Here is a 56,059-nt window from a genome sequence, read left to right on the forward strand (position 1 = left end):
GCGTCGGTGTGTGGCGCCCGGGCCGCCGTGCGCGATTCCGTGGCCGCGGAGCGGGGGCGCCACCCGCTCTCGGGTCGCGGGCGGTGCCGGCCCCCGCGGCCCGGCCGCGGCCGGGGTGCCGGCGGCCTGCCGGGCGGCGGCCGCGGCGCCGAGCAGCCGGGCCGCGACCTCGGGCGAAGACACCGCCGACGCCATCCCTTCCAGCGGGCCGAGCACGTCGCGCGCGGTGGCCATCGCCTCGGCGACGTCGAACGCCTCGAGGTGCAGGGCCAGCGCGGCGGCGGGGTCGCCGCTCTGTTCGACCGCGTAACCCAGCTCGACGAGGACCATCGGCAGGTAGAGCGCCGGCTGGGCCTCGCTGCGCCCTTTCTCGGCGAGGCGGGTGAGGTGGGTGGTGGCCAGGTCGAGCTTGCCGTCGCGGCGGGCGGCGAAGCCCAGGCCGAGCTCGGCGAAGACGATCGCGCTCGGCGAGCCCTGTTCCACCGCCAGCTGGTACGCGCGCTCGGCCAACTCCCGGGCCTGCGCGTAGTCGCGGGTCTGCACCGCGAGCCAGGCCAGCCAGGACAGCTTGCCGCCCACGTGCGGCCACAGCCCCAGCTCCTCGGCCCAGCGCAGCCCTTCGCGGTGCAGGGCCGCCGCGCGTTCGTACTCACCGCGAATCTCGGCCAGCCCACCCACCCAGTCGCTCGCCTGCAGGCGGCCCCACCGGTCGCCCACCTCGGCGAACAGCGCGGTGCTGCGCGTCGCCGCGCTCTCCAAAGCGGCCAGGTCACCGCCGGCGTGCGCGATCATGGCCCGGGAGCTGAGCACCGCGGCCTCGGTCCACGGATCGGTGGCGGCGGTGGGCAGCAGCTCCGACGCCAGCGGCAGGTCGCTGCGCTCGAGTACCGCGTTCGCGGCGAACCAGACGGCTCGGGCGTCGGCGACACCGGCGAGTGCGGCGCGTACCTCGGCCGCGGGGATCTGCTCGCCCTGCAACAGCGCGAAACCGGTCCGCCAGGCTGCGGCGCGGCTCTCCTGCGTCGGGTCGCCCGGCGTCGCGAGGGCCCGCCGCGCCTCGGTGAGCCGGCCCCGGAGGTACCAGTACCAGCTCAGCGCGACGGCGAGCCGCAACCCGCCGCCGTGCGCCAGCGCCGCGCGCAGGTTCACCGTCTCCGCGTCGAGCAGCGCCAGCCACCGCTGCTGCTCGGGGCCGCGCAGCAGCGGGTCGGCATGCTCAGCCAGGTCGGTGTAGTACGCGGCGTGCCGCGCCCGGGTGTCGTCGGCGTCGACCAGGTGATCCAGGCAGAACGCCGCGACCGACTCGAGCAGCCGGTAACGCGGGCCGGCGCCGGTGTCGTCAAGCACCACCAGCGACCGGTCCACCAGGCGGGCCAGTGTGTCGAGGTCGGTCCGGCAGACGACCTCGGCCGCCTCCGGAGTGCAGCCGTCGCCGAACACCGCGAGCCGGGCCAGCACCGCGCGGTCGCCGTCGTCGAGCAGGTCCCAGCTCCAGCCGATCACCGCTGTCAGCGTCCGCTGTCGCGCCGGCACGTCGCGCTGCTGCGTGGTGAGCAGCCGGAACCGGTCGTCGAGCCGGTCCACCACACCCCGCAGGCCGAGCGCGCGGACGCGGGTCGCGGCCAACTCCAACGCCAGCGGCAGGCCGTCCAGGCGACGGCAGAGCTGGGCGACCGCCGCCGCGGTGTGCTCGTCGAGACGAAAGCCGCGGTGCTGGGCGGCGGCGCGGGCGGCGAACAGCCGGGCCGCCGCCGAGCGTCGGACCGCGTCCGGGTCGCTGTCCGAGGGCAACGACAGCGGGGGTACCTCCCAGAGCAGCTCCCCGGTCAGGCCGAGCGGCTCCCGGCTGGTGGCCAGCACGCGCACCCCGGGCGCGTCGCGCAACAGCCGGGCCACCAGCGCGGCGACCGGCTCGATGACGTGTTCGCAGTTGTCAAGCACCAGCAGCAGGTGCCGCGACCGCAGCGCCGCGACGAGTCGGTCGGTGGCCGACAGACTCGTGCCGGCGGCCTCGCGCACGTCCAGCGCGCCGAGCACCTGCTCGGCGACGCCCGGGGCTCCGGCCGGCAGCGGCGCCAGCTCGACAAGCAGAACGCCGTCCGGAAAGGACTGGGCGCGGGCGCTCTCGGTGGCCAGCCGGGTCTTGCCGACGCCGCCCGGCCCGATCAACGTGACCAGGCGCTGCGCGGGCAGCAGGGCCCGCAGCTCGGTCAGCGCCTCGGCCCGGCCGACCAACTCGTCGAGCTGGGCCGGCAGGCTGTTGCGGATGATCGCGGCCTTGGGCGGCGCGCTCAGGCCGGCGTCCTGTTCGAGGATCCTGCGGTGCAGGGCGACCAGTTCGGGGCCGGGGTCGAGGCCCAGCTCGTCGGCGAGCCGGTCCCGCAGGTCGGCATAGCTGTCCAGGGCCTCGGACTGGCGACCGGCGGCGTACAGCGCGCGCAGTTGCACAGCCCGCAGGCCCTCGCGCAGCGGGTGTCGGGCGACCAGCTCGGCCAGGTCGGCCGCGACGAGGTCGTGCTCACCCCGGGCCACCCGGGCCTCGGCGAGCCGCTCGTGCACGGCGAGGCGCTGCTCGGCGAGTCGGGTCGCCTCGGCGCGGACGAACTCGGCGTCGGCCACGTCCGCGTACGCCTCGCCCCGCCACAGCCCGAGCGCCTCGGTCAACCGATCGACGTCGGTGTGCCGGGCCAGCTCGGCGAACCGGTCGGCGTCGACCGTGTCGGCCCGCAGCAGGTAGCCGGGAGCGCGGGACTCGACCAGGTCGCGGGCGCCCGGCTCGGCGTCGTTGAGCGCCCTGCGCAGCTGCGACACCCGCACCTGGAGGGCGCCGGCGGGGTTGGCGGGGGAGTCGTCACCCCACAGGTCGTCGATGAGCCGGTCGGCGGAGACGACCTGGTTGCGGTTGGTCAACAGGTCGGCCAGGAGGGCGCGCACCTTGGCGCCGGGCACCACCACCGGCTCGCCGGCGTCCGTGGTGACGGCGAGCGGCCCGAGCACCCCGAACTGCACGGCGGACATCCTATCGCCGGTAAGGCGACCTGAAGCAGACCGTAAGCGGGCCGGCGCACCGTGTGGGCATGGAGATCTATCACGAGACACATGGCAGTGACGAGGGCCGGCCGCTGGTGCTCATCCACGGCGCGCTCTCGGGCATCGGCACCTCGTTCGGCATGATCCTGCCGTTGCTGGCGAAGTCGCGGCGGGTGGTCGCCGTGGAGTTGCAGGCGCACGGCCACACCCCGGACGTCGACCGTCCGCTGACTGTGGAGCACTTCGCCGCCGACGTGGTGGAGTTGCTGGACCGGCTGGGTGTCGAGCGGGCGGACGTGTTCGGCTGGAGCATGGGCGCGGCGGTGGGGCTGCGCCTGGGCACCGACCACGCCGAGCGGGTCGGGCGGCTGGTCCTTGCCTCGGTGAGCTTCGAGGACGACGGTCTGCACCCCGGGCTGCTCGACGGGATCCAGGATCTGCGGCCGGAGCACCTGCACGGCTCGGAGTTCCACGAGGAGTACCTGCGCACCGCACCGGACCCGGCGGGCTGGGCCAACCTGGTCACCAAGATGAAGGTGCTGGACGCGAACCTGCCGCGCTGGACGCCCGAGCAGATCAAGGCCCTGGCCGCGCCCGCCATGATCGTGCTGGCCGACTCGGACATCGTCCAGCCCGAGCACGCGGTGCTGATGTTCCGGCTGCTCGGGGGCGGGGTGCCCGGCGACCTGACCGGTCTGCCGGCCTGCCGGCTGGCCATCCTGCCGGGCACCACCCACACCACGATCCCGCAGCGCGCCGAGTGGCTGGCGCCGATGATCGACGAGTTCCTGGGCGCGGATCGGTAGCTACTTCTCCAGCAGCAGCGCTTCGGCGCCCACCGGTCGGAAGCCGGCCGCCTGGAAGGCACGCACACTGCGCGCGTTGCCGGCGGCCTGCTGCGCCCAGAGCGGCTGGCCGTCGGGCACCAGGTGCCGGGCTGCCGTCGCCAGCGCCCGGCCCAGGCCCCGGTGGCGAACGTCCTCGTCGACCTCGATCGCCGCCTCCCAGCGACCCGCCACGCCACGGCCGAGGACGACCACGCCGCCCTCGGTCGCCCAGACGCGGACGTCGTCGCGACGCCTGCGCGCCCTGGCCTCCCGGGGGTGATCGGTGTCGGTCAGCTCGCGCAGCGTCAGCGGGGGCGCTCCGGCCAGCGGGGAGGCGACGGTCAGCAGGTCGATGGTGTCCGTCGACCGTCCGGTGCGGTCGAGCAGCGCACCCAGAAAGCGCGGATTCATAGTGGCCGCCAGCGAGTCGCAGTCGAGCGCGGCCAGGGTGCGGCGGACCCAGTCGGGGTCCTCGTCGGTGAACACCACTGAGTGTGCGGTGAACGCGATCACTCCGGCGTCCCGGGGGCTGTGCTGCGGCACGATGGTGGTCCCGCCGTCCGGCGGCGGGAAGTGCCCGCGTGCTGCCGCGTCCAGGACGTCGGCCAACGTGCCACCCACTATCGTCGCCTCCTCGGGCTGAGAGCCACAGTCCATTCTCGCCGGCCCGGCCCGAAGTTCGCCGTCCTGAGGTCATGGCGTGGGGCCGCCGGACCGGGTAGAAACACCAGAGAGCGCTCTCACGGCCCCAGCTGCGCCGGGAGTACCACCCGGTCGCGGAGAGGACGAACCACATGACAACCCCGTCCCGACGTACCCTCCTGCTCGCCCTTCTGGTCACCACCGCCCTCACGACGACCGGCACCGCCGCCACCGCCGGCCGCCCCACGCACGGCGCACCCGACTTCGGGTCGAACGTGACGATCTTCGACCCGAGCATGCCGGTCGGCGAGATCCAGCAGACCCTCGACGCCGCGCACGCCCGCCAGGTCGACAACGAGATGGGCACCGAGCGGCACGCCTACCTGTTCAAGCCGGGCGCGTACGGCACTGCCGAACAGCCGTTGCAGGCCAAGGTCGGCTACTACACCGAGGTCGCCGGCCTGGGCGCGTCGCCCACCGACGTCGCCGTCAACGGCAAGATCGAGGTCTACAACCGCTGCCTGGCCGACGGCGGCACCGGCAACTGCCTCGCGCTTGTCAACTTCTGGCGCACCCTGTCCAACCTCTCGCTCACCGTCAACGCCGCCGGGCAGGACGGCTGCCGGTCGACGGCGAACTTCTGGGCGGTGTCCCAGGCGGTCTCGATGCGCCGGCTGAACATCACCGGCGGCGGACTGTCCCTGATGGACTACTGCACGGCCGGCCCGCAGTACGCCAGCGGCGGCTTCATCGCCGACTCGCGGCTGCCGGCCACCACCAACGGCTCCCAGCAGCAGTGGCTCACCCGCAACAGCGAGGTCGCCGGGTGGTCCAACGCGGTGTGGAACCAGGTCTTCGCGGGCGTCGAGGGCGCACCGGACGACGCCACGTTCCCGGACCCGCCGTACACCACCCTCGACACCACGCCGGTGAGCCGGGAGAAGCCGTACCTGTTCGTCGACGGCAAGGGCCGCTACCACGTGCGGGTGCCGTCGGCGCGGCGCGACAGCCGGGGCGTCTCCTGGGCCGACGGCCTGACCCCCGGGCGGACCATCGGGATCGACGACTTCTTCGTCGCCAAGCCGTCCGACCCGGTGCAGGTGATCAACAGTCAGCTCGCACGCGGCAAGCACCTGCTGCTCACCCCCGGCGTGTACGACATCGCGCGCAGCATCGAGATCCGCCGCGCCAACACGGTGGTGCTCGGCATCGGCCACGCCACCCTCACCGCGGTCAACGGCGCCGTCCCGCTGGACGTCGCTGACGTGCCCGGCGTGATCGTCGCCGGCGTCACGATCGACGCCGGCACCGTCGAGTCGCCGGTCCTGCTGCGGGTGGGCCGTCAGCACGGCCGCGACGCCAGCAGCCCGGCCAACCCGACCACGCTGTCCGACGTGTACTTCCGCGTCGGCGGTCCGCACATCGGCCGGACCAACACGGCGCTGGAGGTCAACAGCGACAACGTGCTCATCGACCACACCTGGGTGTGGCGCGGCGACCACGGCGTCGAGGGCTTCACCGAGGGCGTCAACGGCGACACCGACCGCTGGCGTACCAACATCGGCCGCTACGGCGCCGTCATCAACGGCGACCACGTGACGGCCACCGGCCTGTTCGTCGAGCACTTCCAGCGCTACAACACGGTCTGGAACGGCGAGCACGGCACCACCATCCTCTACCAGAACGAGCTGCCGTACGACCCGCCGACGCAGGCCGACTGGATGAACGGCCCGGTCGAGGGCTGGGCCGGGTACAAGGTCGGTGACCGGGTGCGTCACCACACGCTGTACGGCGGCGGGGTGTACGTCTTCAACCAGAACAACCCGTCGATCCGCACCGAGAACGGCTTCGAGGTGCCGAACCGGCCGGGTGTGACGCTGCACCACATCATGACCGTGAACCTGAGCGCCGGAACGATCGACCACGTGGTCAACGGCGTCGGCGACGCGGCCGACATGGCGAAGGTCGGCGCGCCGGTCTACCTCGCGCAGTATCCGACCCCGTAGGGATCCCGGTCGTACCGAGGGGCCGGAGCCGGCGAGGCTCCGGCCCCGTCGTCCGTTCCCGCCCACGGAGATTCTGCGTCAACAGCCTTGAATTCCTATCATGGCGGTAGGAAAATAGGTGAATGCCGGTCGGTCCGCTCCTCACCTCGCGTCGGGTCGTCGACCTGATGCGGACCGCCAGCGAGCTCTGTCCGGGCGCACCGGCCACCGACTGAGCCGCGCAGCACCGCCCTCCTCTTCCGGCCGCGCTGCCTGATCCCGCGTCGACGCCTGAGTCCGGCGCCCTCATCACCGCACGTTGCACCGATCCGGCCCGCCGGATCGGTTCACGACCATGGAGTACGCCATGACATCTGATCAGCCACCGCCCACCCCACCGACGGCCGGGGAGTCCCGGCTCGCGTTCAACGAGGACTGGCTCGCGACAATCCTTGGCCTCGCCCTGCTCGCACTGGTCCTGCTCGGTGCCATCCCTGCCGGGCTGGTGCCCTGATGGCCACCGACGCGACCCGCACCGGCGACGAGCCCCGCACCGGCGACGAGTCGACCACCGGCGACCCGGCCGCCTCGACCACAGTGGCGCGCGACGACCTGTTCTGGGCCTGGACCCTGCTCGGGTTGGTGGTCGTGGTCGGCCTCGCCGCGCTCACCCGCTACCTGGAGCAGAACGTCCCCGACTGGGCCGACGGCACCGCAGTGGAGGACATCGGGGCCGCCGTCGAGTACCCGGTCTACGCCATCCTGCTCGGCCTGCTGGGCAACGTCGCCGTCACACTGCTCGGCTGGCGGGGCCGGATCGCCGCCGCATTCCGGACCGAATTCTTCATCAAGACCGGGCTCGTGCTGCTCGGGGCCTCGATCAACCTGGCCGTCATCGCCAGCGCCGCCGGGCCGGCGATCGCCCAGGCGATCCTGCTGATCAGCGGGGTCTTCCTGTTCACCTGGTGGTTGGCCGGCAGGCTCGGCCTGGACGACAAGCTGCGGGCGTTGCTCGCCTCGGCGGTGTCGATCTGTGGGGTCAGTGCCGCGATCGCCGCCGCCGGGGCGGTCCGGGCGCGCCGGGAGCAGTTGGCCTACACGGCGAGCCTGGTGATCGTCTTCGCGCTGCCGTCGATCTTCGTCCTGCCCTGGCTGGCCGACGTGTTCGGACTGTCCGACGCGGTGGCCGGGGCGTGGATCGGCGGCAACATCGACACCACCGCCGCGGTCACCGCTGCCGGAGCGCTCGCCGGAGAGGAGGCGCTCCAGATCGCCAGCATCGTCAAGGTCACGCAGAACGCGCTGATGGGTGTCGTCGCGGTGGCGCTCACCGCGTACTTCACACTGCGTGTGGAACGGCGGCCCGGCGCGGCCCGACCGGGCCTCGGCGAGTTGTGGGCGCGGTTTCCCAAGTTCGTCCTGGGCTTCGTCGCCGCCTCGGTCATCGCCACCTGGTATCTGGACGCGACGGGCGCGGACGGCAAGGCGGCCATCGCCATCGTCAACGACCTGCGCGTCTGGTTCCTGATCCTGGCCTTCGTCAGCATCGGCCTGGAGGTCCGGGTCTCGTCGTTGCGGGAGGCCGGTTGGCGGCCGGTCGCGGTGTTCGCCAGTGCCACCGTCTTCAACCTGGCGTTGGCGCTCGGCCTGGCGTCGCTGCTGTTCCGCAACTTCTCGGCCTGAGCGCGTGCCCCCACCCTTGACCGGGCCCGGGGTGGGGGCACGCTACTCCTTCCGATTCACTGGCAAATATTTCCATCGATCAGTCTCACTGTTGCGGGCTGGCATTCATTGCTGCCACGATGGCCGTCAATGCCTTCCGTCCCAGAGGGAGTGATCGTCATGGCGGTCTCCCGCCGCAGGTTCGTCACGTCCGTGTTGGCCGGGTCCGCCCTCGCCGCCACCTCCACCACGAAACTCCTGGCCAGCCCCGCGCAGGCCGCCAGCCCGGTCGGTGACGTGGTCGGCAAGGTGACGGTCGGCTACCAGGGCTGGTTCAGTGCCCCCGGCGACTCCGCGCCCATCGGCGGCTGGTGGCACTGGAGCCGCGACCGCTTCCAGCCGCCCTCGCCCGCGAACACCACAATCGTGTCCTGGCCGGACCTGCGCGAGTACACCCGCAGCTATCCCACCGCGTACCCCAACCTCGGCAACGGCTCGCCGGCCACCCTCTTCTCGTCCTACGACCAGCAGACGGTGGACACCCACTTCCGGTGGATGCAGGAGTACGGCTGCGACACCGCCGCGCTGCAACGGTTCAACCCGATGGGCGACGAGGGCCCGACCCGCGACGCGATGACCCTGAAGGTCCGGTCAGCGGCCGAGCGCCACGGCCGCAAGTTCTACATCATGTACGACGTCACCGACTGGCTGAGCTTCCAGGCGGACATCAAGACCGACTGGACGACGAAGATGTCCGCGCACACCGCGTCGAGCGCGTACGCCCGCCAGAACGGCAAGCCGGTCGTCTGCATCTGGGGCTTCGGCTTCAGTGAACCGAGCCGGCCCTTCACCCCCGAGCCGTGCCTGGAGGTCGTCAACTGGTTCAAGGCGCAGGGCTGCTACGTCATCGGCGGCGTGCCCACCTGGTGGCGGCAGGGCATCGAGGACTCCCGCGCCGGCTTCCTCGACGTCTACCACGCGTTCCACGCGATCTCGCCGTGGATGGTCTACCGGGCCAGGACTGTGGAGGAGCTCGACTCGTACTACAACAACGTCAACGTCGGCGACCTGGCCGACTGCGCGACGCACGGCATCGACTACCTGCCCTGCGTGATGCCCGGTGACCTCGCCGGTGGGCACCGCAGGCACGGCGACTTCTACTGGCGGCACATCTACAACATGGTCCGGCTCGGCTCCCAGGGCCTCTACGTGTCCATGTTCGACGAGTACAACGAGGGCAACCAGATCGCCAAGACGTCCGAGACGCAGGCCACCACCCCGGCCGGCGCGAACATCCGCGCGCTGGACGAGGACGGCGTCGCCTGCTCCTCCGACTACTACCTGCGCATCACCGGCGACGGCGGCCGGATGCTCAAGGGACAGCTCGCGCTCACCGCCGTACGCCCGACCCCGCCGACGCTCGGCACCCCGCCGCCGGCCACCGGGAACCTCGCCGCCGGTCGGCCCACCTCGGCGAGCAGCCAGAACGGCCCGTTCCCGGCGTCGAACGCGGTGGACGCCGACGCCGGCAGCTACTGGGAGAGCGGCGGCGGCGCGTTCCCGCACTGGTGGCAGGTCGACCTCGGCGCCAGCCACCAGGTCACCAAGCTCGTGCTGCGGCTGCCGGCCGGCTGGGGCGCGCGGACCCAGACCATCACCGTGCTGGGCAGCGTCGACGGCAGCTCCTTCGCCACCATCGCCGGGGCCTCCGCGTTCACCTTCGACCCGGCGACCGGCAACACCGTCACCCGCACGCTGGCCACCACCACGGCCCGCCACATTCGGCTGAGCATCGCCGGCAACACCGGCTGGCCGGCGGGCCAGCTTTCCCAGGTCGAGGTGTACGCCGCCAGCGGCACCACGGACAACCCGCCGACCGCCCCGAGCGGCCTCACGGTGACCGGCCGGACGGCGAGCAGCGTGTCCCTGGCCTGGACGGCGTCGACCGACGACAACGGGGTCACCGGTTACCAGGTACGCCAGGGCGGCACCCTGGTCAGCACTGTCACGGGCACCACGGCGACCGTGAGTGGGCTCAACGCGTCTACCGCGTACACCTTCACCGTCACCGCCCGCGACGCCGCCGGCAACACCTCGGCGGCCTCGAACGCGGTCACCGTCACCACCGACGCCCCGGCAAACGCCGACCTGGCCCGGGGGCGGCCCACAAGCGAGAGCAGCCACGTGCAGAGCTACGGTTCGGGCAACGTGGTCGACGGCGACGCGAACAGCTACTGGGAGAGCGCCAACAACGCCTTCCCGCAGTGGGTGCAGGTCGACCTGGGCGCGACCCGCACGGTAGGGCGGGTGGTGCTGAAGCTGCCGCCGTCGTCGGCCTGGGCCACTCGCACGCAGACCCTCACCGTGGCGGGTAGCACCGACGGGGGTTCCTTCAGCACGCTTGTCGGCTCGGCGGCGCGCACCTTCGACCCGGCGACGGGCAACCAGGTGACGCTGACGTTCAGCGCCACGCAGACCCGCTACGTCCGGGTCACCGTCACCGGCAACACCGGCTGGCCGGCCGGGCAGCTGTCAGCCCTGGAGGTGTACGCAAGCTGACCGGACGTGGGGCGGCCGCCGGACGTCGACCGGCGGCCGCTCCTCCACCCGGCGGTCGGGCACTGAGCAACCGACGCGAAGGCGGGTTTCCGGCGTTCGCCGACTACCAAATGATGATGCCGCCCTGCACCGCCTTGGCGCGCTGCACGGCGTCCCGTGCATTGGTCAGGTAGCGGAGAATGCGTTCCGCGTCGTATCCGGTCGCGGCGGCCAGCAGCTCGACGTTCTCGACGTGGAGGGTGCACCCCTTGTCGAAGGCATCGAGCTGGCCGGGGAAGACCTGGAGGTTACCCCGATTCTCGACCGTGACGTCGGCGAGTTGCGGCAGGAACGTCGCGCCCAGCTGACGAGTCACCGCGGAACCCCACAGCGAATGACGGAAGGCTTCAGCTCCCACAGCCGTGCTGGTGCCCGGCGGATCCTCCACAACCTGCCGGCCGGCGTAGGAGCGTCGTCCGGTATCCACACTGCGATATCCAGGCTGGCTACGGTCCTTCGCGTGACAATGTCAGACGCGCATTGGTGGTCGTTGCTCCGGAAGTTGGACGAGCCGGTCGCGCCGGTAGAGCAGGGCCTCAGCTCGGAGTCGCTCCTGCGGGCCATGGTGGAGGGCGCACTGCCGCAGTCGGTGCTGGCGGCATCGAACGCTCGGGTGGAGCCAGGTGCAGGTGATGGTCTGGAGATGCCACGGCACGTCGACCGCGCGGCGACCCAGGGTCGGTTCGACCGGCTCGCGGAGCGATTGAGTGAGGCCTACAGTTCAACGCTTCACACAGGCTCGGTGATGGCAAATCGCGGCAGCTCGAGTTCGGCCGGCGGGGCGATTGTGAACGTTCCACCCAGCGCCTGCGGCGCCCATCCAGCGCCCAGGCCGTAATGGACAAGAACGCGTACGTCCGCGGTTGTCGGGTAGGGATACGCCTCTCCGCTGCCGTGCACGTCGGTCTCGACGTACTGACCGTCAGAGGCGCCGGTGGGCCGCTCGGTCAAGTCGACCTGTAGGGCGCGACCGCTCTTTCCCGCACCCCACACGCGGAGCCTTATGCAGCGGTGAAGACGACCGTCAGAGCCAGCTGTGGACCGGATGTCGGCCTTCCAGGTGAACTCCCGGCCGTCTATGTGGAGCGTGCGCAGCCTCGATCTCATCCGCCCATGCTGCCAGCCAGGCGGCCACCGTACGCGCCGTCGCCCGTGATGATCGACTCGGATTCGTGATGCCGGAGTGTCGGAGCTGCTGGGATACCGCGTTATCGCTGAACGGAGGTGATCTCGCGGCTGCGGGGGCGGCCACGACCCAGTGGAACTCGGCGCGCGGAGGACGTCGCAGGCGGTGGACGCGGACCATGTCGCGCCGGCTGAGGCCCGGGTGCCGGCCGTTGGCGCGTACCGTGCTCGCCGAGATCGCTCGTGCGCACCCGGCGCCGGCCGGCGTGGCGCGACTGGCGGCGGTGGCCGGCCTCACCCGGCCGTGCGCGGCCGGCCCCGCAGGTGTGAAGCGGGTTGCTCAGCGGCGGGAGCGCCTGGCATGATCTCGGCATGATCGACAGAATCGAGTCCTCCGTCCGCCGGTGAGCGTGACACCCGAGCCTGGACTGCTCGGATCCCAGATGTCGTTGTTTGCGCATGCGTCGCTGTTGCATCGCGCGGATCCCGACTCGCCCCTTCCTGGTGACGGCGTGCCCTACCCGGATGACGAACAGCACCGAGATCGGAAGTTTCGTCCTTCGGCGCCAAATGATTCACGGCGCAGCGGTGCTGATGTCGCCGCACTGCTGGATGCGCACTTCGCTGATCCGTCCACCGTTCCAGGCGATCTCGTCGAGGCATTCCATGGCCTCTACGTTCCGATCCACCCCAACGACCACATCTCGGCTGCGGCATGTCGGGTCGACGCCGACCGGGTCCGGGAAACCGGTCGCTGGCTCGTCCAGCACGCCACCGATCGCTGCGCTGCGATTGTCGGCCTGGCATTGCTGGGCACCGTGTGGGATGAGGACGACATCACGCTGATCAAGACGATCGGGCTGTTGTCGAAGCACTTCGGTCCACTGGCCGCCCACGCTCTGAAACGACGGCGCGATGGCTCGGACGCCTTGCTGTGGCTGGCCGAGCGGGTCACGGGCTGGGGCCGGGCGTATGTCGTGCAGACCCTGTGCGAGGTCGGCGGCATCGGGGCGCGGCAGTGGCTGCTGCGTCGTGCGTGTGATGGCGACTTTCTCAACGGCTACTTCGCCGGAAAGGTCGCCACCACCGCGCACCTGCACGAGGCGATCACCGCGCCGGACCCGGACCTTGAGGTGATCGACCACACCGGCCGGTTGCTGGCGACAATGGCCGACAGCGACGGCATGGGCATGACGCTCGAACACTATCCGCCCGCCCCGGCGGTGCTGGCGGCCCACTGTGGCCTCGCCGGTCGGCTGGAGCCGTCGGTGGAGCGCTTCTACGTCGCCGCGCAACTGGCCGGATATCTACAGGGGGCAGCGGCGGACCGAATCGCGTGGCCCGAGGGGGGACGGGAACGCGTTCTGGACGGCTACCTTGCCCTTGTGAATCGGGAGGACTGGTGCGCTGTCGCCCGCGCCGGACTGGCCGCGAGGGACCACCGTGTCACCTGGCTCGCCGCGACGCTGGCAGCACGCCTCGGGTTGCGGGCGTTCACCGACTGAGGGCGCACCGACGCATCGATCATCGCCCCGGTCGTGCTGATGTCGCGGTGTCCGAGCCGTTGGGACACCGCGACATCGCCGAAACCGTGGTGATCTCGCCTCGCTCTCGTTGCCGGTCAGCCCGTCGTCTGTCGCATCCGGCGCAGGTCCTCGGCCGGGTTGATGGTGCGCACGGGGTTGGGCACCGCGCCGCGTCGCCGCCACTCGCGCGGGTAGCCCAGTGAGACCTCCTCGAACCGCACGTCGTCGTAGAACGTGGTGCGGGGGATGTGCAGGTGCCCGTAGACCATCGTGGCCGCACCGAAGCGCAGGTGCCAGTCGCGGGTGCGCACGGTGCCGCACCACTGGGCGAACTCCGGGTACCACAGCACGTCGGTGGGCTCGCGTACCAGCGGGTAGTGGTTGACAAGCACGGTCGGCAGGGCCGGGTCGCGGTCGGCCAACCGGCGCTCGGTCTCGGTGATCCGGGCGTCGCACCACGCCTCCCGGGTCGGGTACGGGTCGGGGTGCAGCAGCGCCTCGTCAGTGCACACCACGCCGGCCTTGTACGCCAGATCCAGCGACTCCTGCTTGGTGCTCGCCTCGGGCACCCGGAACGTGTAGTCGTAGAGCACGAACAGGGGCGCGATGGTGGCCGGACCGCCCACGCCGTCCCAGACCGGGTACGGGTCCTCCGGGGTGACGACGCCCAGCTCACGGCACATGCGGACCAGTTCCTGGTAGCGCGCCTCGCCGCGTAACTGCACCGGGTCCTTCGCTGGTGTCCACAGTTCGTGGTTGCCCGGCGCCCAGACGACCTTCGCGAACCGGCTGCTCAGCAGCGTCAGTGCCCACTCGATGTCGGCGTAGAGCTCGGCCACGTCGCCGGCGACGAGCAGCCAGTCGCCGTCGTGGTCCGGGCGCAACTCCTGCACGAACGAGCGGTTCTCCGGGTAGGCGATGTGCAGATCGCTGACGGCCCGCAGTTGTGGAGAGAGGCTCACGCTCCGAGGCTAGGCCCTCGTGGTCCGATCGGAACACCCCCTGTCCGGCCTCGCTGGGCGGTTCCCGTCGCCCGCATATCCGCCGACTCGGCGGGAAAGCCGCGACGTCCGACAGCCCGATACCGGAGCAGGAGACAGACATGCCTTTCATCACCGTGGGTACGGAAAACTCCGCGCCCATCGACCTGTACTACGAGGATCACGGTTCCGGTAAGCCCGTGGTGCTCATCCACGGCTTCCCGTTCAACGGGGCAACGTGGGAGAAGGAAACCAGGGCGTTGCAGAACGCCGGATACCGGACGATCACCTACGATCGGCGCGGTAACGGTAACTCCGCCCAGCCGGCGTTCGGATACGACTACAACACGTTCGCCGCGGACCTGGACGTGCTGATGACCGAGCTGGACCTGAACGACGTGACCCTGATCGGTCACTCGATGGGCACCGGGGAAGTGGTCCGTTACCTCGGTAACTACGGCTCGCAACGGGTGAGTCGGGCCGTGCTGCTCAGCCCGCTGCAACCGATGTTGGCCAAGGCCAGCGACAACCCGGAGGGCGTCGAGCGGAGCCTGTTCAAGGGTTTCCAGGACGCCATCATCAAGGACCGCTTCGCCTACCTGACGTCCTTCTGCGACGCGTTCTTCAACCCGGACCAGAACATGGGCAAGCGGGTGAGCGAGGAGGCCTACCGGGCGCACTGGCAGATCGGCGCGATGGCCTCCGGCAAGGCCACCCACGACAGCGTGGACGCCTGGCAGGAGGACTTCCGGCCGGACCTGCCGAAGATCAAGATTCCGGTGTTGATCATCCAGGGTGACCAGGACCGGGTGCTGCCCTACCCGGTGACCGGTCAGCGGCTCGGGCCGATGATGCCGACCGGTCAGCTCATCACGCTCAAGGGCGCGCCGCACGGCATCCCGTGGACCCACGCCGACGAGGTCAACAAGGCGATCATGGACTTCATGAAGCAGCCGGCCAAGGCTCGCGCCTGACCCGCACCGGTAGCCGATCGGACGCCACGACACCCGGCCCAGGGTTCGCACCGGGGCCGGGTGTCGCCGTCGGTCAGGGCCGGCGGGCCACCACCGCGCCGTTGGCGCCGGGGGCGTCGAAGCGCACCGTACGCACGTCGACGAAGCCGGCGTCGGTGAGCCAGGCCGCGTATTCGGCGCCCGAGTAGTTGCGACCGCCCTCGGTCTCGACAAGCATGTTCATGCCCATCAGCGCCGCCTCCGGCGGGCCGGTGCGCTCGTCGTTGAGCAGCAGCTCACAGACGACGACCGCCCCAGCGGGCGGCAGCGCCGCGTGGCAGCGGGCCAGCAGCGCCCGGTTCGTCGGCTCGTCCCAGTCGTGCAGGATCATGCTGAGCAGGATGACGTCGTGCCCGTCCGGCAGCGCCGGGTCGACGAGGAAGTCCCCGGCGACCGCCTCGATCCGCCCGGTCAGACCGGCCTCCGCGACCCGCTCCCGCGCCCGTACGCAGACGTGCGGCAGATCCAGCACGGTGGCCCGCAGTTCGGGCAGGCGGCGGCAGAATTCGATGGGGAACGCGCCGGCGCCGCCGCCCACGTCGAGCAACCGGCGGTGCGCGGCGAAGTCGTACGCGTCGGCGAGCGCTTTGGCGGTGAAACTGGACGTGGCGAACATCGCGTCCCAGAACTGGGCAAGCATCTCCGGGTCGGCGGTGTCGAACATCGACTGTTGGGCCTCCGGATCCCAGGTCAGCGGCCGATCCGTGCGCAGAGCCTCGCCGATGCGGTGCCAGGGCAGGTAGGTGCGCTCGTCCGAGTAGCGGATCTGCGCGCCGAAGTAGTAGGGGCGACCCTCGACCAGGAACTGCTCGGCCAAATCCGAGTTGCGGTAGCCGGCGCCGACCTTTTCCAACAGGCCGAGCGAGGCGCTGGCGGCCAGCAACAGGTCCGCGGGCCGGTCGGGCAACCCGAACTCGGCGGCAACCTCGTCGACGGTCATCGTCCGCCCGCTGGCCAACCGGGTGAACAGGCCCAGCTCGACGCCGGCCGCGAGGGTCTTGAACCCCCACACACCGGCCACCAGGCGCATCAGGGGAGTGGGAGTGGTCACGAAAACATCAGACCATACGTCGGCTCCATCCACGATGGTCGTTCACGTCCGGATCAGCGTCACCAGCCCTGCCGCGACGAGCACACCGGCCCAGAGTCGATCCACGTTGAACCACGCCCGGCGCAGCACCCCCACCCCGAGCACCTGGTAGACAAGCATCGCCACCACCAGGGCGGTGCCGAGCATGGCCACCGTGTGCACCCCCGCCGCCGCGAGCCCGGCCAGTGCACCCACCGGCGCGGCGGCCAGGTGCCCGGCATGACCTCCGGGCACCGGCTCGGCCACCAGCAGCGGCAACAGCATCAGCCCCGCGCCGTGGGCCGACGACATGAGGAACGACCAGCCGGCGAGCTGGGCCGAGGACAGCCGCATCCCGGCCCAGCGGAAGTGCCGTTCGGAGAGCAGCCGCCACAGCCCGAACGCGACGAGCAGCACACCGCCGACAACCGCCAGTGCGGTGCTCGTCGTGACCGACCGGGTCGCGCTCACCAGCGCCGCGACGACCCCCACCGAGGCGAGGTGCCCCGCCGCGATCGGCGGCAGCGACCGCAGCAGGGCCGCCCGGCTGCGGTCCTGAAGGCCCCGGGCCACCGCGAACAACCAGCCCATCGCCGGGTTCAGACCGTGGAACGCGCCGAGCGCGGCGAGCGCCACCAAGGTGGTGACGGTCACGGGAAACAGTACGAGTCGGAGGACGCGTCCCCGCCCTGCAACCGGGTCTGGTGCACCCGCAGCCCGCGGAACTCCTCCCCGTGCGGGAAGAACCTCTCGTCGGGGGTGAGCCCACCGGCGTCCACGTCGACGTCGAGCTTGGCCAGCCAGGCCCCCACCCCGTCCGGGTAGAACTGGTCGTCCCAGGCGCCGTAGAGGGAGTTGCTGACGTAGACCCGTCGGCCGTCGCGGCTGACCTCGACCATCTGCGGGCCGCCGGCCAACGCCTCGTCGGGCGCGGACGGGTGCGCCGCGCGGCGGACGATTCCACCGAGGCGTACCGAGCCGGTCTGCACCGGGTGCAGTGGGTCGCTGACGTCGTACTGGCGCAGCTCTCCGGTGCCCCAACAGGAGACGTAGAGGAACCTGTCGTCGACCGACAGGTCGATGTCGGTCACCAGCGGCGGCACCGCGCCGAACGGCTTGAGCAGGTCGGGCAGATCCGCCGGATCGGCCGGCTCGGCCGGAATGTCGATCACCTTGGTCACCGCCCAGGCGTCGCCGTCGCGGTGCCACAGCCACACCGAGGCGGACAGGTCCTCGACGCTGATCACCACCCCGACGAACCCGTACGACTTCGTCGGGTCGTGCGCCGGGCGCAACTCCAACGGCATCTGATATTGATCACCCAGGTCGACGCGCTGCACGTGTCGACGCTTGGCGAGGTCCCAGAAGTGGATCGCGTGGCCGTAGCGTCGGCCCAGCAGCAACTCGCCGACGATGCCGTCCTCGATCATCGACGGGGTGCCCCACTCGCTTGTGACAAGCACGTCCTGGGTGAGGTGCCACCACACGTCGTACGCCAGGAACTGCGGGCCCCGGTCGGCCTCCCACGCTGCGCGTACCTCGAACGTGGTGTGGTCGAGGATGGCGATGCCGCCCGGACCCTCCGCGCCGTCGGCGCCGCCGAGAGCCGAGACGTAGATGCCGTCCGGGCCGCAGTGCACGGTGTGCGGGCGGGAGTAGCCGGCTTTTTTCGCCAGTTCCTCCGACCCGATCACCTTGACCACCTGGGGCTGGCGCGGATCGGGCTGGGTGTCGAGCACGTGGATCCGCGACGACCGCAGACCGGGAACGATCAGGTAGCGCCGCTCGACGTGCGGGTGCGGGGCGGTCGGGCAGAGAGCGCTGCTGCACGCGTTCCACCCGAAGTGGTGCACCTCGTCGCCGAGGTGCGGCAGGTCGGTCCAGCCGACCACAGTGCCGTAGGTGGGGGAGCCGGGATCGGTGTCGAGCACCACTATGGCGTCCGGACGGCTGGCCGTCCGGTCGAAGGCCGCCACGTAGGCGAGCTTCTCCGCCGGTGCGCTCACCGCTTCGGCGGGGGAGGGGTAGAAGGTGGGATCGGGGGTCCAGCGGGTCATCGGGTCTCCGCTCGTCAGGGGTGGGGAACGCCGAGTCGGCCGAGCAGGTGCCGGCGCAGCGCGCCGAAGGCGGGATCGTCCGGCGTACGGGTGGGAGCCAGGTCGATGGGCAGGTCCGCGGCGATGCGGCAGTCGTCGAGGAGCAGGATCCGGTCGGCGAGCAGCAGCGCCTCCTCCACGTCGTGGGTGACAAGCAGGGCGGCGAAGCCGTGCTCGGCGCGTAGCCGGCGCAGCAGGACCTGCATCCGCAGTCGGGTCAGCGCGTCCAGGGCGCCGAACGGCTCGTCGAGCAGCAACAGGTCCGGTTCGCGGACCAGGGCCCGTGCGACGGCGACCCGTTGTGCCTGCCCACCGGAGAGTTCGGCTGGCCAGGCGCTGTGCTTTTCGGCGAGCCCGACCTCGGCCAGCGCGCGGTGGATCCGACCGGCGGTGTCCACGCCGGACAGCCCGAGCCCGACGTTGGATGCCACCCGCTTCCACGGCAGCAACCGGTGCTCCTGGAAGACCACGGCGGCGGTGCCGGGCACGACGATCTCACCGCTGGCCTCGCCGTCCAGCCCGGCGAGAATCCGCAGGAGGGTGCTCTTGCCGGAACCGCTGCTGCCCAGCAGGGCCACCACCTCGCCACGGGCGATGCTCAGGTCGACCCCGGCCAGCACGACCGTCGGCCCGAACGCCCGGTGCACCCCGTGCGCGGTCAACACCGGCGTCGTGCCGGTCAGGTGGCCCGCAGTCCGCGACGCCATGTCAACATCCTCCTCTCCACCACCCGCAACGCACTGTCGGATATCAGCCCGAGCAGCGCGTAGACGAGCAGGCCGAGCACCACCACATCGGTCTGGCTGAACTCCCGCGCCTCCATCATCAGAAAGCCGATCCCGGTCTGGGCGTTGACCTGCTCGCCGACGACCAGGCTGAGCCAGGCCGCGCCGATCGCCAGGCGTAGGCCGAGGAAGAGCGACGGCAGCGCGCCGGGCAGCACCACGTGCCGCAGTCGGGCGCCCTGCCCCAGCCCGCAGGTACGGGCGGCCTCCACCAGCCGCTCGTCGATGTCCCGGATGCCGGCGTAGGTGTTGAAGTAGATGGGGAAGAACGCCCCCAGGGCCACCAGGCTGATCTTCAGTGACTCGCCGATGCCCACCCAGATGATCAGCAACGGGACCAGGCCCAGGTGGGGCAACATCCGGGCCATCTGCACCGGTGGGTCGACCAGGTCGTCACCGAGCCGCAGCAACCCCGCCACAGTGCCCAGGACCAGCGCCAGGACGCCACCGATCAGCAGACCCGCCCCGGCGCGGGTGAGGGAGTCCAGCAGGTGCACGAGGAGTGTGCCGTCCCGGGTCAGCCGCCACCCGGTGGCCAGGACGTCGCTTGGCGCGGGCAGCTTCTCCGGTGCCAGCACCCCGGTGCGGGCGGCCAGTTCCCAGCCCAGGACCAGCACGACCGGGCTGGCCAGCCGCCGCCACCGCCGGTTCGGCCGGGGGCGGCGGGGGTCGGGCGGCGCGAGGGCCGCGGCTTCGGGCGGCGTTTCCAGCAGAGGTGTACGGCTCACTGGAACACCGCGCTGAAGCGGTCGTCCACCCGGCTCCTGATGTCGACCGGGCCCGGTATGAGGTCCAGGGCGATGAAGCTGTCGGTGATCGCCTGGAGTTCGTCGCCGATCGCCGGGGTGACCGGGGCGAGCGGTTTGGCGCTGCGGTCGAGGGCGCGGCTGGCGACGTCCTGTGGGATCTTCAGCTCCGGCGCGAGGGTGCTGGCCCGCTCCTGCGGGTTCGCGATGCCCCAGTCGGTCACCTCGCGGTAGCGCTGGAGGAAGGCCCGGATGTCGTCCGGCCGCTTCGCGACGGCGTCCGGGGCGGCCAGCACGTACTCGCGGTTGCTGGCCAGGCCGGTCGCGTCGGCGAGCACCCGCACCCCCGGTTGTTCGGCAAGCGCGAAGTACGGGTCCCAGATCACCCAGGCGTCGACCTGCCCGCCATCGAACGCGGGTCGCCCCTCGGCCGGCTTGAGATACGTGACCTTGATGTCCTTCAACGTCATCTTGTTGGCCTCCAGTAGCCGGACCAGCAGCCAGTGCACGTTGGAGCCCTTGTTCAGGGCGATCGTGCGGCCCTTGAGATCGGCGAAGCTGCGGTAGCCGCTGTCGGCCTTGACCAGCACCGCCTCGCCCTGTGGGATCGGCGCGGAGGTGCCGATGATGGAGAACGGGATCTTCCCGGCCGCGGCGAAGACGGGTGGCGCCTCGCCGACCTGTCCGATGTCGATCGACCCGGCCTTGAGCGCCTCGGTGAGGGCCGGCCCGCTCTCGAACAGCGACCACTCGACGCCCGGGGTGGCGCCGCGGGCCTTGACCAGGCTCAGCCCGCCGAAGCGCTGGTAGCCGATCCGTAGCTTGCCCGCGTCGCCTCCCGCGTCGGCGGGCCCTCCGCAGGCGCTCACACCTGCCGTGGCGAGCAGGACCACTGCGGTGAACGCGGCCGTCAGCAGGCGGCGGCGCACGGGATGACTCGTCGAGGGGGTGCGCATGGCGGCTCCTTGGGTCGGGCAGGTGTGCCGGGCCGCATCGACCGGCGTGTGGTGAGCGTGGGCGGTAGCCTACTAACCCGATAGGTTTTATGGGTAGGCTGTCCGCGCGATCGTCCCACCCCTCAGGAGGCGCCCGCCGCACCGCGAGCGCCGACCGTCCCCGCTGGAGGAAAGAGCCGCCATGACCCTCACCTTCCACTGGTTCCTGCCCACGAACGGCGACAGCCGGGACATCGTCGGCGGCGGCCACGGCGTGCCGACCGGGGCCGCCGGAGGCGCCCGCCCGGCCAGCGTGGCGTACCTCGGGCAGATCGCCCGCACCGCCGAGCAGCTCGGGTTCGTCGGGGCGCTCACGCCGACCGGCGCGTGGTGCGAGGACGCCTGGCTGTCCACGGCGATGCTCACCGAGGTCACCGAACGCCTGAAGTTCCTGGTGGCCTTCCGGCCCGGCCTGACCTCACCGACCCTCGCCGCCCAGATGGCCTCGACGTTCCAGCGGCTGTCCCGGGGTCGCCTGCTGCTCAACGTGGTCACCGGCGGCGAGTCGACCGAGCAGCGGGCCTACGGCGACTTCCTGGACAAGGACGCCCGGTACGCGCGGGCCGACGAGTTCCTGCACGTGGTGCGCGCCCTGTGGCGCGGCGAGACGGTCGACCACCACGGCACACACGTACGCGTCGAGCAGGCGCGGCTGCACCGGCTGCCCGACCCGGTCCCGCAGGTCTACTTCGGCGGCTCGTCCGCCGCCGCCCTGCCGGTGGCGGTCCGCCACAGCGACGTCTACCTGACCTGGGGCGAGCCGCCGGCCCAGGTCGCCGACAAACTGGACCGGATACGGGCGCTGGCCGCCGACGCCGGCCGGAACCTACGGTTCGGCATCCGGCTGCACGTCATCGCGCGCGACACCGCCGACGAGGCGTGGGCACAGGCCCGCCGCCTGCTCAACGGCATCGCCGAGGCCGACATCCGGGCCGTGCAGGACGGGCTGCGCCGCAGCGAGTCCGAGGGGCAGCGCCGGATGCTCGACCTGCACGGCGGCTCCCGCGACAGCCTGGAGGTCGCACCCAACCTGTGGGCCGGCGTCGGGTTGGTCCGGGGCGGCGCGGGCACCGCGCTCGTCGGCAGCCACCGCGAGATCGCCGACCGGATCGCCGAATACCACGCGCTCGGTATCGACGAGTTCATCCTCTCCGGCTACCCGCACCTGGAGGAGGCGTACTGGTTCGGCGAGGGCGTGCTGCCGATCCTGCGCGAGCGCGGGCTGTGGCGGCACCCCGACGGCCCGCCGGACCCGGCCGATCTCCCGGATGTCCCCTTCGCGGGGACGTCGACACCCCGCCCGGTGCCGGAGCCCGCGGCGGCCCACTGACCGGCCACCCGCCGGGACCAGCGGACTTGTCGTGCCGTGCTATCACGGAGGCACATCCGCGAGCTGGTGGTGATCGCGTGGACGAATGGGCAGCCGACGCGCCCGCACCCGACGACAGGCCGCTGCCTCGACGCGTGAGCCGCCAAGCGGCGGACCCGTTCGACGACAACCCGATCGAGATCGCGGGCGACCGTCCGCCGTACCGGGATCGGTTGTTTCCGTCGCCCGCCGATGATGACCTGCTGTTCGCAGACGACGAGCCCGACAGCACGTGGGCCGACGTCGACTGGTCGGACGAGGGCGACCCGACCGACGCGACCGAGGCCGCCGACGGACCGGACGCTGTCCCGTGGTGGGTCACCCATGGGGAGCACATCGACGCGACGACGCGGTCCAACCGCAGGGAGGGTGGAAAGCGGCTGCACGGCATCCTCGCGGGCTACGACACCTTCTGGGACCACGTCGACGTCGATCCGCAGTCGGTGGTCCCCACCGTACGGGCCGCGAAGCTCGCACTCGCCCGGCGGGACGTCGCGCTGCACTTTCTGCGGACGCCGGGACCGCTACCGCTCCTGTTCGGCGCGGTGCTGGCCGCGGTCGCGGCGTTCGCCATGGTCGGCGGGCCACTGGCGCACCGGCTGGTGGCCTCCGCCACGAGCCTGTCCGTCGGGGTCGTCCTCGCGCTGGCCGTCTCGCGCCTCGCCGTCCCGTGTCGCGGGGTGGCCATCGGCGGCGGTGCCGCGGTCGCGGCGTGCGTCGCGGCGTCGGCCGTCCCCACGATCCAGGCGACTCGCTGGTACGACGTCCTGGTAGGGCTCACCTTCGCGGGCGCTGGCCTGCTCTTCGTCGCGCTGTGGCCGGTCGTGCGGGCGTGGCGCGTCGAGCGCGACCACTGGACGCGCCCCGACGTGGCCCTGATCGCCGCCCTCCTGGAGTTCGCCGACCACGTCGAGTCGGATCCGGCACCACCGGACCGGCGTCGTGCCGTGGAGGCACTGGACCGCGCCGCCACCACGTTCGAGTTCGCGTGGCATCGCGTCAACCGGACGGGCGTCGACGTCACCGACCGGCAGTTGCGGGCCTGGGCCGGCCGGATCCGCGCCGAGACACGGGAGCTGCAACGGTGGTACGCCTTCGACGCCCCATCGAAGGTCTACCTGCTCCTGCGCACCTACCTGCTCATCCAGGCGATCGTCAACCGATACCCCCTCGACGACAACGAGGAGGGCTGGGTACGGCACGGCAGTTGGCGCCGGCCACCGACGTCGGCGATCGCCCGACTGTGGGTGGGCAGCAAGCGGTCCGGTCGGTACCTGCGCCAATGCCTGCTGGCCGCCGTTCTCGCCGGCGTCGCCCTGCTGCTGCTCGCGGTCACGGTGTGGAGCGCCGTGCCGACGTTCGTCGGCGTGCACATCTCCCGTGACCTCGGCTCGGCGCTGAATGTCGACCCGACGATGCGCGTGTTCGTCGCCACGATCAGCGTGTCGTTGTTCGCCGTGGCCGGGCGCGCGTTCACCCACCGGCGCTGACAACGACCCTGCTGTCCGGCGGGCCGGGGCGTCGCCGCCGATCACGAACGGACTGTTGCCCCGGCCGGTGACGATCCTCTACGGTCTGCTCAAGCGGTGGGCGGTGCGGTCCGCATCCGACCAGACACCGCCGGTTGCCCGTCGCGCGGGCCGGGATGGTGGAGTCCCGGGCCACCCCGTCGGCGGTGGTGCCGGCGATTCGCGTGACTCCAGCTCGTACCCCGGGCAGTGCTGCCCGGCGTGGCTTCATGCGGAGCCGACGACGAGCCGGGCACGCCGATCCCACCGGGAGAAGCCCGTGTTTCTCAGCCCGCACGAGCAGGACCGCCTGCTCGTCCATGTCGCGGCCGAGGTCGCCCGCCGCCGCCGCGAGCGCGGCTTGCGCCTCAACTATCCCGAAGCGGTCGCGCTGATCACCGCGTTCCTGCTGGAGGGGGCCCGCGACGGCCGGTCGGTGGTCGACCTGATGTCGGCGGGCCGGACCGTGCTCGGCCGTGACGACGTCCAGGACGGCATCCCCGAGCTGCTGAGGGAGGTGCAGGTGGAGGCGACGTTCCCGGACGGCACCAAGCTGGTGACGGTGCACCACCCGATCCCGTGATCCCGGGGGAGATCCTGCCGGCCGCCGGCCCGGTCGAGATCAACGCGGGTCGGCCGGTGACCACAGTGGTCGTGGTGAACACCGCCGACCGGCCGGTACAGGTGGGTTCGCACTACCACTTCGCCGAGTGCAACCCGGCGCTGACGTTCGACCGGGGCGCCGCCTGGGGGCAGCGGCTCGCCGTACCGGCGGGCACCTCGGTCCGGTTCGAGCCGGGCATCAGCCGCAGCGTCGACCTCGTCCCGTTCGGCGGAGCGCGGATCGTGCCGGGACTGCGGGGGGAGTGCGCCGGCCCGCTGGACCCGGCGCCGACCACGGCGACGCCCGACGGGTCGTCGCGGTGAGCGCCGTGCGGCGGGACCGCTACCTCGACCTGTACGGCCCGACCACCGGCGACCGGATCCGGCTGGCCGACACCAATCTGTTGATCGAGGTGGAGACCGACCACTGCGTGGGCGGCGACGAGGCGGTCTTCGGCGGCGGGAAGGTGATCCGCGAGTCGATGGGACAGTCCCGGGCGACCCGCGCCGAAGGAGCGCTGGACACCGTCATCACCGGTGCCGTGGTGCTCGACCACTGGGGTGTGGTCAAGGCCGATGTGGGGCTGCGCGACGGGCGGATCGTGGCGCTCGGCCGGGCCGGCAACCCGGACACCATGCCCGGTGTCCACCCCGATTTGGTCATCGGCCCGGCCACCGAGGTGATCGCCGGCAACGGGCGGATCCTCACCGCCGGCGCGGTGGACACCCACGTGCACTTCATCTGCCCGCAAATCGTCACCGAGGCCCTCACCAGTGGCATCACCACGCTCGTCGGTGGCGGCACCGGCCCGGCCGAGGGGACCCGGGCGACCACCGTCACCCCGAACGGTTGGCACCTGGCCCGGATGCACGAGGCGCTGGACACGATGCCGGTGAACGTGCTGCTGCTCGGCAAGGGCAACACCGTCTCCAGTGAGGCCCTCTGGGAACAGTTGCGGGCCGGCGCGGGCGGCTTCAAGCTGCACGAGGACTGGGGCACCACCCCTGCGGCGATCGACGCCTGCCTACGGGTGGCGGACGCCTCCGGGGTCCAGGTGTCGATCCACACCGACACGCTCAACGAAGCAGGTTTCGTCGCCGACACCCTGCGCGCGATCGGTGGCCGGGCGATCCACTCGTACCACACCGAGGGTGCCGGCGGCGGGCACGCCCCGGACATCATCACAGTGGCCGGTGAGCCGAACGTGCTGCCGTCGTCGACCAACCCGACCCGGCCGTACACCGCCAACACGCTCGCCGAGCACCTGGACATGTTGATGGTCTGCCACCACCTCAACCCGTCGGTGCCGGAGGACCTGGCGTTCGCCGAGAGCCGGATCCGGCCGTCCACGATGGCCGCCGAGGACCTGCTGCACGACCTCGGCGCGATCTCCATCATCGGCTCCGACGCGCAGGCGATGGGCCGGGTCGGCGAGGTGATCATGCGGACCTGGCAGAGCGCACACGTGATGAAGGACCGGGTCGGCGCACTGCCGGGCGACGGCGCCGCCGACAATCACCGGGCCCGCCGGTACGTCGCGAAGTACACCATCTGCGCGGCGATGGCCAACGGGTTGGAGGACGAGGTCGGCTCGGTCGAGCCGGGCAAGCTCGCCGACCTGGTGCTCTGGGACCCGGCGTTCTTCGGGGTACGACCACACCTGGTGATCAAGGGCGGCATGATCGCGTACGCGCAGATGGGCGACGCCAACGCCTCCATCCCGACGCCGCAGCCGATGCTGCCCCGGCCGATGTTCGGGGCGTACGGCGCCGCCGCTGCCGCCACCAGCCTGGCCTTCGTGGCGCCGGCGGCCCTGGACGCGGGACTCCGCCTGGACGTGCGCCGCCGGGTGGTGCCGGTGCGTGACGTGCGGTCGCGGGGCAAGGCCGACCTACCGGAGAACAACGCGATGCCGCGCATCGAGGTGGACCCGGACACGTTCACGGTCCGCATCGACGGGGTGGTGGTGGAGCCGGACCCGGTGACCCGGCTGCCGATGGCCCAGCGGTACTTCCTGTTCTGATGGCGACGCCGAGCCTGCTGCTGCTGGTGGCCGACGGACGCTTCCCGGCCGGTGCGCACGCGCACTCCGGCGGTCTGGAAGCGGCAGTCGCCGCGGGTCGGGTCACCGACCTGGCCTCGTTGAACTCGTTCCTGACCGGCCGGTTGGCCACCGCAGGCCTGGTCGGCGCGGCCTTCGCGGCGGCCGCACACCGGGCGGCGGTGCCCGGGAGCGCGGGTGTGGCCGCCGGGCCGGTCGGACGATCCGACGTGCCGGCCCGGTCCGTCGCGCGGTTGCACACGCTGGCCCAGCTCGACGTGGAGCTGGACGCGCGTACCGCGTCGCCGACGTTGCGGACGATCTCCCGGCGGCAGGGGCGAGCCCTGCTGCGCGCCGGCCGGGCCATCTGGCCGGACGCACCCTTCGACGACCTACCCGCCACGTCCTGCGGCGTGCACCAACCGCTGGTACTGGGACTGCTCTGCGCCGCGGCCGGGCTGTCCCGGGTGGAGACCGCCACGATCGCCGCGTACGGGACGCTCACCGGAGCGGCCAGCGCCGGCGTACGCCTGCTCGGCTTGGACCCGTACCAGGTCCAGGCCCTGCTCGTCGGTCTTGCCGACGTCTGCGACGGCACCGCCGCCGACGCGGCGCGGGCCGCCGACGACCCACCGGAGCGGCTGCCGGCCGCGGCAGCTCCGCTCGCTGACATCCATGCCGAGAACCATGCCACCTGGGAGGTGCGTCTCTTTGCGTCCTGAGACTGTTGTGCCGAGCGCTGGGTCCGCTGTCGAGCCGATCACGTCGGCCGCGAACGACAATCCGCACGACGAGAGCGTCCCGCACACCCACCCGGAACCAGGGGTCGACCCGCATCCGCCGCTGGCCCGGGCGGGTCGTGCCCTGCGGGTCGGCATCGGCGGCCCGGTCGGGTCCGGCAAGACGGCACTGGTGGCGGCGCTCTGCCGTGCCTTCGCCGACGAGTTGCGGCTCGGCGTGGTGACAAACGACATCTACACGACCGAGGACGCCGACTTTCTCCGGCGGGCCGGAGTGCTGGACCCGGCGCGGATCCGCGCTGTGGAGACCGGGTGCTGCCCGCACACCGCGATCCGCGACGACATCGGCGCCAACCTGGACGCCGTGGACGAGCTGGCCGAGGCGGTCGGCCCGCTGGACCTGGTGCTCGTGGAGAGCGGTGGGGACAACCTGACCGCTACCTTCAGCCGGGGGCTGGTCGATCGGCAGATCTTCGTGGTCGACGTGGCGGGAGGGGACAAGGTGCCGCGCAAGGGCGGCCCGGGGGTCACCGCCGCCGACCTCCTCGTGATCAACAAGACCGACCTGGCGCCGATGGTGGGGGCGGACCTCGCGGTGATGGATCGCGACGCGCGGGCCCGCCGGGGTGACCTGCCGACCGTCTTCCTGTCCATCGTGGGCGATCCGACGGCGAGTACTGTCGCCGACTGGATCCGGCACGAGTTGGCCCACCACGCCACCGCGTACCCCCTCGCCGTACCGGTCGGCCCGGTCTGATGCGGGCGTCCGCCCGGCTGGTCGCCCGGGCCGACGGTCGGGGTGGCACAGTTCTTGTCGAGTTGCACGGGGAGACACCACTGCTGCTGCGGCAGACCCCGCCCGACGGCGGTGTCGCCACGGTGCACCTCGTCGGCGGGGCGGCCGGGCCGATCGCCGGCGACGATCTGCGGCTGGACATCGAGGTGGGGCCGGGCGCTGCGGTCCGGGTGCACACCGTCGCCGCGTCGATCGCCCTACCGGGCCGGCCGGGTGGGGTGTCCCGGATGGCGGTGCGGGCGGTGGTGCGTACCGGGGCCACGCTGCACTGGTTGCCCGAGCAGCTGGTCGCGGCGGCCGGCTGCGCGCATCTCGCCGAGTCCAGGATCGACCTGGCGGACGGCGCGAGCCTGCGCTGGCGCGACGAGCTGATCTGCGGCCGGTACGGCGAGACGCCCGGCGGGGCCGTCGTGCACACCCAGGTCGACTACGCGGGTCGGCCGCTGCTGCGGCAGTCCCTGGCGGTGGGCCCACAGGCACCGGGCTGGGCCGGGCCGGCGGTGCTCGACGGCGCGACGGCCACCGGCTCGCTGCTGGTGGTCGACCCGTCGCGGCCCGCCGAGCCGGTGCACGTCCGGCCCGACGCGAGCGTCGCCCGCCTGCCCCTGGCCGGCGGGCCGGCGACACTGTGGACCGCCACCGCCCCGGACGCCCACACCCTGCGCACGCACCTGACCGTCTAGCGACGCCGGCTGCCCGACAGCTGTTCGGGCCGATCCTCGGGGTGGGTCAGCGGTGCGGGCCGCCGGTGGGGATGACGTCGGCGCTGTCGCGTTGGCGGGCCGGGTCGAGACGGCTGATCAGGTCGTCGAGCGCGCCGACCAGGTCGGCTGCCGGCGGCACACCGGACCCGGCGGCCCGCCCGAGGCCCAGCTCGGCGAGGCTTGCCTGAACCAGCTGGTCGAGGCGGTCGTGCTCGCGTCGGCCCCGGGCCGTCAGGTACGCGCGGATCCGCCGGCGGTCGTTCGGATCGATCCGGCGGAAGACGAGGTTACGGTCGACCAACTGGTCGACGAGCTTGGTGAGGGTGCCCGGAGGCAGCGAAGCCTCGGCGGACACCTCACTCATCGGGTGGCCCTGGCCGTCGGCGAGCAGGCAGAGCACCCGCCACGCCTCGATGGTCAGTGCGTCGTGGGCCAGGACGGCGCCCAGTCGGCGGGAGAGCAACCGCTCGGCGCGGGTGAGCGAGCGCAGCAGGTCCGCTGGCGCCCCGGGCACGTCTGACATGGAACTCCCTGGTCCGGTGGCCCTGTCATGCTAGCGAGTCGTCCCGGTCCGTGGTGAGCTCTGGCCTTCCGTCCTGGGCCGGGCAATCATGTGCACATGTCCGCGCCGGCACCGCCGTGGCTGACCGTCGACCGTGCCGTGGTCAGCATCGCCCTGGTCTATCCGATGCGCGGGCCGGCCGGCATGTTCGGCCCCACCTGCGAGCTGTGCGCGCAGCTCGCCGTCGAGGAGATCAACCGGTGCGGCGGGGTGCTGGGTCGGGAGGCGCGGCTGGTGCTCGTCGACGGTGGCGCACCGCCGGCCGAGGTGGCCGCCGAGGTCGAGGCGCTGGTGTCGGTGGGGGCGGTGCAGGGTGTGACGGGGTGGCACATCTCCTCGGTGCGCCAGGCGCTGGCGCCCCGTGTCGCGCACCGGGTGCCGTACGTCTACACGGCACTCTACGAGGGCGGTGAACGTACCGAAGGGGTCTTCCTGACCAGCGAGACGCCGGATGCCCAACTGTGGCCGGCGATGCGGCTGCTCGCCGGCGAGCAGGGGGTGCGGCGCTGGTTCGTCGTCGGCAACGACTACGTGTGGCCGCGGCGTACCGCGCGGGCCGCCCAGCTGTACGCGCTGCGCGGCGGCGGGCAGGTGGTGGGCCAGCACTTCCTGCCGTTGGACGCGCACCACTTCGACGAGGTGCTGCGCCGCATCGAGCACAGCGATGCCGACGCGGTGTTGATGCTGCTGGTGGGGGCCGACGCGGTGCGGTTCAACAGGGCGTTCGCCCGCTCCGGCCTGGACCAGCGCTGTCTGCGGCTGAGCACCCTGATGGACGAGAACATGTTGCTGGCCAGCGGGGCCGGCGCGACCCGCCGGCTGTACAGCACCGCTGGTTTCTTCGCCGGGCTGGTGACCCAGGAGAACCTCGACTTCCACGGCGAGTTCGCCAGTCGGTTCGGGATCGAGGCACCGCCGCTGGGCAGCCTGGGGGAGTCCTGCTACGAGGGTGTGATGCTGTTGGCCGCGCTGATCGGCCAGGCCCGGACCCTCGACGTGCGGGCCATCGAGACGGCCGCCGACACCGTGGCGTACCACGGGCCGCGCGGGCGGCTGCGGTTGCGCCGACGGCACGTGCGCCAGCGCATCTACCTCGCCGAGGCCGATGGGCTCGACTTCACGGTGCTCGCCCAACTCTGACCGGCAGCCGGGCCGGGCAGGCCTTGACAGCCGTACCCGACGCGACCCTAAGATACTTCCTGCGTGAAGGATCTGCCTCTGCGGGCAGCTGCCACCAATGTGTGTCCACAATCGGCGATATTCGTCGCCGACCATTGTGGTGGCATTTTTTTCCGACTTTCCAACGGCCGACACCGTCTTTCCCCGACGGTGTCGGCCGTTCTTTCGCGACCGTACGGCGCGGTCGGCGGGAAACACTCAATTAAGGGCCGGGAAACACGATCGCAATGATGCCGGTCAACGCTTTCCCTGCCCGTACCCGATGCGGTGCCGCGGTGGCGTCCACCCGTCGACCCCGGCCCCGCCCACGTCAGATCCACCGGACCGCACCGACCGTCCATTCGCCACGTGAGTGCATCGCAGGGGAGAATTGATGTCATTATTCCGGGGCCGCCGCATCCTGGCGGGTGCCATGACCCTGGTCGCCGCGGCCGCGATGACCGCGTGCGGCAGCAAGACCACCGACGCGGGCAGCGCGGCCGGCGTCACCGCCGACGTCTCCGGCGACACCGTCAAGGTCGGCCTGCTCAACTCGCTCTCCGGGACCATGGCGATCAGCGAGGTCACCGTCCGCGACGCCATCATGCTCGCCGTCGAGGAGATCAACGCGGCCGGCGGCGTCCTCGGCAAGAAGATCCAGCCGGTCGGCGAGGACGGTGCCTCGGACTGGCCCACCTTCGCCGAGAAGGCGGAGAAGCTCATCTCCGAGGACCGCGTCGCCGCCGTCTTTGGCTGCTGGACCTCGGCCAGCCGCAAGGCGGTCAAGCCGGTGTTCGAGAAGAACAAGGCGCTGCTGTTCTATCCCGTGCAGTACGAGGGGCTGGAACAGTCGCCCTACATCTTCTACACGGGCGCGACGACGAACCAGCAGATCGTCCCGGGGCTCGACTATCTCAAGGCGCAGGGCGCGAAGTCGGTCTATCTGGTCGGCAGCGACTACGTCTTTCCGCGTACCGCCAACAAAATCATCAAGGCGTACGCGGCCGCCAACGGGATGACAGTGGCCGGCGAGGACTACGCGCCGCTGGGATCCACCGAGTTCGGCACGATCGTCAACAAGGTCAAGTCGGCCGGGGCCGACGCCGTGTTCAACACCCTCAACGGTGACAGCAATGTGGCCTTCTTCAAGGAGTACAAGTCGGCCGGGTTGACCGCCGCCGCGATGCCGGTGGTCTCGGTGTCGATCGCCGAGGAGGAGGTCAAGGGGATCGGCACCCAGTACCTGGAGGGCCAGCTGACCGCCTGGAACTACTACCAGACCACGCCCGGGGCGGCGAACTCGAAGTTCGTGGCCGCGTACAAGGCCAGGTACGGGGCGGACAAGCCGACGAGTGACCCGATGGAGGCCGCGTACGTGGCGGTGCACCTGTGGAAGGCGATGGTCGAGAAGGCCGGCGCCTTCGACGTGGAGAAGGTCCGCGCCGCCTCCGGGGGGATCGCCTTCGACGCGCCGGAGGGCACCGTCACCGTCGACGGCCAGACCCAGCACATCGCCAAGACCGCCCGGATCGGCAAGATCGGCGCGGACGGCCTGATCAACGAGGTGTGGAACTCCGGCAAGCCGGTGCAGCCCGACCCGTACCTCAAGACCTACCCCTGGGCGAGTGGCCTGAGCTGACGATGCCGGCCCGGGCGGAGCGTGTTGCCGCGCGGTCCGCCCGGGCCCCCGACCAGCAGTACGGAGTACCCACCGTGACAGTCCTCTTCGGTCAACTCTTCACCGGCATCAGCATCGGCGCGGTGCTGCTGCTCATCGCGCTCGGCCTCGCGCTGACCTTCGGCCAGATGAACGTGATCAACATGGCCCACGGTGAGTTCATCATGGCCGGGGCGTACACCACCTACGTCCTGCAACAGAGCATCACCGGGGCCGGCCTGTCACTTGTCGTCGCGCTGCCGGTGGCGTTCGTGGTCGCCGGCACGATGGGCGTCCTGCTGGAGATGCTGCTCATCCGCCGGCTCTACGCCCGGCCGTTGGACACCCTGCTCGTCACCTGGGGGGTGTCGCTGATGCTGCAACAACTGGCCCGCGACGTGTTCGGCAGCCCGAACGTGCAGACCCGCGCCCCCGACCTGCTGACCGGCAACGTGGCGCTGCCCGCAGGGCTGACCATCGCCAACAACCGGCTGTTCATCCTGGCCCTGGCGTTGGCGGCCGTCGCGGCCCTCACCCTGGCGCTGCGCCTCACCCCGCTGGGGCGTCGCATCCGCGCGGTGGTGCAGAACCGCGACCTCGCCGCGGTGTCCGGCATCCCGACCGCCCGGGTCGACCGGACCACCTTCTTCGTCGGCTCCGGCCTGGCCGGGCTGGCCGGGGTGGCGCTCACCCTGCTCGGCCCGATCGGCCCGACAATGGGCACCAACCTGATCATCGACGCCTTCCTGGTCGTCGTGGTCGGCGGGATCGGCCAGCTCAAGGGCAGTGTGATCGTCGCCTTCGCCCTCGGCGTGCTGCAGGCCACCGGGGAGTACCTGACCACCCTCAGCGTCGCCAAGGTGATCGTGTTCGTGGCGATCGTCGCGTTCCTCCAGTGGCGGCCACAGGGCCTGTTCACCCTGCGGACCAGGAGCCTCGCATGACCGCCGTCACCCCCGCGCCCCCCAGCACCGCCACCGATCCGGTGCCCACCCGCCCCGCACCCGCGGCCCGCACCGGTGGTCGTTCGCGGCTGCGGACCGCCGCCGGCTTCGCGTTCGGCGCGGCACTGCTGTTCGCCGTGGCGCCGCTGGCGTTGTCGGACTTCCGGCTGGCCCTGCTCGCCAAGTACCTCTGCGTCGCCATGGTCGCCGTCGGCATCGGCATCGCCTGGGGCCGGGGCGGCATGCTCACCCTCGGCCAGGGCGTCTTCTTCGGCCTCGGCGGCTACGCGATGGCCATGCACCTCAAGCTCGCCGACGCGGGTCCCGGCGGGATGCCCGACTTCATGCAGCTGTACGGGCAGCTCGACGAACTGCCGCTGTGGTGGCGGCCGTTCGCCAGCCCGTGGTTCGCGCTGCCCGCGACGGTGCTGCTGCCGATGGCTGTCGCCTTCGGGCTCGGCTCGCTTGTCTTCCGCCGGCGCGTGCGGGGCGCGTACTTCGCCATCCTCAGCCAGGCGCTCGCCGCGGCGATGGTGATCCTGCTGATCGGGCAGCAGGGCACCACCGGTGGCACCAACGGGCTGACCGACATCAAGGGCTTCTTCGGCTACGACCTGGACGACCCGGTCAACCAGCGCATGGTCTACTTCATCATCGCCGGCACGCTGCTGGCGTTGCTCGCGCTGGCCCGCCAACTCATCCAGAGCCGCTACGGGGAACTGCTGGTGGCGGTCCGCGACGGTGAGGAGCGGGTCCGTTTCCTCGGCTACGACCCGGCGTCGGTCAAGCTCGTCGCGTACGTCGTGGCGGCCGGCATGGCGGGGCTGGCCGGGGCACTGTTCGTGCCGGCGGTGGGCATCATCTCGCCCGCCCTGATCGGCATCGTCCCGTCGATCGAGTTCGTCATCGGCGTCGCGGTGGGCGGCCGGGCCACCCTGCTCGGCCCGGTGCTCGGCGCGGTGGCGGTGGCCTGGGCGCGTACCGCCCTGTCGGAGCGTTTTCCCGGCACCTGGACGTACCTGCAGGGTCTGCTCTTCGTGGTGGTGGTGGCGTTCCTTCCCGGTGGCCTGGCGTCGCTGTGGGCGCTGGCCCGCCGCCGCGAGGGCGGTGTGGCAGCGCGTCGGCGTGGATGGTTACCGACCGGTCGACGACGCGCCGAACGGGCGGAGGTGCCAGCGGCATGAGCGAGGAGCGGCTGGACGGGTTGTCCGTCCGTGACGTGCGGGTCAGTTTCGACGGGTTCACCGCCGTCGACGGTGTCTCGTTGGAGGTGCCGGCCGGTGACATCCGGTTCCTGATCGGACCGAACGGGGCCGGCAAGACCACCCTCGTCGACGCGATCACCGGCCTGGTCCGGGCCACCGGTTCGGTCCGCTTCGGCGAACACGAGCTGCTGGGCCGGCCGGTGCACCGGATCAGCCGGTTGGGCATCGGGCGCACCTTCCAGACCTCGACCGTCTTCGAGGAGCTGACGGTGTTGCAGAACCTCGACATCGCGGCGGGCGCCCGGCGCAGCTGGGCGACCCTGGCCCGGCGGCGGCGCGACATCCCCGACGAGGTGGCCGCGGCGCTGGAGATCATCGGGCTGACCGGGCGGGCCGGGCACCTCGCCGGGACGCTCGCCCACGGCCAGAAGCAGTGGCTGGAGATCGGCATGCTGCTGGTGCAGGACGTCCGGCTGCTGCTGCTCGACGAGCCGGTCGCCGGAATGAGCCACGAGGAACGCGACGCCACAGGTGCCCTGCTGGAGACGGTGAGCCGGGACCGCACGGTGGTGGTGATCGAGCACGACATGGACTTCCTGCGTCGGTTCGCGCGCACCGTCACCGTGCTGCACGCCGGTCGGGTGCTCAGCGAGGGCACAGTGGCCCAGGTCCAGGCGGACCCGCGCGTGCAGGAGGTCTACCTTGGCCACCCGGTCGACGCCGGGTCGGCACCGACGGTCCGGGAGGCATGATGCTGACGCTGCGCGGGGTGCGCGCCGGGTACGGGCGCTCTCAGGTGCTGCACGGAGTGGACCTCGCCGTCCCGCCCGACGGGGTGGCCGCCGTGCTCGGGCACAACGGCGCCGGCAAGAGCACACTGCTGCGGGTCGCGGCCGGGCTGCTACGCCCGAGTGCCGGCACCGTCGAGTTGGACGGCGAGGACGTCACCCGACTCGGGCCGCACGAGCGGGTGGCGCGGGGGATGGCGTACGTCCCGCAGGGCCAGCAGAGTTTTCCGCACCTCACCGCCGCGGAGAACCTGCGGCTCGTCGCCGACGGGCGGCGCGACGGCGCGGTGGCCACCGCCGAGGTGCTTGATCTCTTTCCGGCGTTGCGCCCGCTGCTGCGGCGGCGGGCCGGGCTGCTCTCCGGCGGCCAGCGCCAGCAACTGGCCATCGCCCGGGCACTGATCACCCGGCCGAGGTTGCTGATGCTCGACGAGCCGACCGAGGGCATCCAGCCGTCGGTGGTCGCCGAGATCCAGGAACGGATCGTGGAGCTGACCCGGCAGCCCGGGTTCAGCGTGCTGCTCGTCGAACAGCACCTGGGCTTCGCGTTGCGGGTGGCGAACCACTACCACGTGTTGGAGTCCGGCCGGGTCACCTCGCACGGCGACGGGGGTGTCACTGCGGAACGGGAGGTCCGGGCGGCACTTGCGGTCTGAGCCGCGGGTGGCGCGCTCCGCCGACCTGGCCCGCGGAGTCCGCCGCGGTTCGTAGAATCCCTGCCATGCCGGAGATCGTCGAGTTGCTGGCCTCGCCCGTGCACCGCTTCCTGGGCCGGCCGGCGGACGGCCCCGCGCCGGCCCCACCCGGTGAACTTGTCGACGTGGTCCGGATCCGGGCCAACCTGGGCATCGTCGGCGACCGGTACTTCGGCCAGCAGGCGCACCGTGACGCCAGCGTCACGGTGATCGCCCAGGAGTCACTACCGGTAGGCATCGGTCTGGCGGAGGTCCGGCGCAACATCCTCACCAGCGGGATCGCTGTGGACGAGCTGATCGGCCGGGTGCTGGTCCTGGACTCCGGAGACGGCCCGGTCAGCCTGCGGGTCAACCGGGCGGCCCGGCCCTGTGCCTGGATGGACGTCACAGTCGGTCCGGGAGCCTGGAAGGCGCTCCGCACGACCGGCGGCATCCGCTGCACGCCACTCAACGACGGCACCCTGCGCAGCGGGCCGGTAGACGTCGTGGTGAGCTGAACAAACGGCTCGACGGTAACCCGCGGGACGGGCATGGTGTGCACCGGACACCGCCCGGTCGGGCGGCGGACCAGCGCCCGGGGGAGGCGGCAATGCAGCAGGCACTGGCACTGACGGATCAGCAGGTGGACGACCGGACGATCCTGCAGGTGGTGGTGGGCTCCCGGGCGTTCGGACTGGCCGGCGCGGGCTCGGACACCGACCGTCGTGGGGTGTACGCGCTACCCGCTTCGGCGTTCTGGGGGCTGCGGAAACCCGCCGCGCACCACGAGGGACCACTCCCGGAGCAGATGCGGTGGGAGGTGGAGCGGGTCTGCGGGCTGGGGCTGGCGGCCAACCCCACGGTCCTGGAGGTGCTGCACTCGCCGCTCGTCGAGACGTGCACCCCGCTGGGCACCGAGCTGCGGGCGCTCACACCTGCCTTCCTGTCCCGGCGGGTGGCCGACACCTACCTGCGCTACGCCACAGCCCAGTTCGGCAAGGCCGAGCGCGGCATCGCCCGCGACGGCGCGCCGGTGTGGCGGCACGTGATGCACCTGATCCGTCTGCTGACCGCCGGGGGTGACCTGGTCCGCACCGGCCGGTTGGTGCTGGACGTGGGCACCGACCGGGACCGCCTTCTGGCGGTCAAGGCCGGCATGGTGCCCTGGGACGAGGTCGTCGCCTGGCGGGACCGGCTGGTCCGCCGGATGGCGGCGGACCTCGCCACCAGCCCGCTGCCGGAACGGCCCGACGAGGCGCGGGTGGAGCAGTGGCTGATCTCGGTCCGGGACCGCTCCGTGCGGGGCGCGGCGTGAGCGCCTGGGCAGCCGCAGGTCTGCCGGCCGGCATCGATTTGACGGCTGTCGTCGCCGAGCAGCCGTACCCGCTGATCTTCGCCACCGTCTCCGGCGCCCACCTGTACGGGTTCCCGTCCACCGACTCGGACGTCGACCTGCGCGGCGTGCACCTACTTCCGGTCGAGGAGGTGATCGGGCTGACGCCGCCCACCGAGACGCGCACGGTGATGGCCGACCGCGACGGGGTGGAGCTGGATCTGGTCACGCACGACCTGCGCAAGTTCGTGCGGCTGATGCAGGGCCGCAACGGCTACGTGCTCGAACAGCTGCTGTCCCCGCTGGTGGTGCGGACCACAGCGGTGCACGCGGCGTTGGTGGAGCTGGCGCCGCTGGTACTGACCCGGCACCATGCCCACCACTATCGCGGCTTCGCCGCCACCCAGCGACGGTTGTTCGGCACGAGTGGCGAACTCAAACCACTGCTGTACACCTTCCGGGCGCTGCTCACCGGCATCCACCTGATGCGTACCGGTCGGGTGGTGGCGCACCTGCCGAGCCTGCTCAAGGCCGAAGCCGCGCCGGCGTACCTGGCCGACCTGATCGCGGCGAAGCGGAGCGCCGAACACGGCGCGTTGGGCGACCTCGTCGCCGCCCCGGTCCTGGCTCGTGACCTCGCCGACCTGACGGCCCGGCTGGACCAGGCGCACCACGACACCCGGCTGCCCCCGCAGCCCGCCGGTGCGGCCCAGCTCAACGATCTGGTGGTGGCGGCCAGGCTGGCCGATTCGGCGAGGTGACGCCGGGGGTCTAGACCGGGCTGACGTGCGCGGCGAGGACCCGCCAACCGTGCGGGTCGTCGTGGACCCAGGTCCGGGTGTAGCGCAGGTTCGCCGCGAACGCCGCCCCCTCGTACACCCCGGCCACCCGGCCCAGGAAGAACGTCACACCGGTCTTTCCGACGACGAGCAGGTCCAACTCCTCCTCGACCAACTCCTCAAGCACCGAGCGACGGTCCCGGTGGGCGGCCAGGTCATCCTGCTTGGTGTACGTCCGGCCGTCCGGGCCGACGGCGATCAGCTGGTCGACGAGCAGTTGGTCGAGGGCGGCCACGTCGCCGGCCCGCTGGGCTGCCTGCAGGGTCCGCTCGGCATCGAGCAGCTCTGCCTCGCGTGCGCTGTCCGGCATCGGGGCGTCCTCCGGTCGGTGTCGACCCGGCGTCACCGTCGGCCGGGGCTGTCCGCATTGTGGCAGTCGGTGGGGCCCGTCGGCGGGTGGATCGCCGGCGGCGGTCACAGGCTCAGCCGGATCCGTACGACGGTCTCGCCGGGGCTGGTGAGCACGACGACCTCGTCGCAGATCTGCTCCACGATCGCCAGCCCTCGACCCCGGATCGCGTCGGCGGACGGCATGCGCCGGCCCAACGCCCGGGTCGGCCCCCGGTCGACGACGTCGCAGAACAGCTGACCCGACTCGGCCCAGAGCCGGACCCGGCCGCCGCCGGTGGTGTGCTGCAGAGTGTTGGTGGCCAGCTCGCTCACCGCCAGCGTCAGCAGCTCCACCCGATCAGGCGACAGACCCCGGGCCAGCGCGCCGACGCTGACGAACGCGCGGAGCGCTCGTACGTCCGTCGCGACCTGGTACGACATGGTGTCCGCGAGAGGGGCGGGGACGCTCTGCTCGGCCACGACCTCCGGTCGCTCGGCCGGCATCAGCCCGCCATCCACGGGTTGGCGGCGAGCGTCACCACGACAGGCCCGGGTGCGGGGGACGTGCGAGCCGCGAAGTGCGCCATCGGGCAGCAGCAACCCTTCTCTAGCGACAGCTGGTTGTCGGCACATCATGTCACCTGTTGGTGCGTTGGCTGCCCCACCCGTTCGGCGCTCGATCCGGCGACGCGCGGTCATGCCGGGCGCGTCGCCCGCCTGACGGCCGGGTCGGTCAGGGGGCTGGGTCGAAGGCGATGGACTCGCTCAGCTCGCGCCACCGCGCATCCGAGGCGGCCAGGGCCTCGGCGGCGGCCGAGGCGCCCGCCACCGCGTCGGCGCCGAGAAGCAGCCGCAGGGGCGGGTCCTCGACCCGGGTGATCCGGATGATCGCCTGGGCGGCTCGGGCCGGGTCGCCCGGCTGGTTGCCGCTGGCCTGGCGGAGCCGCTGCACGGCCGGGTCGATGACCGGCTGGTACGGGTCGCTGATCGGCAGCATGCTCATCGAGGAGCCAGCCCAGTCGGTCCGCAACGCGCCCGGCTCGACGGTGGTGATCCGGATTCCGAATCCCTCGACCTCCTTGGCGAGCACCCCGGAGAAGCCGCTGACCGCCCACTTGGCGGACTGGTACGCGCCCAGGCCGGTGCTGGCGACCCGGCTGCCGACGCTGGAGATCTGGACGATGTGCCCGTGCCCCTGGGCGCGCATCGCCGGCAGGACCGCCCGGGAGAGGTTGACCACTCCGTAGAAGTTGGCCTCGATCTGGGCCCGGAAGTGCTCCTCCGGCATGTCCTCGATCGCGGCGACGTCGGCGTACCCGGCGTTGTTCACCAGGATGTCCAGGCTGCCGAACGCGTCGATGGTTGCGCGGGCGACGGCGTGGGCGGCCTCCGGGTCGGTGACGTCGAGGGCCACCGTCCGGACCCGCTCGCCGTACCTGTCGCTCAGGGCGTCGAGCTGCGACGGGGTGCGGGCGGTGGCGACGAGGTGGTCGCCGTCGGCGAGCACCGCTTCGGCGAGCGCCCGACCGAGACCCCGGGAACAACCGGTGATGAGCCAGACTCGGGGCACGTGGTCTTCTCCTGACGGGCGGGCGGGCGGCGGTTACGGGCGGATGTCGAGCGCGCCGACCAGCTCGTCGCGCAGCGTGAACCGGTAGCGCAGTTCGATCGGGCTGCCCGGGAAGTCGCCGGACACCCGGGTGCGGACCAGGTACGAGTCGCCCGCCTGCGCTGTGACATCGACCGGTTCGGCCGTGTACGCGTAGGCGTCCATCGTCTTCTGTCGCCAGGCGCGGATCGCGGCCCGTCCGTCGTAGAGCCGGTCCTCGTCGGCGACGCTCGCGGTGTCCGCGAAACAGGCGACGAAGGCATCGAGGTCCCGGTCGTTGACGGCCCGGAAGTACCTGTCGATCACGTCGGGCAGGTCCACCGCCATCTGCTCCTCCTGCGGCGCGGGCCGCCGTCGGGTTCCCGGTCCGACCTCACCGTACGAGAAGCGGCAGGCACCGCGCGGCGCAACGAACAGAACGACGGGGCAGTGCCCGCGTACGGCGTGGTGGCCGTCCGGGCTGGCGGGCGGGTTTGTCACAGGTGGGCCCGGGTAGGCACGCCTTTCCGGAGCGAAGGGCGGGGGCATGGCCGAGCTGGGGTTCGTCGACAAGGTTGCGGCGCGGGCGGGCATTCCGCCGGAGCCGGCGCGCGTACTGACCGAGGCTGTCCTGCGCACCCTCACCGAGCGCCTCAGCGGCGGTGAGGCGGGCGCGTTGGCCCCCCACCTGGCCGACGAGTTGAGCCCGTTGCTGGTCAAGGCCGCCGAGGCGCCGGAGGCGTTCGGCTACGACGAGTTCCTGCGGCGGGTGGCCGACCGCGCCGGGATCGACAGGCCCGCCGCCGAGCGGGGCGCCCGCGCCGTCCTGCAGACGATGCACCGGGTGGTCGGGCACCGGGAGTTCGAGGACGCCCTGGCGCAACTCCCGGCGCAGCTGAGGGCGTTGGCCCAGCCACTGCCGCACGGCCCCTGAGGGGACGTACGCCGACCCGTCGGTCGGCGCACGCCCCACCCGGGATCAGCCGGTCACGCCGCTACCGATCACCCACTTCTGATGTGCGCCGCCCGCGTACGTGCCGAGCTGGATCTGGGTGCCGTTGGCGGTGCTGCCGCCGGCGGCCTCCAGCACCTTGCCCGACTGCGGGTTGCGGATCGACCCGTCGGACTGTGGCTGCCAGCTCTGCGCGCCGGTGCCGTTGCAGGTCCAGAGCTGGACCTTCGTGCCGTTCGCGGTGCCGCCGTTGTCCACGTCCAGGCACTTGCCGAGGACCCGGTACGTGTCGTCGAGCCGTGTCCAGGACTGGGCGGCGGTGCCGTTGCAGGTGTAGAGCTGGATCTTCGTGCCATCGGCCAGGCCGGAGTTGTCGACGTCCAGGCACTTGCCGCCGGCACCGGTGATGGTGCCGCCGGTCGGCGGCGGTGGGCTACCCGGAATGGAGTTGAGCGTGTACCACGCCTCGGTGCTCCACAGCGACTGGCCGCTGGTGGAGGTGAAGGGGCGCGGCGAGCGCAGGTGCACCACCCGACCGGCCTTGCGACCGGGCACCGTGAGGCTCACCTTCCTCCCGTCCGACGAGAGGGTGGCCGAGGTGACGGTGAGCGTCTCCTCGTCGATCTTCGGCCCGCCATAGTTGGACGTGGCCACGTACCGCCACTGCCTGACCTTGTATCGGGCGGCCAGGTCGGCGGCGGTCTCCGTCGAGACGGGCTGGGTGTACTCCACCTCGAAGCCGGTAGTGGTGGCCCGCATGGCGAGCATCTCGAACGCGGTGGTACTGGTCGGGGTGAGCTTCTGCAGGCCGTACGACAGCTTGCCGGTCTGACCCCAGTTGCCGCCCGCGCCGAGCCCGCCGACGTAGATCGCGCCGTCCGGGCCGATGTTGACCTCCGAGACGCCCGCCTCCAGGCCCTGGGTGAGCCGGAACAGCGCGCCCTGGTACTCGCCGTTGATTTTCTCCACATTGGCCCGTTGCAGGCCGCCGTACGTCACGTCGCCGATGACGAACTGTCCGGCGTATCGGCCGCTGGTCAGGTAGAGCGGCGTGCTGGGGGAGTTGGCGATCTCGTTCTGCGGCATCCAGAGCACCGGCTGCGTGACCTGGGCGGTGTCGAACGGGCCGGCCGGGTTCGTGTAGTGGTTGAAGAACCGGCCCTGCTTGACGTGCAGCAGCTTCGACGAGGGCAGCCAGCCGCCCTGGTTGTCGGTGACGAAGATGCCGCCCTCCGGGCCCCAACCGATGCCGTGCGGGGTACGCAGACCGCCGGCGACGTAGCTGACCGCGCCGGTGTCCTTGTTGACCTTGAGGGTGGTGCCCCGGTTGGCGGCGGGCTGCGGGTTGGTGGTGGCCCCGCCGGAGTTGATCGACACCGACAGGTTCAGGTAGAAGAACCCGTCCTGATAGAGCAACCCGAACGCGAACTCGTGGAAGTTACCGCCATACGGCCAGGTGGCGACGGTTTCCAGGCGTTCGGCCACCTCGTCGCCGCCGGTGTTGACCAGCCGGGTCAGTCGCTGCTTCTCCGAGACGTAGACCACCCCGTCGACGACCTTGAGCCCCTGCGGCTCCTTCAACCCGCTGGCGATCCTCTTGGTGGTCACCGCGCCCGGAGTGGTCGCGCCGCCGGTGTTGCCGAGGATCCAGACCTCACCGTCCTGGGAGGTGCCGGACTGGTCGCTGCCACCCCAGGTCGAGATGACCAGCCGGCCGTCGGTCAGCCAGTCCATCCCGGTGACCTTCGGCTGGAAGCCGTTGGGCCGCAGATTGGTGAGCGTGTAGCCGGGGTGCACGCCGGTCAGTGGCAGGCCGTCGCCGGGGGTGTCGGCGATGCCCTCGCACTCCTTGCGGCCCGGCGCGGTCACCCGGACCACGCCGGCGTCGGTGCTCAACGCCGAGTTCGGTACGACCACGAAGGACGCCGAGCCGGGCGTCTTCCATTCCAGGGTGATCTGCTGCCCGCCACCACGCTCGAAGTGGTCGATGCGCAGCGGGTGCAGACCGGCGGTGAGGGTGACGCTGCCCTCCTTCGGTGGGGTCGCGCCGTGCAGGCCGTCGTGGTTGATCACGACGGTGTTGTCGATCGCCAGCTTGGATCCGTCGTCGCTGCTGAGCCGGAACGTGTAGCTACCGGCCTGGGTGGTGGTGATGTTGCCGAGCACCTGCGAGACGAAGTTGTCCTCGAAGCCGAAGTCGGCCGCCGAGGTCCAGTTGATGGTGGACATGAGTTTGTCCACGTTGGGGGTCTGCGCGGGCTTGAGGGTGCAGAGCTCGGAGAGCGGCACCTGCACGTCGAAGACGCGCAGCGTGACGCCCGGTTCCTGCGCGGGGGCGGCGCTGGCGGGGGCGGCCCAGAGGCCGGTGGTCAGGACGAGCGCGAGCGTGGCCAGGACGGGATGGTGGAGTCGGCGTTGCGGGCGTGGACCCATCGTTCCTCCAAGGGGCGGTGGAGTGTCCGACGGCCGGTGCGAGGCAGCGGTGAGGATGGCCGTCGACCCCGGTTTCGTAACGTCCTCGACGCCGACGAGTGACATTGCGGAAACACCGGGTTGATGGGTCGAGACATTAAAGTGTTTCGATTTGGCTGTCCATGGCTTCGCGTCGATACATCAAAAGTTCTCCATGTCCGCGCGAAAGTCCGTGGTGATACGCGGAGAATGCCGGTTGTCGAGGCGACTCAGCGCCGTCCACGCCGGGCCGGACGACCTGTCTTACCCGAGGAAGCGGACCTACCGACCTTGCCGGTGGACGCGCCGGCCTTGGTGGACGCGCCGGCCTTGGCGGTGGACGCGCCGGACCTGCCGGCCGGCCGACGACCCGGCGTCGACGCCCCGCGCGTGGCGGGTCGGCGCCGCGCGGCCACCAGCACGATCGCGGCGACCACGACGACGATCAGGGCCGGGACCAGCCAGGCCGCGAACCCGCCGCCGGACTTCTCCCCGCTGGCGCCAGCCGGGCTGCTCGCCGCGGCGCCGGTGGGACCCGCCGGGCTGCCGGTCACCGCGGGGCTGGCCGACCCCTCACCCTCGGCCAGGGCCAGCAGCGCCGGCTCCGGCCCGGCCGTGGGCGCCGTCCAACCGGCCGGCGCCGCAGTGGTACGCCCCTGGTAGTCGAAGGTGACCTCGCCGCGTACCGCCTCGCCGTCGGAGGCGACGGAGAGGTAACTGGCGGTGTAGCGGCCCTTCGCCGGCCAGTGCGCGACAGTCACCATGGCCGGGAAACCCGTGTGGTAGAGCCGGGGCTCGAACACGCCGTTGACCATGAAATATTCCGTGACCGGCTTGTCCAGCCGCTTGGGCTCGCCGGATGACCAGCCGTTGTCCACCCGCGAGCCGGTCGGCCCGCTGATGGTGAAGTACGCGTTGGCTGCCGGCTTCTCGGTGAAGTACAACGCCAACTGGGCAAGCGGCTCCCGTACGACGGTGCCGGTCAGCGGGGTCGAGGTCGCCAACTGGCCGTGCGCGGACGCCGCGGCGGCGGGCAGCAGCAGCGACACCACAAGCGTCGCGGCCAACGCCGCCACCGCCCGGCTCAGGATGTTACGCACAGTGACCAGCCTCGATCGCATTCGTTCATCATGGTCATTTCCCCGCCACCGAACAAGACGTAGAGTTCTCCTCCCCGACGATCACCTCGACACCCGTCCCCCCTCGCGTCGTTCGGAGTCCGCCCGTGTTCCTCCGTACCCCCGCAACCCGCACCTCTGTCGCCCTCGCCGCCGGCCTCCTCACCACCCTCCTCGTCGCCGGTTGTGGGCAGGACGACGACCCCTCGGTGGCCACCACGTCCGCACCCTTCACGGCCGCCGCTTCGCCGAGCGCCGCCACCACCGCGCCGAGCCCCACGGCCAGCCCCACCCCCGCCGCACCTGCGGCGGACCGCGAGATCGTCGTGACGATCGCGAAGCGGCGAATCAGTCCGCCGACCGGACGGGTAACCGTGGGTAAGGGCGAGCTGGTGCGGATCACCGTCACCTCCGACGTCTCGGACGAGCTGCACGTGCACGGCTACGACCTGGGTGCCCGGCTGCCGGCCGGCAAGCCCGGCTCGGTGGAGTTCCGCGCCGACCAGACCGGGCTGTTCGAGGTGGAGACGCACGAGACCGAGCTGGTGCTGTTCCAGCTCGTCGTCCGCTGAGCGGGATGACCGCCCCCGCAACGCTGCTGGCGCACGGCGTCGGTGGTCGGCAGGACCTACCGATCACGCTGCCGCAGCTCGTCGTCGCCGCCGCGCTGACCCTCGTCGTCACGTTCCTGGCGCTGGGCCTGCTCTGGCGCGAACCCCGACTCGACCGGGACGCCGCCGGCGGTCGCCCGGTGCCGCGCCGGCTCGCCCAACTCGTCGACGCGCCCGCCTTCCGGTGGGTGCTGCGAGGGCTCGGCCTGCTCGCCGCCGCCTGGTTCTGCCTGGGCCTGCTGGGTGGGCCGGACACCGCGGACAACCCGACGGCCGGCGCGCTCTACGTGCTGCTCTGGGTCGGCCTGGCTCCACTGTCCCTGCTGCTCGGCCCGGTCTGGCGGGCGCTCAACCCGCTGCGCACCGCGCACCTGCTCGGCGCGCTGGCGTTGCGCCGCGACCCGGAGCGTGGGGTTCGTGAGCTGCCGCCGGGGATGGGGATGTGGCCGGCCGCCGTCACCCTGCTCGGGTTCGTCTGGCTGGAACTTGTCGCACCCGACCGGGCCACCCTGCCGGTCATCACCACCTGGCTGGCCGGGTACGCGGTGGTCCTGCTGGTCGGAGCCGTGCTGTTCGGCGCCGGCTGGTTCGACAGCGCCGACCCGTTCGAGGCGTACAGCTCCCTTATCGGTCAGCTCGCCCCGATCGGCCGGGCCGCCGACGGTGTGCTGGTCTGGCGCAACCCGCTCGACGGGATCGCCGGCCTGCGGCCCCGCCCCGGGCTGGTCGCCGTGGTGACCGTGCTGCTCGGCTCGACAATGTACGACAGCCTCTCCAACGCGCCGGGCTGGTTGCGCTTCAGCCAGGAGAACGGCCTGCACCCGGCGGTCACCGGCAGCGCCGGTTTGAGCCTCGTCATCGCCGCCGTCGCGGTGGCGTACCTCGCCGCCACCGGCACCGCGGCGCGCATCGGCCGCGCCGACGCGGACGAGACCCGTGCGGTGCCGGGCGAGATCGCCCACTCCATCGTGCCGATCGCCGTGGGGTACGTGGTGGCGCACTACTACTCGTTGCTGATCCTGGAAGGCCAACGCACCGTCGCGCTGCTCGCCGACCCGCTGGACACCGGCGCCAACTGGCTGGGCACCGCCGACTGGGAACCGCACACCGCGCTCGTCACACCCGCCGGGGTGGCCACCCTGCAGATCACCGTCATCATCCTCGGGCACCTGCTCGGCACCCTGCTCGCCCACGACCGCGCCCTGTACCTGTTCCCCCGGGCCCGGGCGGTGGCCGGCCAGCTACCCCTGCTGGCACTGATGGTCGCCTACACCGTCGCCGGTCTGCTGCTGCTCTACGCGGGGTAGGTCCGGCCCCGTCCCGGCCGGTGCGTCATGATGGCCCGTGCACTCCGATCTTCAGCGCTACCTCGACGACCTGGTCAGCGTCGCCCGAGACGTGCTCGGCACCGACCTGGTCGGCGCGTACGCCGCCGGCTCGGTCGGGCTCGGGGCGTACCAGCCGGGCCGCAGCGACGTGGACGTGGCGCTGCTCAGCGCCGGGCCGCTCACCGGGACAGCCAAGCGGGCGCTGGTGGCCCGGCTGCGGCACGAGGCGCTGCCCTGCCCGGCGCGCGGACTGGAGTTGGTCGTCTACGACCGGGTGGTGGCCGCCTCCGGCACCCCCGAGCCCGGCTTCGAGGTCGAACTGAACAGCGGGGCCGACATGGCGTTCCGCAGCACCCTCGACCCCGCCGACCGCCCGGCCGCCGACGGCCGATTCTGGTACGGCCTCGACCGCAGCATCCTGCACCAGAGTGGACTCGCACTACTCGGGCCGCCCGCGGGGGAGGCCTTCGCCGACCTCGCCCCCGCCGACCTGCGCCGCCTGCTCGTCGACGCGCTGACCTGGTGGCTGGCCCTGCCCACCCCACCGGCCGACCAGCCCGCGCCCGGCACCGAGGACGCCGTGCTCGGCGCCTGCCGATCGCTGGTCCGCCACCGCGACGGCGTCTGGCTGGCCAAAATCGCCGCCGGTCAACGGCTGCTCGACGCCGGCGACCCGGCCGACGTGATCCGTCAGGCGGTCGCCGCGCGGCACGGCGGGCCGCCGCCCACCGGGGCGCAGGCCCGCGCCTTCCAGCAACGGGTACGCGACGAGATCGCCGGGTAGCCACAGCCCCGGCAGGCATGCTCCGCTCAGCGGATCGGCTTCGGATCAAGATCGAGGACCAGCAGGTCCATCGGTGGACCCCACGGCAGAATCGAGGTGCCGATCTGCTGCCACCCGTTGCGCGCGTACACCTTCCGGGCGTGGGATCGGGGGTCGGAGGCGAGGGTGGCGTACCGCTCCGGCCGGTCGGCGAGCAGCCGGCGCATCAGCTCCGCGCCAATTCCCGCACCGCGGTGGCGCGGGTGGACGATCCACTCCATGACCGCCAACTTCGACGCCGCCCGGATGTCGGCGGGCGGGTCGGCCGCAGCGCGCGACCACCAGTGCCCGGCCGGCATGGTCCAGCCGTAGGCGGCACCCACCAGCGACACGCCCTCGGCGACGGTGACGAGGGTGAAACCGGGCCGGACGGCCTCGCCGGGCAGCCCGTCGCGGAAGCGGGCCACCTGGTCGGGGCCCTCCTCGTACGGCGGCGCGGCGTAGACGCACCCGTAGAGGTCGACAAGTGGTCCGAAGAACCGGACCGCGTCGTGGCCGTGGCTTGTGGTGTAGGTCAGGGCCATGTCCGGATGCTAGCCGTGTACCCGTTCCATCAGTTCGCCGTAGACCGGACGGTGCCGCTCGGCATCCGCCACCGCATCGGCGACCTGTCGTGCCACCGCCCGGACGATCTCGTTGTGCTGTTCGGCGGGTAGGTGGTCGAGCAGGTCCGCCGCGAGGCGTAGCCCGTCTGGGACGGATCCGTTGCGGCACAACGCCGCCGCCTGGTGCAGTTGCACCTGCGTGCGCAACCGCCGCTGCGACGGCGGTGGGCAGCGCTTCCACGCTGGCCGGCGTTCGACCGTCATAACAACCGTTCACCACGTCCCACGCCCGGGTGAGGATCCGGGTCTCCGTGTCGCCGGACGCGTCGGCGAAGCGGTGGGCGCTCGCCCGCCACCTGCCGGCGAGCACGGCCTGCCCTGATGCGTTCAGGCGGAGGGCCACGATGACCGACAGCCGGGCAGCGGTGCGGAGAAGCAGTGGCCGGCGGTGCCCGCGATCGGCGGTGATCTGATGGCGCAACACGGTCAGGTCGCGCCCAAGTTGGGTCACCAGCTCGTCGTGCGGACGACGGTAGTAGCCGCAGCCGTAGTCTGCGACGATCTCAACCCACTCATCGACGTCGACATCGGCGGCGGTGCCGAGCCCCTGCCGTAGAACCTCCCACTCGACGAGCCGATCCACGGCGGGCGCCGCCGCGAGCGCGCCCATCGCCTGGAGGACCGTCCTTCTGCGCATGTCCCTGTCGCCTGTAGGCCCTCGTGCGTACTCCGCTTCCAGCGCACCGCCAGCTGATAACGCGCGGTCATAGGCGGCCACCGCCATAGCGTTGGCGGGGCGGTCGCCGCGTTCGATCTGCCCGAGATAGCCGAAGTCGTACGCCGTCAGCTCGGCTCGACCCGTACACCCGTCTGGTCCGAAGCCCGATGGCCCGGCGTCGTGCGGCGAAACGCCGCACACCCCGCTGCGCCCCCTGTGGTGTTGCCGGGCAGACGGAAAACCATGGCCCTGCCGCGAGGCAAGGCTCCGGCTCCGGGCCGAGTTCGATGACAACCTGTCGGGACTGACCATCTACCTGGCCGGCATGTTCTGCCAGGCCACCCAGGACATCCACCACCTGGACCCTTCCCACGGACCCAGCCCGCGCGCGTTGTTCGACCGCTTCCTGGGCTGGGCTCGACGAGAGAGACCGCCGGGTGGGCGAACTGGGTGAGCCGCTGAGAGTGGGCGCGGAGGTCAGCGGACCGGGCGGGACGTGAGTGAGGCGAAGAGCAGGTTGAGCCCCTCGGTCATGGTCGGATGGGTGATGACCGCGTCGCGCAGGGCGGTCCACGGCATCCCGGCGAGCATGGCCAGCTGCACCGAGGTGATCACCTCGCCGGCCTCGGCGCCGAGCAGCGCCGCGCCGAGGATCCGGTCGGTGCTGGTGTCGATGACCGCCTTCCACATGCCCTCGGTCTGGCGCAGGGTGCGCGCCCGGGGGATCGCGGCGACCGGCAGGTGGGCGACCTGGATGTCGTACCCGGCGCGGCGCGCCTCGGTTTCGGTGAGCCCGACCCGGGCCAGCTCCGGGGTGGTGAAGACGGTGTACGGGATCAGCCGGTCGGCGGTGCTGCGTTGGCCACCCGCGAGGTTGGCCCGGATGATCCGGTAGTCGTCGAGCGAGACGTGGGTGAACTGCGGGCTGCCGGCGACGTCACCGGCCGCCCAGGTCCGCTCGGCGCTGGTACGCAGGTGCTCGTCGACCAGCACGAAGCCCCGTTCGGTGCGGCGTACCCCGGCCGCGTCCAGGTCGAGCCCGTCGGTGACCGGCTCCCGGCCGGCCGCCACCAACACGTCATCCCCGGTCACCAGGCTGCCGTCGTCCAACGTCACCCGGAGGGTGCCGTCGACGTCCCGGTCGACGCGGGCAACCGCGACGCCGACGCGCACGTCGATGCCGTCGTCGAGGAAGACGCGGAGGACCGCGTCACTGACGTCGGGATCCTCCCGAGTGAGCAGCCGCGGACCGCCCTCGACAAGGGTCACCGCGCTGCCGAACGACGCGAACATCTGCGCGAACTCCACCCCGACGGTGCCGCCGCCGAGCACCACCAGTCGGGCCGGCAGTCGATCCAGTCGCAGCAGTTCGTCGCTTGTCAGCACCCCGGCCTCGGCCATGCCGGGCACCGCCGGCAGATGCGGACGCGTACCCGTGTTGATGACCACGTCGTCGCCGCGCAGCAGCCGCTCACCGCCGTCGGCGAGGGACACCCGTACGGTCCGGGGGCCGACGAAGCGGGCCTCGCCGATCACCAGGTGCAGGCCGGAGTCGAGGAACTGCTGCCGGTTGGCGGCCACCATCCCCTCGACCACGTCCTGCTTGTGCGCCCGCAACAGGTCCACGTCGACCCGGCCACCCTCGACCGTCAGGCCGAGCGTGGCCGCGTCCCGCAGGTGACGTGCCGCCCGTGCGCTGGTCACCAGGGCCTTCGTCGGGATGCACGCGACGTTGATGCAGCTGCCGCCGATCATGCCGCGTTCGACCATGGCGACCCGTTGCCCGGACCGGGCGACGTCCATGCTCAACGTCTTGCCGGCCTTGCCACCGCCCACCACGAGCAGGTCGAACTCCTCCGGTCGGTCGGTCACCGGGCGCTCCTCTCGGTCACCGGGCAGGCCGGCGGCCACCGCTGGTGCGCGGCGGCCAGCCCAGCCTGCCAGTTCCGCGGAGGCCAGCGGCCCGGTTCCCCGCAGAATCGTCCGAGGTCAACCGCTACCGGCCGGCGGCGGCGGGATGGTTGAGGGATCATCGTCGGATGGCTGATGTCCCATCTCAGTTCCGGGCACGGGTCCGCCACGAGCCGGACCGCTCCTACGCGGTGCTCGTCGAGGGGCCTGCCGGAGAGGTACGGGTCGGCGCCACCCGCAGCATGAGGGAGGTGCGCACTGTGGCCCGCGAGGGCGCGGCCCGCCTGTTCGGCGTGCCGACGGAGCGCATCGCCGATCAGCACCTGGACGTGGTGGTGCCGCAACCGCCGTACGGGCGCGACGGGCAGTGGGTGCGGATCGTCTCGACCGGTGCGTCCACCGCCGCGGACGACGTCGCCGACCTCGGGGCGGCGGGCCAGGCGCACTGGTACGGCCACGAGGGCGCCTGGTTCGTCACAGTGGCCGGCTCCGGCACCGGCCTCTATCCGGGGGAGTGTCTCGACTTCACACCGGTCCTCACCGACGATGAGGTCGCCGAGCTGCAGAGGTACCTCGCCCGGTCACCCCGACCCTCCCCCTGAGGACGACCGTCGCGGGCCCGGAGCGAACTCGCCCGGGCCCGCGACGACCACGGCCGAGGTCAGTGCCGGGCTGAGCCGTTCTCGCTCACCGGCTGCCCGAAGGCGAGGAACGGCACGGGTGTCGGAGGCTCCGGCCGGGTGAAGATCCGCTCGGGCTCCTGCAGGTGCCCGTCCAGGCCGGCCGTCCGGTCGGACGACGCGGGCACCGGCTCGTCCACAGTGTTCGGCCCGTCGGCGCGCTCACCGTCGGACCGGTCGGCATCGGACTGGTCGGCACCGGACTGGTCTGCCCTCGGCTGATCGGTGCCGGACTGGTCGTCGCCGGGGTGCTCGCCCTCGGCCCGCCCACCACCGGTCCGCTCGACGTAGGGCCGGTCGACGCTCGGCCGGTCGAGGTGCGACCGGGTGCCCACCATCGGGTACTCGGCGGTCTCCGGACCTCCTGCTGCCGCCGCCATCACCGCTGCGGCGGCGAGGTCGGCGACCCGCTTCGCCTCACGCTGCACCCGGGCGCGTACCTCCTTGGCGTGCCGCTCGGCGGAGTCTCCGGCCCGACGGGCCTCCTCCAGCCGGGCGCTCTCGGCGGTGAGGTCCCGGCGGACGTCGCTGAGCCGCTGCTGCATGCGCGACAGCTCGTTCTCCAGCGTCTCGCCCTCCTGCTGGATCTCGGCGAGCTGCTGGCGGGCGGTGTCCAGCTCGGCGTGCAGCTCATCGGCCTCCTGCCGGCGCTCCGCGATCTCCTGCTGGAGGGCGGTGAGCTGCTCCTGGTGACTGGCAGCCTGCTCGTCGGCCCGGTTACGCAGCTCGGTCACGTGTTGCTGGGCCTCGGCCAGCAGCTCGGCGATCTGCTGCTCGGTCGCGTTGCGCTGTTCGGCGAGCTCCTGCTCGGCGGCGGCCTGCTGCTCGGCGATGTCCTGCTCGGCGGCGGTCCGCCGCTCGTTGACCTCCCGCTCCACGTTGGCCTGCCACTGGGCCATCTCCTGCTGGTTCTTGGAGCGGGCCGACTGGAGCTCCTGCTGGATCTGGGTACGGGCCGACTTCATCAGCGCGTCGGCAGCGACCCGGGTCTGGTTGAGCTGCTGAGCGCTCTGCTCGGTGATCCGTTTCGCCTCGTGCTGGGCGCGCTCGTGGGCGGCCTCCCCGTCGGCGCGCAACTGCTCGGCGTGTTCGCGGATCGCTGTCAACTCGGCCTCGGCCAGGGTGCGCCGCTCCTCGTGCGCCTGCTCCTGTTCGGAACGTCGGGTCGCCAACTCCTCGGACAGGTCCTGCCGGGCCTGCGCGGCCCGCTCCCGGGTGTCCGCGAGGATCCGCTCCGACTCGCTGCGCAGCTCGTTCGCCCGGTCGGTCGCCGACTCGATGATCATCGCGGCCTGCTTGTCGGCGAGCGTCATGATCTCGGCGACCATCGGGCCCAGGTCGTGGATCGAAGCGCGGTCCACCTGCACCGGCTGCTCCCGCATCTCGGCCAGCTCGGTGCGCAACCGCTGCACCTCGGCGGTCAGCTCACGGACCCGGACCGCGGAGCGGCCGTGCTCGCCGCTGAGCATCGCGATCTGGCCGTCGAGCTGCTCCAGGTGCCGATCCACCTGGCGTTTGTCATATCCGCGCAGGGCGAGCTCGAAGCTCGGCCGGGAGGCCGCATCGTCGCGTGCTGCGTGCGGCTCAGCGCCGATGGACATGCACCATCCTCCGTACGATCGGGGGCGTGCGGGTCGGCGGTCGCCTGCCCCGCGGGCCGTGAGTGTGGCGCAACGCTACCGCCGGGCCGACCACATGCGAAGTCCCGCCCCACCACGTCTCGTATCGGCGCGTGCTCCCGTATCGATCATGGAGTTGTGGCGGCTGACATAGGTCATGGACCACCACTATTCCGGCACCACAACTCCATGATCGACGGGGTTCGGGCCGGGCTACCGGCGGCGGGCTACCAGGACGGCGTCGTGCAGGGTTAGCGGCTGGCCGTCCGGGTCGGTGGCTGGACGGGGGCGGGCTTCGGCGGTCACGACCTCCCAGTGGGACGGGTCCAGGCCGGCGGCCACGTCCTCCGCGGTGAACATCATGTCCGGCATGTGCATCCGGCGCGCCGTCGTCCACAGGTCCGACGGGTGGTGCCCGACGATCAGCAGCACACCCCCCGGCGCCACCGCCTCGGCGAGCCGGGCGAACAACTCCCGCCGCTGCGCCGGGGGCAGGTGCATGAACTGCGCGGAGACCAGGTCGTACGCCTGCTCGGCGGGCGGCTTGTCGCGCAGGTCGGCGTGGGTGAACTCGATCCGGTCGCCAACGCCGACGGTGTCGGCGTGCGCGGCGGCCCGGTCCAACGCGGTGGCGGAGATGTCCACAGCCGTCACCCGCCAACCCCGCTCGGCCAGCCACACCGCGTCGGCGCCCTCACCGCTGCCCACGTCCAGCGCCCGCCCCGGAGCCAGGTCGGCGACCTCGGCGACCAGCTGCGGGTTCGGCCGGCCACTCCACACCGAGGGCCGCGACTGGTAGCGCTCCTCCCACGCCGGCTCCTCGAACGCCGTGGCAACCAGCTGCCGGTACGCGGCGACCGCCGTCCGGGTGTCCGCGGCGATGAGGTCGGCGTTGATCGCCGCCGCGGCGGTCAGGCCGGCGGCGGCGGACGTGATCACCTGGCCACGGATGTCCGCCACGTTGCCGGCCACCCAGACGCCTGGGACGCTCGTCGCGCCGCTGGGGTCGGCCGGGATCTGGGCTCCGACGACGTGCTCACCCATCGTCACCTCCTCCGGGGCGAGGCCCAGCCCCACCAGCAGGCCGGCGCGCGGAGTCAGCCGCGTCGCGACCACCACCGCGTCCAGCGCCACCACCCGGCCGTCGGCCAGCCGTACGCCGGTGAGCGCGTCCCCGGTCACCTCCAGCGCGGCGACCGGACCCGGTACGACAGCGATGCTGCGGGCGGCGAGCCGTTCGGCGGTCTCCGCGTCCGGGGCCGGGGCGTCGTGCAGCAGAAGCAGCACACTGTCGCTCCACTGCCGCCACATCTCGGCCTGGTGCACGCCCAACGGTCCGGTGGCCAGGACGCCGATCCGCTGGTCCCGGGCCTCCCAGCCGTGGCAGTACGGGCAGTGCAGCACGTCGCGCCCCCACCGCTGGGCCAGGCCGGGCACGTCGGGCAGCTCGTCGGTCAGCCCGGTGGTCACCAGCAGTCGGCGGGCCCGTACCGAGCCCCCGTCGGCGAGGTCGAGCCGGAACCCGTCGTCGTCGCGGGTCGCGGTCGCCACCTCTCCGGTGCGGAACTGCCCGCCGTACCCGGCGACCTCGGCCCGCCCGAGGGCGAGCAGCTCGCCCGGCGGCGTCCCCTCCCGGCCCAGATAGTTGTGCACATGGCCGGCGGGCGCGTTGCGCGGCTCGCCAGCGTCGATCACCAGCACCGACCGTCGGGCCCGGCTCAGCGCCAGGGCCCCGCTGAGCCCCGCGGCGCCGCCGCCCACCACCACCACGTCGTATGTCTCGTCCACCGGTATCCCCCTGTCACCTTGTCAGCTGAGCCCACCATCCGTCGTCGCCGGCAGCCTGGCAACTATCCTTGCCGTTATGGCAAACGAGGACACCGCCGCGCTGGCGGCCGTCGGCCCCCGGCTGCGCGCCCTGCGTCAGCAGCGCGGAATCACCCTGACCCAGCTCGCCGACCTGACCGGCATCTCCGTGAGCACCCTGTCCCGGCTGGAATCCGGCAGTCGCCGGCCCACCCTTGAGCTGCTGCTCCCGTTGGCGAGGGCCTACCAGGTGGCGCTTGACGAACTGGTCGACGCGCCGGCCACCGGCGACCCCCGGGTACGCCCCAAGCCGATCGTCATCCACGGCGTGACACACCTGCCGCTGACCCGCCGACCGGGCGGTGTCCAGGCGTTCAAGCAGATCTTTCCGCCGGATCCGTCCGCCGGGGGCCGGATCCCGCAGGTTCACGAGGGGTACGAGTGGCTCTACGTGCTCTCCGGCCGGTTACGCCTGCTGCTCGGCGACCGTGATCTGACGTTGACCCCCGGGGAGGTGGCCGAGTTCGACACCCGTATTCCGCACCTCTTCTTCAACCCCGGCCCCGGCACCGCCGAAGCCCTCAGTCTCTTCGGGCCGCAGGGGGAGCGGCTGCACGTCCGGGCCCGACCGGCCCCGCGCGGCACGTCCGCTGATCGCTGACCAGCGCGCGACTCCACCTCCTCGTGTAGATCATCCGCAGCCGGACCGCTTGCGGACGGTTCCTACCCTCCGGTCATGACCACGGGGCGGGCGAGCGGGCTGAGCACGGTGCAGGGTTACTACTGGCACGCCGTCCTGCTCGGAGATCGCTCGCTGGCGCGTCGCCTGCACCCGAGGGCGTTTCTCGACAAGAGAGCCTTGGGGGGCGTCTTGGTGGGAATGTTCCGGGTCGCGCTCGGCTGGCTCGCTCCCGACCCGGGCAACCCTGCCGAGATTCGCCAGTTCGCCGAGTGGGTGAGCAAATACACCTACCCGACGTACGGCGTCCCCGCGGACGAGGTGTCGCTGCTCATTCTTCGGGAGCTGGGGGAGGCGCCGGACGACGACGTCACACCCGCGCATCCGGGCATCGCGGAGTTGGCGGTGGTCATGACCGCCGTGCGTGATCTTGAGCTTAAGCCCGGTCACTTCGATCGTATGATCAGCGGGGGAGAGGAGTTCGCGAGGCAGTTGGGCATCAACCTCGCCGCCTATCGCCCCGGGCCCGTCATGCGGTGGCGCTTCGAGATGGCAGAAGGTCGTTGGTACGGGTACTCGGCCCGGAAACGCTGGGGCGCGGAGCGGATGGGCGCCTTCGTCGACTCGTGGCGGAACGACGACGCCGTCTGAGAGGCAGAGTCCGCCCCGGTGCGAAGATGGTGCGATGACCGACGCGGCACACCGGCACGGGAGCGACCGGATCGAGTACCGCGACATCGTCGTGAACGAGGTCGCCGGATTCCGCCCGCTGACGTTGGACCTCGTCGTGCCGGCGGCGGTTTCCGGTCCGGTCCCGGTCCTGGTCTGGATCCACGGCGGCGCGTGGCTGTTCGGCTCGCCCAAGCACCCGGCGGACTGGCTCATGCGAGCGGATCCGT

At 71.8% G+C, this 56,059-nt stretch carries 56 protein-coding genes (1 of these 56 cut by a window edge); 33 read left to right on the top strand and 23 right to left on the bottom strand.

What is annotated here, in order from left to right; translation table 11 throughout:
• A partial coding sequence (locus tag AB0B85_RS20760) for a BTAD domain-containing putative transcriptional regulator (protein ID WP_357409622.1) occupies window positions 1-3,018 on the bottom strand: 3,018 nt, incomplete at its 3' end.
• Window positions 3,019-3,077: 59 nt separating this feature from the next.
• On the opposite strand from AB0B85_RS20760, the gene AB0B85_RS20765 reads away from it, so the two are divergent.
• Window positions 3,078-3,836, top strand: coding sequence for an alpha/beta hydrolase (locus AB0B85_RS20765; RefSeq protein ID WP_357409625.1), 759 nt, complete (start codon window positions 3,078-3,080; stop codon window positions 3,834-3,836).
• Here AB0B85_RS20765 and AB0B85_RS20770 read toward each other — a convergent pair whose 3' ends face one another.
• Complete coding sequence (locus AB0B85_RS20770) at window positions 3,837-4,478, bottom strand: GNAT family N-acetyltransferase (RefSeq protein ID WP_357409627.1); 642 nt, start codon at window positions 4,476-4,478, stop codon at window positions 3,837-3,839.
• Between the two features lie 173 nt (window positions 4,479-4,651).
• On the opposite strand from AB0B85_RS20770, the gene AB0B85_RS20775 reads away from it, so the two are divergent.
• The 4 genes from AB0B85_RS20775 (at window position 4,652) to AB0B85_RS20790 (ending at window position 10,705) form a co-directional block, all read left to right on the top strand.
• Window positions 4,652-6,505 (top strand): adenylyl cyclase, encoded by a 1,854-nt coding sequence (locus tag AB0B85_RS20775; protein WP_357409629.1) that lies wholly within the window; start codon window positions 4,652-4,654, stop codon window positions 6,503-6,505.
• A gap of 346 nt (window positions 6,506-6,851) precedes the next feature.
• Window positions 6,852-6,998 carry a hypothetical protein gene (locus tag AB0B85_RS20780; RefSeq protein ID WP_167524827.1) on the top strand — a complete coding sequence of 49 codons (147 nt, stop codon included), beginning with the start codon at window positions 6,852-6,854 and terminating at the stop codon, window positions 6,996-6,998.
• Complete coding sequence (locus AB0B85_RS20785) at window positions 6,998-8,167, top strand: putative sulfate exporter family transporter (RefSeq protein ID WP_357409632.1); 1,170 nt, start codon at window positions 6,998-7,000, stop codon at window positions 8,165-8,167. The genes AB0B85_RS20780 and AB0B85_RS20785 overlap by 1 nt, the downstream gene beginning before the upstream one ends.
• Before the next feature lie 159 nt (window positions 8,168-8,326).
• Complete coding sequence (locus AB0B85_RS20790) at window positions 8,327-10,705, top strand: discoidin domain-containing protein (RefSeq protein ID WP_357409814.1); 2,379 nt, start codon at window positions 8,327-8,329, stop codon at window positions 10,703-10,705.
• Window positions 10,706-10,808: 103 nt separating this feature from the next.
• Here the strand turns inward: AB0B85_RS20790 and AB0B85_RS20795 are convergent, their stop codons facing one another.
• Both AB0B85_RS20795 and AB0B85_RS20800 read right to left on the bottom strand, forming a co-directional pair.
• A complete protein-coding gene (locus tag AB0B85_RS20795; protein WP_357409634.1) occupies window positions 10,809-11,060 on the bottom strand; it encodes a hypothetical protein in 252 nt (83 codons plus the stop codon).
• Between the two features lie 413 nt (window positions 11,061-11,473).
• Complete coding sequence (locus AB0B85_RS20800) at window positions 11,474-11,851, bottom strand: integrase (RefSeq protein WP_357409636.1); 378 nt, start codon at window positions 11,849-11,851, stop codon at window positions 11,474-11,476.
• 422 nt (window positions 11,852-12,273) lie between these two features.
• Between AB0B85_RS20800 and AB0B85_RS20805 the strand changes: the two genes are divergently transcribed.
• Window positions 12,274-13,374 carry a hypothetical protein gene (locus AB0B85_RS20805; RefSeq protein WP_357409639.1) on the top strand — a complete coding sequence of 367 codons (1,101 nt, stop codon included), beginning with the start codon at window positions 12,274-12,276 and terminating at the stop codon, window positions 13,372-13,374.
• Between the two features lie 116 nt (window positions 13,375-13,490).
• Here the strand turns inward: AB0B85_RS20805 and AB0B85_RS20810 are convergent, their stop codons facing one another.
• Window positions 13,491-14,357 carry a metallophosphoesterase gene (locus AB0B85_RS20810; protein ID WP_357409641.1) on the bottom strand — a complete coding sequence of 289 codons (867 nt, stop codon included), beginning with the start codon at window positions 14,355-14,357 and terminating at the stop codon, window positions 13,491-13,493.
• A gap of 140 nt (window positions 14,358-14,497) precedes the next feature.
• Here AB0B85_RS20810 and AB0B85_RS20815 point away from each other — a divergent pair, with 140 nt between their 5' ends.
• Entirely contained in the window at window positions 14,498-15,349 is an 852-nt protein-coding gene (locus AB0B85_RS20815; protein ID WP_357409643.1) for an alpha/beta hydrolase, read from the top strand.
• A gap of 73 nt (window positions 15,350-15,422) precedes the next feature.
• Here AB0B85_RS20815 and AB0B85_RS20820 read toward each other — a convergent pair whose 3' ends face one another.
• The 6 genes from AB0B85_RS20820 to AB0B85_RS20845 are packed head-to-tail and all read right to left on the bottom strand — an operon-like array spanning window position 15,423 to window position 21,040.
• A complete protein-coding gene (locus AB0B85_RS20820; protein WP_357409645.1) occupies window positions 15,423-16,439 on the bottom strand; it encodes a methyltransferase in 1,017 nt (338 codons plus the stop codon).
• Between the two features lie 42 nt (window positions 16,440-16,481).
• A complete protein-coding gene (locus tag AB0B85_RS20825; protein WP_357409647.1) occupies window positions 16,482-17,111 on the bottom strand; it encodes a hypothetical protein in 630 nt (209 codons plus the stop codon).
• Window positions 17,108-18,514, bottom strand: coding sequence for a selenium-binding family protein (locus AB0B85_RS20830; protein ID WP_357409649.1), 1,407 nt, complete (start codon window positions 18,512-18,514; stop codon window positions 17,108-17,110). The genes AB0B85_RS20825 and AB0B85_RS20830 overlap by 4 nt, the downstream gene beginning before the upstream one ends.
• A gap of 14 nt (window positions 18,515-18,528) precedes the next feature.
• Window positions 18,529-19,260: an ABC transporter ATP-binding protein gene (locus tag AB0B85_RS20835; RefSeq protein ID WP_357409651.1), complete on the bottom strand. Its 732-nt coding sequence runs from the start codon at window positions 19,258-19,260 to the stop codon at window positions 18,529-18,531.
• Window positions 19,233-20,066: an ABC transporter permease gene (locus tag AB0B85_RS20840; RefSeq protein ID WP_357409653.1), complete on the bottom strand. Its 834-nt coding sequence runs from the start codon at window positions 20,064-20,066 to the stop codon at window positions 19,233-19,235. The genes AB0B85_RS20835 and AB0B85_RS20840 overlap by 28 nt, the downstream gene beginning before the upstream one ends.
• Window positions 20,063-21,040 carry an aliphatic sulfonate ABC transporter substrate-binding protein gene (locus AB0B85_RS20845; protein WP_357409655.1) on the bottom strand — a complete coding sequence of 326 codons (978 nt, stop codon included), beginning with the start codon at window positions 21,038-21,040 and terminating at the stop codon, window positions 20,063-20,065. Before AB0B85_RS20845 ends, AB0B85_RS20840 begins: the two co-directional genes overlap by 4 nt.
• A gap of 181 nt (window positions 21,041-21,221) precedes the next feature.
• Here AB0B85_RS20845 and AB0B85_RS20850 point away from each other — a divergent pair, with 181 nt between their 5' ends.
• The 8 genes from AB0B85_RS20850 (at window position 21,222) to AB0B85_RS20885 (ending at window position 28,820) form a co-directional block, all read left to right on the top strand.
• Window positions 21,222-22,409 (top strand): LLM class flavin-dependent oxidoreductase, encoded by a 1,188-nt coding sequence (locus AB0B85_RS20850; protein ID WP_357409657.1) that lies wholly within the window; start codon window positions 21,222-21,224, stop codon window positions 22,407-22,409.
• A 77-nt stretch (window positions 22,410-22,486) separates the two neighbouring features.
• Window positions 22,487-23,938, top strand: coding sequence for a hypothetical protein (locus tag AB0B85_RS20855; protein WP_357409659.1), 1,452 nt, complete (start codon window positions 22,487-22,489; stop codon window positions 23,936-23,938).
• 298 nt (window positions 23,939-24,236) lie between these two features.
• Window positions 24,237-24,539, top strand: a complete 303-nt coding sequence (locus AB0B85_RS20860; protein ID WP_357409661.1) for an urease subunit gamma — start codon at window positions 24,237-24,239, stop codon at window positions 24,537-24,539.
• A complete protein-coding gene (locus AB0B85_RS20865) occupies window positions 24,536-24,883 on the top strand; it encodes an urease subunit beta (protein ID WP_357409663.1) in 348 nt (115 codons plus the stop codon). Before AB0B85_RS20860 ends, AB0B85_RS20865 begins: the two co-directional genes overlap by 4 nt.
• Window positions 24,880-26,583, top strand: a complete 1,704-nt coding sequence (locus tag AB0B85_RS20870; RefSeq protein WP_357409665.1) for an urease subunit alpha — start codon at window positions 24,880-24,882, stop codon at window positions 26,581-26,583. The genes AB0B85_RS20865 and AB0B85_RS20870 overlap by 4 nt, the downstream gene beginning before the upstream one ends.
• Entirely contained in the window at window positions 26,583-27,323 is a 741-nt protein-coding gene (locus tag AB0B85_RS20875) for an urease accessory UreF family protein (RefSeq protein ID WP_357409668.1), read from the top strand. Before AB0B85_RS20870 ends, AB0B85_RS20875 begins: the two co-directional genes overlap by 1 nt.
• Complete coding sequence (gene ureG / locus AB0B85_RS20880; protein WP_357409670.1) at window positions 27,313-28,098, top strand: urease accessory protein UreG; 786 nt, start codon at window positions 27,313-27,315, stop codon at window positions 28,096-28,098. Before AB0B85_RS20875 ends, ureG begins: the two co-directional genes overlap by 11 nt.
• On the top strand, window positions 28,098-28,820 hold the full coding sequence (locus AB0B85_RS20885; RefSeq protein WP_357409672.1) for an urease accessory protein UreD: 723 nt from the start codon (window positions 28,098-28,100) through the stop codon (window positions 28,818-28,820). The genes ureG and AB0B85_RS20885 overlap by 1 nt, the downstream gene beginning before the upstream one ends.
• Window positions 28,821-28,866: 46 nt before the next feature.
• Here the strand turns inward: AB0B85_RS20885 and AB0B85_RS20890 are convergent, their stop codons facing one another.
• Window positions 28,867-29,364, bottom strand: coding sequence for a MarR family transcriptional regulator (locus AB0B85_RS20890; RefSeq protein WP_357409674.1), 498 nt, complete (start codon window positions 29,362-29,364; stop codon window positions 28,867-28,869).
• Window positions 29,365-29,460: 96 nt separating this feature from the next.
• Here AB0B85_RS20890 and AB0B85_RS20895 point away from each other — a divergent pair, with 96 nt between their 5' ends.
• From AB0B85_RS20895 to AB0B85_RS20935, 9 genes are all read left to right on the top strand, one after another.
• Complete coding sequence (locus AB0B85_RS20895; protein WP_357409676.1) at window positions 29,461-30,543, top strand: substrate-binding domain-containing protein; 1,083 nt, start codon at window positions 29,461-29,463, stop codon at window positions 30,541-30,543.
• A 412-nt stretch (window positions 30,544-30,955) separates the two neighbouring features.
• On the top strand, window positions 30,956-32,200 hold the full coding sequence (gene urtA / locus AB0B85_RS20900) for an urea ABC transporter substrate-binding protein (RefSeq protein WP_357409678.1): 1,245 nt from the start codon (window positions 30,956-30,958) through the stop codon (window positions 32,198-32,200).
• Window positions 32,201-32,274: 74 nt separating this feature from the next.
• A complete protein-coding gene (gene urtB, locus AB0B85_RS20905; RefSeq protein WP_357409680.1) occupies window positions 32,275-33,162 on the top strand; it encodes an urea ABC transporter permease subunit UrtB in 888 nt (295 codons plus the stop codon).
• Complete coding sequence (gene urtC, locus AB0B85_RS20910; RefSeq protein WP_357409682.1) at window positions 33,159-34,346, top strand: urea ABC transporter permease subunit UrtC; 1,188 nt, start codon at window positions 33,159-33,161, stop codon at window positions 34,344-34,346. Before urtB ends, urtC begins: the two co-directional genes overlap by 4 nt.
• Complete coding sequence (gene urtD / locus AB0B85_RS20915; RefSeq protein ID WP_357409684.1) at window positions 34,343-35,119, top strand: urea ABC transporter ATP-binding protein UrtD; 777 nt, start codon at window positions 34,343-34,345, stop codon at window positions 35,117-35,119. The genes urtC and urtD overlap by 4 nt, the downstream gene beginning before the upstream one ends.
• Entirely contained in the window at window positions 35,119-35,811 is a 693-nt protein-coding gene (urtE, locus tag AB0B85_RS20920) for an urea ABC transporter ATP-binding subunit UrtE (RefSeq protein ID WP_357409686.1), read from the top strand. The genes urtD and urtE overlap by 1 nt, the downstream gene beginning before the upstream one ends.
• 65 nt (window positions 35,812-35,876) lie before the next feature.
• Window positions 35,877-36,347 carry a molybdenum cofactor biosysynthesis protein gene (locus AB0B85_RS20925; RefSeq protein ID WP_357409688.1) on the top strand — a complete coding sequence of 157 codons (471 nt, stop codon included), beginning with the start codon at window positions 35,877-35,879 and terminating at the stop codon, window positions 36,345-36,347.
• Between the two features lie 92 nt (window positions 36,348-36,439).
• Window positions 36,440-37,144, top strand: coding sequence for a nucleotidyltransferase domain-containing protein (locus AB0B85_RS20930; RefSeq protein WP_357409690.1), 705 nt, complete (start codon window positions 36,440-36,442; stop codon window positions 37,142-37,144).
• A gap of 20 nt (window positions 37,145-37,164) precedes the next feature.
• Window positions 37,165-37,923, top strand: coding sequence for a nucleotidyltransferase domain-containing protein (locus AB0B85_RS20935; protein WP_357409816.1), 759 nt, complete (start codon window positions 37,165-37,167; stop codon window positions 37,921-37,923).
• Window positions 37,924-37,933: 10 nt separating this feature from the next.
• Here the strand turns inward: AB0B85_RS20935 and AB0B85_RS20940 are convergent, their stop codons facing one another.
• From AB0B85_RS20940 to AB0B85_RS20955, 4 genes are all read right to left on the bottom strand, one after another.
• Complete coding sequence (locus tag AB0B85_RS20940; RefSeq protein WP_357409692.1) at window positions 37,934-38,311, bottom strand: nuclear transport factor 2 family protein; 378 nt, start codon at window positions 38,309-38,311, stop codon at window positions 37,934-37,936.
• 104 nt (window positions 38,312-38,415) lie between these two features.
• Entirely contained in the window at window positions 38,416-38,835 is a 420-nt protein-coding gene (locus AB0B85_RS20945; protein WP_357409694.1) for an ATP-binding protein, read from the bottom strand.
• A 229-nt stretch (window positions 38,836-39,064) separates the two neighbouring features.
• Complete coding sequence (locus AB0B85_RS20950) at window positions 39,065-39,901, bottom strand: oxidoreductase (RefSeq protein ID WP_357409696.1); 837 nt, start codon at window positions 39,899-39,901, stop codon at window positions 39,065-39,067.
• A gap of 33 nt (window positions 39,902-39,934) precedes the next feature.
• Window positions 39,935-40,267, bottom strand: coding sequence for a nuclear transport factor 2 family protein (locus AB0B85_RS20955; protein ID WP_357409698.1), 333 nt, complete (start codon window positions 40,265-40,267; stop codon window positions 39,935-39,937).
• Window positions 40,268-40,466: 199 nt separating this feature from the next.
• On the opposite strand from AB0B85_RS20955, the gene AB0B85_RS20960 reads away from it, so the two are divergent.
• On the top strand, window positions 40,467-40,853 hold the full coding sequence (locus tag AB0B85_RS20960) for a DUF2267 domain-containing protein (protein ID WP_357409700.1): 387 nt from the start codon (window positions 40,467-40,469) through the stop codon (window positions 40,851-40,853).
• Window positions 40,854-40,898: 45 nt separating this feature from the next.
• Here AB0B85_RS20960 and AB0B85_RS20965 read toward each other — a convergent pair whose 3' ends face one another.
• Complete coding sequence (locus AB0B85_RS20965) at window positions 40,899-43,304, bottom strand: ricin-type beta-trefoil lectin domain protein (protein WP_357409702.1); 2,406 nt, start codon at window positions 43,302-43,304, stop codon at window positions 40,899-40,901.
• Between the two features lie 248 nt (window positions 43,305-43,552).
• Window positions 43,553-44,443 carry a copper resistance protein CopC gene (locus tag AB0B85_RS20970; protein ID WP_357409704.1) on the bottom strand — a complete coding sequence of 297 codons (891 nt, stop codon included), beginning with the start codon at window positions 44,441-44,443 and terminating at the stop codon, window positions 43,553-43,555.
• Between the two features lie 104 nt (window positions 44,444-44,547).
• On the opposite strand from AB0B85_RS20970, the gene AB0B85_RS20975 reads away from it, so the two are divergent.
• Genes AB0B85_RS20975 through AB0B85_RS20985 form a run of 3 tightly spaced genes read left to right on the top strand, consistent with a single transcriptional unit; the run spans window position 44,548 to window position 47,163 of the window.
• A complete protein-coding gene (locus tag AB0B85_RS20975; protein ID WP_357409706.1) occupies window positions 44,548-45,012 on the top strand; it encodes a hypothetical protein in 465 nt (154 codons plus the stop codon).
• A 5-nt stretch (window positions 45,013-45,017) separates the two neighbouring features.
• Entirely contained in the window at window positions 45,018-46,358 is a 1,341-nt protein-coding gene (locus AB0B85_RS20980; protein ID WP_357409708.1) for a hypothetical protein, read from the top strand.
• A 37-nt stretch (window positions 46,359-46,395) separates the two neighbouring features.
• Window positions 46,396-47,163, top strand: a complete 768-nt coding sequence (locus AB0B85_RS20985) for a nucleotidyltransferase domain-containing protein (RefSeq protein ID WP_357409711.1) — start codon at window positions 46,396-46,398, stop codon at window positions 47,161-47,163.
• Window positions 47,164-47,189: 26 nt separating this feature from the next.
• Here AB0B85_RS20985 and AB0B85_RS20990 read toward each other — a convergent pair whose 3' ends face one another.
• Window positions 47,190-47,726 (bottom strand): GNAT family N-acetyltransferase, encoded by a 537-nt coding sequence (locus AB0B85_RS20990; RefSeq protein ID WP_357409713.1) that lies wholly within the window; start codon window positions 47,724-47,726, stop codon window positions 47,190-47,192.
• Between the two features lie 9 nt (window positions 47,727-47,735).
• Window positions 47,736-48,011, bottom strand: a complete 276-nt coding sequence (locus AB0B85_RS20995) for a hypothetical protein (protein ID WP_357409715.1) — start codon at window positions 48,009-48,011, stop codon at window positions 47,736-47,738.
• A gap of 208 nt (window positions 48,012-48,219) precedes the next feature.
• On the opposite strand from AB0B85_RS20995, the gene AB0B85_RS21000 reads away from it, so the two are divergent.
• Window positions 48,220-48,363, top strand: a complete 144-nt coding sequence (locus AB0B85_RS21000; RefSeq protein ID WP_357409717.1) for a hypothetical protein — start codon at window positions 48,220-48,222, stop codon at window positions 48,361-48,363.
• A gap of 579 nt (window positions 48,364-48,942) precedes the next feature.
• On the opposite strand, the gene AB0B85_RS21005 is transcribed toward AB0B85_RS21000, so the two are convergent.
• Window positions 48,943-50,337 carry an FAD-dependent oxidoreductase gene (locus AB0B85_RS21005; protein ID WP_357409719.1) on the bottom strand — a complete coding sequence of 465 codons (1,395 nt, stop codon included), beginning with the start codon at window positions 50,335-50,337 and terminating at the stop codon, window positions 48,943-48,945.
• 167 nt (window positions 50,338-50,504) lie between these two features.
• Here AB0B85_RS21005 and AB0B85_RS21010 point away from each other — a divergent pair, with 167 nt between their 5' ends.
• Window positions 50,505-50,978, top strand: coding sequence for a hypothetical protein (locus tag AB0B85_RS21010; RefSeq protein WP_357409721.1), 474 nt, complete (start codon window positions 50,505-50,507; stop codon window positions 50,976-50,978).
• Between the two features lie 59 nt (window positions 50,979-51,037).
• Here AB0B85_RS21010 and AB0B85_RS21015 read toward each other — a convergent pair whose 3' ends face one another.
• Together AB0B85_RS21015 and AB0B85_RS21020 are read right to left on the bottom strand one after the other, a co-directional pair.
• A complete protein-coding gene (locus AB0B85_RS21015; protein WP_357409723.1) occupies window positions 51,038-52,657 on the bottom strand; it encodes a DivIVA domain-containing protein in 1,620 nt (539 codons plus the stop codon).
• Window positions 52,658-52,888: 231 nt separating this feature from the next.
• Entirely contained in the window at window positions 52,889-54,463 is a 1,575-nt protein-coding gene (locus AB0B85_RS21020) for a bifunctional NAD(P)/FAD-dependent oxidoreductase/class I SAM-dependent methyltransferase (RefSeq protein ID WP_357409724.1), read from the bottom strand.
• 76 nt (window positions 54,464-54,539) lie between these two features.
• On the opposite strand from AB0B85_RS21020, the gene AB0B85_RS21025 reads away from it, so the two are divergent.
• From AB0B85_RS21025 to AB0B85_RS21035, 3 genes are all read left to right on the top strand, one after another.
• Entirely contained in the window at window positions 54,540-55,142 is a 603-nt protein-coding gene (locus AB0B85_RS21025; protein WP_357409727.1) for a helix-turn-helix domain-containing protein, read from the top strand.
• A 75-nt stretch (window positions 55,143-55,217) separates the two neighbouring features.
• Window positions 55,218-55,811, top strand: a complete 594-nt coding sequence (locus AB0B85_RS21030) for a hypothetical protein (protein WP_357409729.1) — start codon at window positions 55,218-55,220, stop codon at window positions 55,809-55,811.
• A 34-nt stretch (window positions 55,812-55,845) separates the two neighbouring features.
• On the top strand, window positions 55,846-56,059 hold the 5' portion of the coding sequence (locus tag AB0B85_RS21035; RefSeq protein WP_357409731.1) for an alpha/beta hydrolase. 620 nt of this gene lie beyond the right edge of the window; only the first 214 of its 834 coding nucleotides appear in the window; the start codon lies at window positions 55,846-55,848; the stop codon falls past the right edge of the window.

Origin of the sequence: Micromonospora sp. NPDC049044 (assembly GCF_040649215.1) — a bacterium.
Taxonomy (GTDB): Bacteria; Actinomycetota; Actinomycetes; order Mycobacteriales; family Micromonosporaceae; genus Micromonospora.

Bases quoted from the DNA above. Each gene is read 5' to 3' on its own strand.
- AB0B85_RS21010 (WP_357409721.1), top strand. From the start codon at position 50,505: ATGGCTGATGTCCCATCTCAGTTCCGGGCACGGGTCCGCCACGAGCCG.
- AB0B85_RS20930 (WP_357409690.1), top strand. From the start codon at position 36,440: ATGCAGCAGGCACTGGCACTGACGGATCAGCAGGTGGACGACCGGACG.
- AB0B85_RS20835 (WP_357409651.1), bottom strand. From the start codon at position 19,260: ATGGCGTCGCGGACTGCGGGCCACCTGACCGGCACGACGCCGGTGTTG.
- AB0B85_RS21025 (WP_357409727.1), top strand. From the start codon at position 54,540: ATGGCAAACGAGGACACCGCCGCGCTGGCGGCCGTCGGCCCCCGGCTG.
- AB0B85_RS20970 (WP_357409704.1), bottom strand. From the start codon at position 44,443: ATGCGATCGAGGCTGGTCACTGTGCGTAACATCCTGAGCCGGGCGGTG.
- AB0B85_RS20995 (WP_357409715.1), bottom strand. From the start codon at position 48,011: ATGACGGTCGAACGCCGGCCAGCGTGGAAGCGCTGCCCACCGCCGTCG.
- AB0B85_RS20850 (WP_357409657.1), top strand. From the start codon at position 21,222: ATGACCCTCACCTTCCACTGGTTCCTGCCCACGAACGGCGACAGCCGG.
- AB0B85_RS20925 (WP_357409688.1), top strand. From the start codon at position 35,877: ATGCCGGAGATCGTCGAGTTGCTGGCCTCGCCCGTGCACCGCTTCCTG.
- AB0B85_RS20980 (WP_357409708.1), top strand. From the start codon at position 45,018: ATGACCGCCCCCGCAACGCTGCTGGCGCACGGCGTCGGTGGTCGGCAG.
- AB0B85_RS21015 (WP_357409723.1), bottom strand. From the start codon at position 52,657: ATGTCCATCGGCGCTGAGCCGCACGCAGCACGCGACGATGCGGCCTCC.
- AB0B85_RS20940 (WP_357409692.1), bottom strand. From the start codon at position 38,311: ATGCCGGACAGCGCACGCGAGGCAGAGCTGCTCGATGCCGAGCGGACC.
- AB0B85_RS20780 (WP_167524827.1), top strand. From the start codon at position 6,852: ATGACATCTGATCAGCCACCGCCCACCCCACCGACGGCCGGGGAGTCC.
- AB0B85_RS20890 (WP_357409674.1), bottom strand. From the start codon at position 29,364: ATGTCAGACGTGCCCGGGGCGCCAGCGGACCTGCTGCGCTCGCTCACC.
- AB0B85_RS20785 (WP_357409632.1), top strand. From the start codon at position 6,998: ATGGCCACCGACGCGACCCGCACCGGCGACGAGCCCCGCACCGGCGAC.
- urtA (WP_357409678.1), top strand. From the start codon at position 30,956: ATGTCATTATTCCGGGGCCGCCGCATCCTGGCGGGTGCCATGACCCTG.
- AB0B85_RS20885 (WP_357409672.1), top strand. From the start codon at position 28,098: ATGCGGGCGTCCGCCCGGCTGGTCGCCCGGGCCGACGGTCGGGGTGGC.
- AB0B85_RS21030 (WP_357409729.1), top strand. From the start codon at position 55,218: ATGACCACGGGGCGGGCGAGCGGGCTGAGCACGGTGCAGGGTTACTAC.
- AB0B85_RS20815 (WP_357409643.1), top strand. From the start codon at position 14,498: ATGCCTTTCATCACCGTGGGTACGGAAAACTCCGCGCCCATCGACCTG.
- AB0B85_RS20875 (WP_357409668.1), top strand. From the start codon at position 26,583: ATGGCGACGCCGAGCCTGCTGCTGCTGGTGGCCGACGGACGCTTCCCG.
- urtC (WP_357409682.1), top strand. From the start codon at position 33,159: ATGACCGCCGTCACCCCCGCGCCCCCCAGCACCGCCACCGATCCGGTG.
- AB0B85_RS20945 (WP_357409694.1), bottom strand. From the start codon at position 38,835: ATGCCGGCCGAGCGACCGGAGGTCGTGGCCGAGCAGAGCGTCCCCGCC.
- AB0B85_RS20895 (WP_357409676.1), top strand. From the start codon at position 29,461: ATGTCCGCGCCGGCACCGCCGTGGCTGACCGTCGACCGTGCCGTGGTC.
- AB0B85_RS20790 (WP_357409814.1), top strand. From the start codon at position 8,327: ATGGCGGTCTCCCGCCGCAGGTTCGTCACGTCCGTGTTGGCCGGGTCC.
- AB0B85_RS20990 (WP_357409713.1), bottom strand. From the start codon at position 47,726: ATGGCCCTGACCTACACCACAAGCCACGGCCACGACGCGGTCCGGTTC.
- AB0B85_RS20830 (WP_357409649.1), bottom strand. From the start codon at position 18,514: ATGACCCGCTGGACCCCCGATCCCACCTTCTACCCCTCCCCCGCCGAA.
- AB0B85_RS20800 (WP_357409636.1), bottom strand. From the start codon at position 11,851: ATGAGATCGAGGCTGCGCACGCTCCACATAGACGGCCGGGAGTTCACC.
- urtD (WP_357409684.1), top strand. From the start codon at position 34,343: ATGAGCGAGGAGCGGCTGGACGGGTTGTCCGTCCGTGACGTGCGGGTC.
- AB0B85_RS20965 (WP_357409702.1), bottom strand. From the start codon at position 43,304: ATGGGTCCACGCCCGCAACGCCGACTCCACCATCCCGTCCTGGCCACG.
- AB0B85_RS20955 (WP_357409698.1), bottom strand. From the start codon at position 40,267: ATGGCGGTGGACCTGCCCGACGTGATCGACAGGTACTTCCGGGCCGTC.
- AB0B85_RS20960 (WP_357409700.1), top strand. From the start codon at position 40,467: ATGGCCGAGCTGGGGTTCGTCGACAAGGTTGCGGCGCGGGCGGGCATT.
- AB0B85_RS20775 (WP_357409629.1), top strand. From the start codon at position 4,652: ATGACAACCCCGTCCCGACGTACCCTCCTGCTCGCCCTTCTGGTCACC.
- urtE (WP_357409686.1), top strand. From the start codon at position 35,119: ATGCTGACGCTGCGCGGGGTGCGCGCCGGGTACGGGCGCTCTCAGGTG.
- AB0B85_RS21000 (WP_357409717.1), top strand. From the start codon at position 48,220: ATGGCGCAACACGGTCAGGTCGCGCCCAAGTTGGGTCACCAGCTCGTC.
- AB0B85_RS20845 (WP_357409655.1), bottom strand. From the start codon at position 21,040: ATGCGCACCCCCTCGACGAGTCATCCCGTGCGCCGCCGCCTGCTGACG.
- AB0B85_RS20765 (WP_357409625.1), top strand. From the start codon at position 3,078: ATGGAGATCTATCACGAGACACATGGCAGTGACGAGGGCCGGCCGCTG.